We start from the raw sequence: 55723 nt of genomic DNA on the forward strand, positions 1-55723 counted from the left end.
CGTGATCGCGGCGCAGCACCAGGCCGACCTGGAGCGCGTGCGTGCAGAGGATGCTGTCGCCCTGTGGGAGGCGCAGGCCGAGTTGGCCGCCGCCCGAGCCACCATTCAGAACCTGCACGATCAGGCCGTGAAATCCGAGACGCAGTTCAGGGAGCAGATCCAGAGCCTGCACGAGCAGCAGCGCTCGGCGCTGGAGCAGCAGCGAGTGGATCAGGCGGAACGACTCGAGCGCGAGAGGCGCGAGCAGCAGGTGCTGCAGGCCCTTGCTCCCGTGAAGCAGACCCTCGATTCCATGCAGCGCAAGGTGGCCGAGCTGGAGCAGCAGCGCAGCCAGCAGTACGGGTCGCTGTCCGAACAGCTCAAGCAGGCGCAGCTCTCCGACGAGGCCCTGAGGGCGACGACCGAGTCACTGGCGAGCGCACTGCGCTCCAACAACGTGCGCGGCGTGTGGGGCGAGACGCAGCTTCGACGCGTCGTCGAGGCCGCGGGCCTCACGCAGCATGTCGACTTCGAGACGCAGAAGAGCATCACCTCCGACGCCGGTGCAGGCCGTCCCGACATGGTCATCCAGCTGCCTGGCGGCAAGTCGATCGCCGTCGATGCGAAGGTGCCCTTCGACGCGTATCTGGAGGCGAGCCAGATCCCAGTCACGGCTGTAGGCGAGGAGGGCAACCGTCGCAAGATCCTGCTCGACAAGCACGTGAAGGCCATGCGCGGGCACATCGACGCACTCGCCAAGAAGACGTACTGGGAAGGTCTCGACGCGAGCCCGGAGTTCGTCGTCGCCTTCGTTCCCAGCGAGTCGCTGCTCTCGGCAGCGCTCGAGGCGGACCCGACGATCCTCGACTATTCGTTCGGCAAGCGCGTGGCTCTGGCCTCGCCAGTGAATCTGTGGGCGGTGCTCAAGACCGTCGCATACACCTGGCAGCAGCAGGCGGTGAGCGATGAGGCCAAGCACCTCTTCGACCTGGGCAACACCCTCTACCAGCGGCTGAGCGCGCTGGCCGGTCACGCTGAGAGCCTCCGAAGGGCGATCGAGCGCACGGTCGACAGCTACAACAAGTTCGCCGCGTCCCTCGAGTCGCGGGTGCTCGTGACCGCGCGCCAGTTCCCCGGCATCGACGAGACGAAGATCATCGATGAGGCGCAACCGATCCACACGAGCCCGCGCAAACTGACCGCGCTCGAACTCGAGCCGACGCTCATCGACGCGAGGCAAGAACTGAGCGCCTGACCCGGCTGACCCTCGGGCGCACGGCTCGCCCGCGGTACACCGCTCGCCGGCGCTTCTCGAGGGTCGGGCCGATTCAAAGGCCGGGCCGATTCAATGGTCGGGCCTGTGCCGGTTCACAACCGGCTTTAGCGACTCACCACCACTTCGAGACGAGGTGCTCGGCCGTGATGCGGCGTACCGTGCCCGACCTTGACCGCAGCACGATGCTGCTGGTGTGGATGATGGGCCCGTCGCGGCGCACGCCGTCGACCAGGCTGCCGTCCGTGACGCCGGTTGCCACGAAAATCGTGTTGTCGCCGCGAACGAGATCGTCAAGTTCGTAGACCCGCTCCGGGTCAAGTCCGGATGCCACAGCGCGGTCGCGTTCGGCTTCGTCCCGCGGCGCCGGCTTCGCCTGCATGAATCCGCCGAGCGCCTTCACCGCGCACGCCGTCGTGATGCCTTCGGGACTGCCGCCGATCCCGACGCACGCGTCGATTCGGGAGTCGTGGCGCACTGCGTTGATACCCCCGGCGACATCGCCGTCCAGCATGAGGCGCGTGCCGGCGCCGGCATCCCTGATCTCCTCGATCAGCCGACTGTGGCGCGGGCGGTCGAGCACGGCCACGCGCAGTTCCCCGACGTCCTTGCCCATCGCCTTGGCGAGCGCGCGTAGGTTCTCGCCGATGGGACGACGGATGTCCACCACCCCGGCTCCCTCCGGACCCGTGACGATCTTGTCCATGTAGAAGAGGCTGGATGCGTCGAGCATGGTCCCGCGATCGCTTACGGCGATCACGGAGAGGGCGTTCTGACGTCCCGCGGCTGTGAGGGACGTGCCGTCGATCGGGTCGACGGCGATGTCGCATGCCGGGCCTCGACCGGTGCCGACGTGCTCTCCGTTGAAGAGCATCGGCGCGCGATCCTTCTCCCCTTCGCCGATCACCACGACGCCGTCGAAGTCGACCGTCGACAGGAACGCCCGCATAGCGTCGACCGCCGCGCCGTCTGCGTCGTTCTTACGACCCTTGCCGATCCATGGTGTGGCCCGGATGGCAGCGGCCTCTGTGGCGCGCACCAGTTCGAGCGCCAGGTTGCGGTCGGGGTGGAGCGCTCCGTCGTCCTGGGCGCCTGCCGAATGCGGCACCCTCTGTGTTATCGGTGCCTGGGCATCCTCGCGCGAATGCCCTGGCTCAGCGGATCGTTCCATCAGGTCGTCGGTCACAGGGCGCCCCTCGCTCTCCTCTTCACCGCGGTCCGCGGTGAATTCCTCGTCGGACTCGACGTTACGAGCAGATCGACGAAGACATCGGACTCCGGGGTGCGAATGAATCGCTGTTCTTCACCCCGCGTGAAGCAATGTCCACAGCAGGGATGGCCGGGGCGTCGCACCTCGCACTGACTAGACTCGTCACTGAATCCCGCCCCCGCTTCATTTCAGGAGACGTCATGCCCATCGCGACCCCGGATCAGTACGCCGAGATGCTCGACCGTGCGAAGAAGGGCGGCTTCGCCTACCCAGCGATCAACGCGGCGTCGTCTCAGTCGATCAACGCCATTCTGCAGGGCCTCGCAGAGGCCGGATCCGACGGCATCATCCAGGTGACGACCGGAGGGGCTGACTACTTTGCCGGGCAGACCGTGAAGGCCAGGGCAACGGGCGCCCTGGCGTTCGCCAGGTTCGCAACCGAGGTCGCCAAGAGCTACCCCATCACCGTGGCGCTGCACACCGACCACTGCCCGAAGCCAGCGCTCGAGGACTTCCTGCTTCCGCTCATCTCGGCCTCCGAGGAGGAGGTCAAGGCGGGTCGGAATCCGATCTTCCAGTCGCACATGTGGGACGGCTCCGCCGTGCCGCTCGACGAGAATCTCGAGATCGCCCAGGACATGCTGCGCCGCACGAAGGCGATCAACGCCATCCTCGAGGTGGAGATCGGCGTCGTCGGCGGCGAGGAAGACGGCGTGAAGCACGAGGGGACCAACGAAGCGCTCTACACGACCGTCGGCGACGTGACAAAGGCTGTCGAGGCGCTGGGGCTTGGCGAGAACGGCCGCTATATCGCGGCGCTCACCTTCGGCAACGTGCACGGCGTCTACAAGCCGGGCAACGTGAAGCTGCGTCCCGAGCTGCTCGGCCAAATCCAGGAGGGCATCGCCGAGCACTTCGGCACGGGCCCCAAGCCGCTCGACCTCGTCTTCCACGGCGGCTCCGGTTCCACGGATGACGAGATCAAGCAGGCGGTCGCGAACGGCGTCGTGAAGATGAACATCGACACGGACACGCAGTACGCGTTCACTCGCGCAGTCGCCGGCTACATGTTCGAGAACTACTCGGGTGTGCTCAAGATCGACGGTGAGGTCGGCAACAAGAAGCAGTACGACCCGCGGTCGTGGGGCAAGGTGGCGGAGTCGGCGATGGCGCAGCGCGTCATCGAGGCGACGCAGCAGCTCGGCTCCGCCGGTCAGTCGCTCTCCCGCTAGCAGTACCAGCGGAGTGCCCCGACCCGAGACGACGTCTTCCGGCCGGGGTTCGCCGACGGGCGCTGTACTACACGCGCTGCATGTATGCGATGAACGTCGGATCGTGCAGGAAGAGGATGAGGTAGCCGACCCCGCTGGCCAGGCTCGCGACCACGCCTGCCACGAGCGGGATCCAGAACGCGATCCTGCCGCGGAGAATGGCCCAACTCGAGAGCCCGGCGGCCACCACCCAGATGGCCAGGAACACGATAGCGATGACGTCGGCGATGGTCCCCGTGAGCGGCGTCACGGCGTAATCACCGCTCAAGCCCATGCTGTGGTAGGTGCTGTCGATCTGGTTCGCGATGCCGTCGCGCGTCGTGATCGTGGCGATCACGTTGTAGAGGCCGAGCACGAGCAGCGCGATGGTGATCACACGGTCGGCCGGATGCCTCAGGAACGTCGACGGTTGGGAGGCATTGCCTGCGCCGGTCCCGTTGGGCGGCGGGAGGTGCCCGATGGCATCCGTAGGGACCGGCGGCGGCGCGCTCTCGTAGCTCGGCTGAGCGGGCGGCGGCGCGTAGTGCGGGTTCGCCTCCGGCGCCTTGATGGCGGCGCGCTGCTCCTCGGGCGTTGCGTACTCGCCGTAGCGGGGTTGAGGGCGCGATCCGCTGTCGCTCATCGGGACCGTCCACCCAGCGCGCGGGCATCCTGACCGCCGGTCTCATCGCGGCGCAGCTCCTTGGGCAGCGAGAACATCAGGTCCTCCTCCGCGGTCTTGACGATCTCCACGTCGCCGTAACCGGCGTCCGCCAGATCGTCGAGCAGCTCCTGCACGAGCACCTCGGGAACGGATGCGCCGCTCGTCACTCCGACGGTCGCCACGCCCTCGAGCCACTCTTGACGCACCTCGCTCGCGTAGTCGACGCGGTATGCGGCCTTTGCGCCGTGCTCCAACGCGACCTCCACCAGGCGGACCGAGTTCGACGAGTTGGGCGACCCGACCACGATCACCAGGTCTGCGTCCTGAGCGACCTTCTTGATCGCGACCTGCCGATTCTGCGTCGCGTAGCAGATGTCGTCGCTCGGCGGGTCGGCGAGCGTGGGGAACCGCTCGCGCAGCCTGCGCACCGTCTCCATCGTCTCGTCCACCGAGAGCGTGGTCTGCGAGAGCCATACGACGCGCTCGGGGTCGCGCACCTGGATGGAGTCGACGTCGTCCGGGCCGTTCACCAGGGTGACGTGGTCGGGCGCCTCGCCGGCCGTTCCCTCGACCTCTTCGTGACCGGCGTGGCCGATGAGCAGGATCTCGTAGTCGTCCCTCGCGAACCTGACGGCCTCGCGGTGCACCTTGGTCACGAGCGGGCAGGTCGCGTCGATGGCGCGCAGCCCGCGGTCGGCCGCCGCCTGCACCACCGACGGCGCCACGCCATGCGCGCTGAAGACGACGTGAGCGCCCTCCGGCACCTGATCGACGTCGTCGACGAAGACCGCGCCGCGCTTCTCGAGGGTGGAGACGACGTGGATGTTGTGCACGATCTGCTTGCGCACGTACACCGGCGCGCCGTATCGCTCCAAGGCCTTCTCGACGGCCACGACTGCTCTATCCACACCCGCGCAGTATCCACGGGGTGAGGCCAGCAGCACCCGTTTGCGTCCGACCACCGGGGTATCCTTGAGCCTGCCCCGGACGCCGGGAACACGCGGCATCGCCAGGTCGATCGTGTCGGTCACGGGCTGATTCTAGTTTGGCCACACTGGAGGGAACTGAGCGTGACGGATGCCCGCCCCACGGTCGAGACCCCGTGGCCGGTCGCCGTCCTGGCCGGAAAGATCCGCGACTACATCGACCGCCTCGGCAGCGTGTGGGTCGAGGGCGAGATCACCCAGTGGGGCGTCTCCGGCGGGAACGTCTATGGCAAGCTCAAGGACTGCGAGGCAGACGCGACCGTCTCGTTCACCATCTGGTCGTCCACACGCTCCAAGATCCCTTCCGACCTGAAGCAGGGCGACCGGGTAGTCGCCCTGATCAAGCCGAACTACTGGTTCAAGGGCGGCACGCTGTCGATGCAGGTCTACGACATGCGTCACGTGGGTCTGGGCGACCTGCTCGAACGCCTCGAGCGGCTGCGGGCGCAGCTGCGTGAAGAGGGGCTCTTCGAGCAGGACCGCAAGCGAGAGCTCCCCTTCTTGCCGCACTGCATCGGGCTCGTGACGGGCAAGGACTCCGACGCCGAGAAAGACGTGCTGCGCAACGCGCAACTGCGCTGGCCGGCCGTGCGGTTCCGCGTGCGTCACGCCGCGGTCCAGGGCGACAGGTCCGCGGCCGATGTCGCAGCAGGGATCCGTGAGCTCGACGCCGACCCGGAGGTCGACGTGATCATCGTGGCGCGCGGCGGCGGAGACTTCCAGAACCTGCTGCCGTTCAGCGATGAGACGCTCGTGCGAACCGCGGCCTCCTGCACGACTCCACTCGTGAGCGCCATCGGCCACGAGAACGACCGTCCGATCCTCGACGATGTCGCCGACCTGCGCGCTTCCACCCCGACGGATGCCGCAAAGCGCGTCGTGCCGGACGTCGCCGAAGAGTTGCTGCGCGTGCAGCAGGCCTCCACACGCATGAGCACCAGGATGACGGCCCTGCTCGCCCACGAGGTTGACCGCATCGCGCAGCTGCGTTCCCGTCCGGCGCTGGCGTCGCACGACTGGATCGTCACCACCCGGGCGGACGATCTCACGAGGTACGTCGCACGCGGAGCTGAGTTGGTCGAGCGCTGCGTCGAACGCGCCGACAACTCAACGCGTGAACTCGCGGCGCGACTGCGCGCCCTTTCGCCCAAGAGCACGCTCGAACGCGGCTACTCGATAGTGCAGGGACCTGTAGGCATCGTGCGGAGTCCCGCGGATGCCCCGAGCGGCTCTCCCTTGCTGGTGGCGCTCGCCGACGGTGCGCTCGACGCGACCTCGCTCGGAGAGCACGCGTCCACAGACGAGTCCGACGCCCGCCTCTCCCCCGCGACCCTGGTACCGGCCGAGCACGCCGGGCGCCGCTCATAGTATGGATGTCATGCCCCCCGAGCCCCTCCGTCACGCCGACGACGCGCCACTCGCGGCCCTCAGCTACGAGCAGGCGCGCGACGAGCTGATCACCGTCGTGTCCCGTCTAGAGCAGGGAACCTCCACGCTGGAGGAATCGCTGGCGCTCTGGGAACGCGGCGAGGCGCTTGCACGGCGCTGCGAGGAGTGGTTGATCGGCGCGAAGGCCAGGTTGGACGCGGCGCGCGCCGGCGTGGATCGCGCGGCAGGGGCAGACGGCCCGCGAGGGGACGCTGCCTGAGGTCATGGCCAAGAACGAGCATCCGGTCGTTGCAGAGCTCGGCAGGCCCGAGACTGCCGAAGAGACGGCACGACGCAAGGCGCAGACGTCGACGGACCACCGTCGGCGCCAGACCGTCAACAATCTCGTGTACTCGCTGCTGGCCACCCTCGCGCTCGTCGTCGTGATCGTTCTGATGGTGCCCCGACCCACGCCCGACGCGATCAAGAGCGTGGACTACATCAAGATCGCGCAGCAGGGCGAGGGAACCGAGCCCGATGCGCTGCTCACCCCGAAGCTGTCGAAGGATTGGACCTCGAATTCCGCGCAGCTGCGACAGCAGACCGGCGACGGCGTCGACGAGTGGTACATCGGCCTGATCACGCCCTCTCAGCAGTACATCGGGCTCGTCCAGGGCTTCAAAGCGAACGGCACGTGGCTCTCCGACCAGGTTTCGCACTCCGAGGCCGTCGGCTCCACGAGCGTCGACGGCGTCAAGTGGAGCATCTACGACAATCGAGACACGAGCCGTGACGTCGGCGACGTCAAGTACGCGCTCTCGGCGTCCGAGGGCGACAGCACCGTCGTGCTGTACGGCACGGCCGACACGGCAGAGTTCACTCAACTGGCAGACGCAGTGAGCCGGCAGCTCGCCTCCGACACGAAGGATCATGGATGACCGACAGCAGACCCGCAGACGCCTGGGCCCAGTTGATGGCCGGCAACCAGCGCTTCATAGCGGGTACGCCGGAGCATCCGCGGCAGGACGCCGAACGGCGCGCGCAGACCGAGGGGTCCCAGTCGCCGGTCGCGACCATCTTCGGGTGCAGCGACTCGCGTCTGGCCGCCGAGATCATCTTCGACCTGGGGCTCGGTGACGCGTTCGTCATCCGCAATGCCGGCCAAGTCATCTCCGAGTCGGTCCTGGGGTCCATCGAGTACGCGGTCGCCGTGCTCCATGTTCCCCTCCTGCTCGTTCTGAGCCACGACAGCTGCGGCGCGGTACGCGCCGCCATCGACTCCGCCGCTCCTGACGCCGAGCGGCTTCCGCCGCACATCGCCGACCTGATCGCTCCGATTCTTCCCGCGGTTCGCCGGGTCGCCGGCGAGGTCATCGATCCCGGCGCCGTGGACGCGTCGGTGGTCGGCCGCGAGCACGTGCAAGACACCGTCAGCGAGCTGCTGCGCCGCAGCGAGCTCGTCGCGCAGGCCGTGGCCGACGGCGAGCTCGCGATCGTGGGCGCCAACTACCGCCTGAGCGACGGAACCGTGACCTCACACCTCGTCATCGGCGAGGTCTGACCCTGAAACAACACAACGACGAGGGATCCCCGAATGGACAGCCATAATCCCGGCGACGACGCCGACTTCCGCATCGAGCACGACACCATGGGCGAGGTACGCGTTCCTCGGAATGCCCTGTACGGTGCACAGACTCAACGGGCCGTGGAGAACTTCCCCATTTCCGGTTCCACCCTGGAATCCGCCCAGATCGCGGCACTCGCGCGCATCAAGAAGTCGGCCGCCCTGGCCAACGCCGAGCTCGGCGTGCTCGAGCCCGACATCGCCGAGGCCATCGCGTCTGCCGCAGACGAGGTGATCACCGGGGTGCACGACGACGAGTTCCCGATCGATGTGTACCAGACCGGCAGCGGCACGTCGTCGAACATGAACATGAACGAGGTGCTGGCAACGCTGGCGTCGCGCCGGTTGGGCCGCAAGGTGCATCCGAACGACCACGTCAATGCGTCGCAATCCTCCAACGACGTGTTCCCGACCTCGGTGCACATCGCTGTCACGGGCGCCTTGATCGACGACCTCATCCCGGCGCTCGACCACCTCGCCGTCGCGCTCGAGGAGAAGGCGGAGCTCTGGAAGGATGCCGTCAAGGCCGGCCGCACGCACCTCATGGACGCCACTCCGGTCACGCTCGGTCAGGAATTCGGCGGCTATGCGGCACAGATGCGGCTCGGCATCGAGCGCGTACAGTCCGCTCTCGCCCGCGTCGCTGAGGTCCCGCTCGGCGGCACCGCGGTCGGCACAGGCATCAACACGCCTGCCGGGTTTCCGCAACTGGTGATCCGTCTGCTGACGCAGGAGACCGAGCTTCCCATCACGGAGGCCCGCAACCATTTCGAGGCGCAGGCCAACAGGGACGCGCTCGTCGAGGCATCCGGCGCCCTGCGCACGATCGCCATCAGCCTCACCAAGATCTGCAACGACCTGCGCTGGATGGGCTCGGGGCCGAACACCGGCCTCGGCGAGCTGCACATCCCCGACCTGCAGCCGGGCTCGTCGATCATGCCGGGCAAGGTCAACCCGGTCATCCCGGAGGCCACACTCATGGTCGCCGCCCGGGTCATCGGGAACGACGCCACCATCGCATGGAGCGGGGCATCCGGCACATTCGAGCTCAACGTGGCCATCCCGGTGATGGGGACTGCGCTGCTCGAGTCGATCCGCCTGCTCTCCGGCGCCACGCGCGTGCTCGCGGACAAGACGGTGCGCGGGCTGGAGGCCGACCTCGAGCGCGCGCGGGCGCTGGCCGAATCGTCTCCGTCGATCGTGACTCCCCTGAACAAGATCATCGGCTACGAGGCGGCGGCCAAAATCGCCAAGCACGCCGTGGCAAAGGGCATCACCGTGCGCGATGCCGTCATCGACCTGGGCTTCGTGGAACGCGGTGAGGTCACGCTCGAGCAGCTCGACTCGGCGCTCGACGTGCTCAGCATGACCAGGCCCCCGACGGTCTAGCAAGCACACCCTCGGCCGGGCTGCCGCTCAGACGAACAGGGGCAGCCCGGCGACCGACGCCCAGAACCCGCCGAGCAGGTACGGCCCGAACGCGATGTTCCCGGCGCCGCCACGCGCGGCGAGCACAGCCAGGGCCGAGACGCCCGCACCGACGAAACCCAGCACAACCGCGCCGATGACCACGACGACAGAGGCCGCCCCGCCGGCCAATGCAAGCACGGCGCCGAGTTTCACGTCGCCCATCCCCAACCCGCCCGTCGCGGCAAGCAGGGCGAAAAAGCCTCCGACCACCACGACCGCGAGCACCGCACCCGTGGGCGCCCGGCCGCTCGCAAGCCAGCCGAAGACGGCCCCAACCGACGCGAACGCGAAGCCGGGAAGCACGAGCGCGTTCGGCAGCCGGTGCTCGGCGAGATCCACCCGGCACAGCTCCGGTGTGACAAGCGCGAGGTACAGGCATCCGACCGCTTCGAAGCGGGGTCCCATGCCGTAGAGGCAGAGCACCAGCAACGCGCCGGCGAGCGGAACCTGCCACGCACAGCGCCAGAGAGGCATGCCTGAAGGCTTCGACGAGAGCTGCGTTGACGAAGACACGGCACGAAGGTACCCGGCGTCACGGCAGCCGCGCTCTCGTTATGCACAGGGTTCGGCGCATCCCTTGAACAGACCGAACCGCACGCCGGCCCCTCTCCGGCGTGCGGTTCAGCTGTTGTAGCGGAGCCCGGTCAGGCGATCTCGCCGAACTCCAGCATCTGCGTGACGAGCGCGGCGATGGCAGAGCGCTCAGAGCGTGTCAGGGTGACGTGCCCGAACAGCGGGTGCCCCTTCAGCGTCTCGATGACCGAGGCGACTCCGTCGTGACGTCCGACGCGCAGGTTGTCGCGCTGAGCCACGTCGTGCGTGAGAACCACCTTGGAGTTCTGCCCGATGCGACTGAGCACCGTGAGCAACACGTTCCGCTCGAGCGACTGTGCTTCGTCGACGATCACGAACGCATCATGCAGCGAGCGGCCTCGGATATGCGTGAGCGGCAGCACCTCGAGGATGCCCCGATCCACCACCTCATCGATGACGTTCTGCGAGACGACCGCGCCCAGTGTGTCGTAGACGGCCTCGCCCCACGGCGTCATCTTCTCGCCCTGGTCGCCCGGCAGGTACCCGAGCTCCTGGCCGCCGACCGCGTAGAGCGGGCGGAACACCATGATCTTCTTGTGCTGCTGTCGCTCCAGCACCGACTCGAGACCGGCGCAGAGAGCCAGGGCCGACTTGCCCGTGCCTGCGCGGCCGCCGAGGGAGAGGATCCCGATCTCGGGGTCGAGCAGCATGTCGATCGCCAGCCGTTGCTCGGCAGACCTGCCGTGCAGTCCGAACACGTCGCGGTCGCCACGCACGAGCTTCATGACTCCGTTTTCGGTCACTCGGCCGAGTGCGGAGCCGCGATCGGAGTGCACGATGAGGCCGGTGTTGATGGGCACGCCGGTGAGAGCATCCGACTGCAGCTGTTCGTGCTCGTAGAGCTTGGCCATGTCGTCGGAGCCGAGGTTCAACTCCGCGACGCCCGTCCATCCGGACTCCGGCGCCAGCTCCGCGCGATACTCCTCGGCCGTCAGGCCGATGGATGCCGCCTTCACCCGCAGTGGCATGTCCTTCGACACGACGGTGACGGCCAGCCCATCGTTGGCAAGGTTCTGCGCGACGGCCAGGATGCGGGAGTCGTTGTCGCCTAGCTGCAGCCCGCTGGGCAGCACCGACATGTTCGAGTGGTTGAGCTCCACGCGCAGCGATCCGCCTTCGCCGACGGGCACCGGGAAGTCCAGGCGGCCGTGTTGTACGCGCATCTCGTCGAGAAGCCGGAGCGCCTGCCTGGCGAAGTATCCGATCTCAGGATCGTTGCGCTTGCCTTCCAGCTCACTGATGACCACGACGGGGATGACCACCGCGTGCTCGGCGAATCGGAACAGCGCCCTGGGATCCGATAGCAGCACCGACGTATCGAGCACGTACGTGCGCTCGGTCTGGCGCAGCTGCTCCGACCGACCGGACTGGCTCGACTGTGCCGGGCCGGTCTGGCCGTCGGCCACACCGTCCGTCAGCAACTCGGCAGCCGGCACCTGGGTTCGCATAGCGGTCACAACCACTCCCACCCCGCGCGCCCAGCGATCTGGGGCTGCGCGGATCCTGTCGACGAAGCGGCCGCACCTTTCAAGACGACTCCGTAACGGACGCCTCGGCCGGGCTGGATGCCCGACAACACCGACGCTAGGCCCGGGGACCGACATCCGCTCGCAGGACACGCGAGGGTTGACTATGCGGTGGCGTAGGAGGTGAACGCCGCGCGCACCATCTCGAGCGTCTCGTCGCCCAGGGAGACGTGCGCGCTCAACCTCACGGTGCCTCCCCTGGTCGTGGCGGTGACGCCGTGGTTGAAGAGCGATGCCGTGAGGGCTGTGAGCCGGTGGTGCGGCGGCTGGAGCACGACGATGCCGGCACGCTCCGTCGTCTCACGGGCCGAGACCACCGGGATGGCATACTCGTCGGCCAGGTCGATCAGGCGGTCGACCCGGTCGGAGACTGCCGCCTCGATCACGTCGACGCCGACGGATGCCACGTCTTCCAGAGCCGCGGACATCCTCGCCTGCGCGACGCTGTCCGGCCTGGCGACCGAGAATGCCGTCGCGCCGCGCTCAGGCGGCAAGACCTCGTCGAATGGGTCGAGAACTCCGGCTCCCGTGTGGCCGCTCCAGACCGGCGTCAGACCGTCGATCGCGCGGTCCGACAGCGCCATGAAAGCGGCACCCCAGCCGGCTCGCAACCACTTCTCCGCGCCGGCCACCACCACATCGGCCACCTCGTACGGCGCATCGACCACACCGAAACCCTGCACGGCGTCGACGATGAGCAACCGATCCCCGATCACCTGCCTGATGCCGTCGATATCGGCCACGTACCCGGTGCGTGAGTCGACCAGGCTCACCGCGACCGCCGTCACCGAGGCCGACAACTGCTCGCGCAGGGTGCCGGGGGTGACCCGGCCGTGGTCGGTCTCCAGCCAGAGCGGCTGCACGGCGTGCAGCGCCTCGGATGCCCGGGCAGCGGCGAACGTGACGGACGGGAACTCGGCTCTGGAGAGCAACACCCTCCCGGTCAGCCCGAACATGGCGTGCATGAGCCCTGTTCCCACGTTGGGCTGGAACACGATCTGTTCGGCGGGGAAGCCGGTGAGGGCGGACGCGGCGACACGCATCCGTTCGTCTTCGGTGCGCAGCGGCTCGAGGGCGCCGAACCTGGCGCGCGAGAACAGCTCGTTGATGCCGTGCACCTCGGCGATCACGGATGCCGACAGCGGCCCGACACGCGCGAAGTCCAGGTATCCCGGCTCCTCGAGAAAGCCGCCCGCGAACTCATCGATGGTTGTCATGCAGGACCCTCAACTCCCGTACCGCCGCTGCCTGCGCGTGTAGTCGCGCACGGCACGCAGAAAATCGACCTCGCGAAGGTCGGGGCCCAGGGCCTCCACGAAGTAGAACTCGCTGTGAGCACTCTGCCACAGCATGAAATCGCTCAGCCGCTGCTCGCCCGAAGTGCGGATGACGAGATCCGGGTCGGGCTGCCCACCGGTGTACAGGTGGGCGCCGATCAGGTCTGGCGTGAGGCGCTCAGCCAGATCCTCGAGGCTGCGGCCCTCGGCGTGATGCTCTGCGACGATGCTGCGCATCGCGTCCACGATCTCCTTGCGTCCGCCGTAACCGACGGCAAGGTTCACGTGCAGTCCGGTGTGGCCGCTCGTGCTCTGCTCCGCATCGGCCAGCGCCTTCACGAGCCGACCAGGGAGCCCGCTCGTCGTGCCCACGTGTTGCACGCGCCAGTCCCCCGCCGCGGACACCTCCTTGGCGAGGTCGGCGATGATCTCGATCAGGTCGGACAGCTCTGTGCGGTCACGGTTGGAGAGGTTGTCGGCCGACAGGAGGTAGAGGGTCACGACCTTGACTCCGAGCTCGTCGCACCAGGTCAGGAACTCGAGCATCTTCGCGGCACCGGCCCGATGTCCATGTGCGACGGTTTCGAGCCCCAGCTGGCGTGCCCAGCGGCGGTTGCCGTCGATGATCATGGCCACGTGCCGTGGGACCGTCGCCGGATCGAGGCTGCGCCGCAGGCGGTTCTGGTACAGCCCGTAGAGAAAGCCAGGGCCTGGCTTGGGGATCCGGCGCGAGGTCACCCGAATACGGTAGCGCCTGACATCGTCGCGGGCCCTGCCGCAGCCATCTCGTGGCCGGTCCAGGGTCGCAGCACGGCCCCTCCGCACGGCCGGTATTCCCAGGCGACGACCGACGTCGCAACCTAGGCTTGCGCCATGCCACGCCCCTTGCGAGACAACGACGACGTCGCGGACGAGCTCGCCCAGCCCGCCGCCTCGCTCTCGCCCGCGGATGCCGCCGCGAAGGCCGACGATGAACGTCGAGCCGGCGATCCCGGGCTGCCACTCGTGGACGGCGCGCCGGCGCATCCGGAAGACCTCAAACCCACCTGGCGCGGCTGGATCCACGCCGGGACGTTCCCCGTGACGATCGCTGCCGGAATCGTGCTCATCTGCGTCGCGCAGGGGGCGCCGGCGAAGTGGGCGTCAGCCGTGTTCATGCTCACGTCGATGCTGCTGTTCGGCAACTCGGCGCTCTACCACCGCTTCAACTGGCGGCCGCGCACGAAGGTCGTGCTCAAGCGCATCGACCACGCCAACATCTTCCTGCTCATCGCTGGTACGTACACCCCGCTCGGAGTTCTGGCTCTGCCTCCGCAGAAGGGCCTCATCCTGCTGTCCATAGTGTGGGGCGGCGCTCTCGCCGGCATCGCCTTCCACGTGTTCTGGATCACGGCCCCGCGCTGGCTGTACGTCCCGCTGTACGTGCTGCTGGGCTGGGCCGCGATGATGTACGTCGTTGACCTCGTCAACGCCAACGCGGCAATGATGGTGCTCGTCTTCGTCGGCGGCGCGCTGTACACAGTCGGCGCCCTGGTCTACGGGCTGAAGCGACCAAACCCGTTCCCCGGCCGGTTCGGCTTCCACGAGATCTTCCACACGCTGACCGTGCTCGCGTTCCTCTGCCACTGGGCATCGTCGCTCCTCATCGCCGTGCACCCGGCATTCAACGCCGGCTGACGGCGCCGCACCCGGATGCCCCAAGCTTCGCCAGCGCCTCTCACTACACCAAGGCGAGCGCGAGTGTGGCGGCCACAACGGTGACCGGCGCCACCACAAGCCCGATGAGCATGTAGCGACCCCATGGCACCTCGACCCCCAGCCGCCGCAGTCGCGAGTGCCAGAGAAGCGTCGCCAGCGAAGCCCACGGCGTGATCAGCGGGCCAACATTCACGCCGATGAGCAGGGCCATCAGCTGCAACGGATGCCCGGCAAGCGGCTCGAGCGCAAGGTACGCGGGCAGGTTGTTGACCACGTTCGCTCCCACGAGGCCCACACCCGCAACCTGCAACAGCTCGGCAGGGGATGCGCCAGGGACGGCGATCACGGACAGGACCGCGCGCGATCCGATCGCCTCGAGGGCGCCCATGGCGAGGAACAGCCCGCCTGCGAACACGACGGTGGACCACGGAACCAGCCCCGGAGTCAGTGCTGCGCGGCGCAACACCACGAACACGACGACGAGCACCAAGGCGGCCAGGCATGCCGGGATCCACACCGGAATCCCTGAGACCAGCGACGGCAGGAGTGCGAGCACCACGACAGCCGCCCAGGCCGTGAGCTTCCTGTCCTGCACGGGTTCGATCCTCGGGATGCTGTAATGCGCGACGAGCGTGCGCCGTCCGATCACGGCGATCGCGGCGACGGGCAGCAGCACTGCGACGATCGCGGGAGCCCAGCTCAGGGCGATGAAGCCGGCGGGACCGACTCCCCCGAGCTTCTGCTCGGCCAGCAGGTTCGTGAGGTTGGAGACCGGCAGCAGCATCGATGCGCAGTTGGCCAGCATGACGGTAGTGAGGGCGAACGGCAGCGGGTTCAATCGCACGTGCCGCGCCATCGTGACGACGATGGGTGTGAGAAGCACAGCAGTGGTGTCGAGCGACAGGAAGACGGTGCTGACGGTGGCGACCGCGACGGTCAGGAGCCAGAGCATCCATGCGCTTCCCCGCGCTGCCCGTGTGCTCCATGCCGCGACGAGGTCGAACAGGCCGGCTGCGGCGGCGAGCTCGGCGACCACGGTGATAGCCACCACGAACAGCAGAACCGGCCAGACGCGGTCGGCCAGGGTGAGGGCATCGCCTGCCGGGTAGACGCCGACGAGAACCGCAACGGCGCCGGCGACCAGCAGCGCAGCGCCGATGATCAGGCTGCGCACGTGCCGATTCCGGCTGGGCCGCCGATCAACCGTCGCCGTCAGGCCGCCTGGGCCCGACGTCTTTACGCCCTGTCGGCTCGTCGGCCCTGACGATCCCCGTCGACCGCTGCGCCTCTTCCGCGTCAAGTCTGGCGTTGACCTCCGCGCGGTACCTGGTTCGCCGCACCCGCCGCATCATGTCCCAGATGAGCACGATGGTCGCCACGCCGATGCAGAACGTGATGATGAAGCCCCACACACCAGGCGTGACCAGGTCGGCATTCGGCGTCTTGGGCGTCGGCGACGGCGTGGCCGCGAGCAACAGCGTGACGAACACTCAGTCGTCCTCGATCCCGGCGAAGAGGTCGTTCTCGGGCACTGTAGTCTCCACCTTCGAGTCGATGAGCTGATAGTCCTCGTACGGCCACGCAGCTCGCTGGATGTCGTTGGGCCAGAAGAAGAAAGAGCTGTCGGGTGACACCTGACTGGCGTGCGCCCGCAGCGCGGCATCCCTGGTCTCGAAGAAGTCGCCGACCGGAACCCTGGTGGTCGCCAGGTCGGGCTGTTCGCCGAAGCGTTCGAGCATTCCCTCGAAATGCTCAATGAGCGGCGACTGCGGGTCGCCCGCGCGCACGTGCTCGAACACGGCGGCCATGCGCTTGGCGTTGAAGATGCGGTCGTAGTACAGCTTGCCGACCTGCCAGGGCGCTCCGGCTTGCGGGTACCGTTCCGGGTCGGCTGCCCAGTCGTAGGCGGCGACGGAGACGTCGTGAGACCGGATGTGGTCGGGGTGCGGGTAGCCGCCGTTCTCGTCGTACGTGACGAGAACGTGCGGACGGAACTCCCGGATCAGCGTCACGAGCGGCTCCGCCGAGATCTCGAGCGGGATCGCGGCGAACGAATTCGGAGGCACGGTTCCGTCCTCGCTCGGCATGCCGGAATCGACGTAGCCCAGCCAGCGATGCTGCACGCCCAGGATGCGTGCGGCGGCATCCATCTCGACGCGGCGGAGGCCCGGCATGTCGCGCTCGGCCAGGGCTCGCGCCTCGAGACCATCGTTGAGGATGTCGCCGCGTTCGCCGCCCGTGCAGCTCACGATCATGACCTCGGCGCCCTGGTGTGCGTAGTAGGCGTACGTCGCCGCGCCCTTACTGGACTCGTCGTCCGGGTGGGCGTGTACGGCGAGAAGACGGAGGGTCACTGTGGGCATCCGGCAATCTGTGTCAACGGAAATCGTGCGGAAGCGGGTTGCCAGGCAAAGCACCTAGGCTTGATGCCAGCCTAATCGCTCGAAACCGGAGGTCGCCTCGTGCCCGAACCCACGGCATCCGGGGCACGAATCGAGCCCTCGCTCGCCGGTTCGCGTTACGGTCGCACGGCTCGCACCAGGCGGAGGGACCGCTGGCTCCTGGTGGCTCTCGGCGCATTCATCGCGCTCGCGATGGTGTGCTGGACGCTCTGGGCCGGACTCGACCAGGTGCAGGGCTCCGGCATCGACGTGGAGACGGGCGCGAACCAGGTGCTGGACGATCAGCATGTGCGGGTCTCATTCACGGTTTCGGCCGATGCAGGTGTCTCTGTCGCGTGCGCCGTGGAGGCTCAGGACGTGGAATTCACCGTCACTGGATGGAAGGTCGTGCAGTTGCCGCCCTCCCCGAAGACGACCAGATCCTTCACCACGACGGTGCGCACGATGCAGCCGAGCGTGAGCGGGTCGGTCGACTCGTGCTGGTCTTCGGCCCGCCGCTGACGTAGAATCTTCTGATACGCCCTGACGGACACGTCGGGGCGTCTATGTTGATACGCCCGTTTCTCTCCCCATTCGTAGGAGTTCACATGTCCCAGGACACGCAGGTCACCTTCCTGACGCAGGAGGCTTACGACCGCCTCGCCGCTGAACTCGAGCACCTCAGCACCGTCGGCCGCAGCGAGATCGCCAAGCGCATCGAGGCCGCGCGCGAGGAGGGCGACCTCAAGGAGAACGGCGGGTACCACGCTGCCAAGGACGCCCAGGGTGTTCAGGAGGCGCGGATCGCCCAGCTGACCGAGCTGTTGAGGCACGCCAAGGTCGGCGAGGCGCCGCAGAGCCGCGGCGTCGTCGAGCCCGGCACCATCGTCACGGCGGTCATCGCGGGCGACGAAGACACCTTCATCATCGGCAACCGCGAGATCGGCGACGGCAGCGAGCTGTCCGTCTACAGCGAGGCGAGCCCGCTCGGCTCGGCCATTCTCGGACTCAAGGTCGGCGACTCGACGACGTACACCACTCCGAACGGGCGCCAGATCCAGGTGCAGGTCAAGAACGTGGAGACCTGGACGGGCCAGTAAAGGCCCGCGCGTAGGCCGGTGGCCGACCGCGTCAGTCGACGATCGGGTCGTAACCCGCTTCGCGGAGAATGCGAACCACCTCCGCCTTGTGGTCCGGTCCACGCGTCTCGACGCTGACCTCCAGCTCCACCTGGCTGATCTGCAGTCCGTTGCCGTGCCGCGTGTGCAGCACCTCGACGACGTTCGCGTTCGCTGCGGCGATGAGCTCCGACGTGCGTGCCAGCTGGCCCGGCCGGTCGGGAAGCATGAGCCGCAGCTTGAGGTAACGGTCTGAGACCGCAAGGCCGGCGTCGACCACGCGCTGCATGAGCAGCGGATCGATGTTTCCTCCGGAGAGAATGACCACCGTGCGGCCGAGATCCGCGCCGAGTCGGGCAGCGGATGCCTGCAGCGCGCCGGAAAGGAGTGCGGCCACGCCAACGGCGCCAGCGGGCTCGACCACGAGCTTGGACCGCTCGAGGAGCACGAGCAGAGCGCGCGCCGTGTCATCGTCGCTGACCGTGACGACGTCGTCGACGAGTTCCTTGACGATCTCGAAATTAAGCGCACCCGGCCGCCCTACCGCGATGCCATCGGAGATCGTGGGTCCGACCGCGACGTCGGTGGGCAGGCCCGCAGCCAGCGAGACCGGGAAGGCCGCCGCATTCTCCGCCTGCACGCCGATGACGCGGATGTCACGCCCCTCTGCATGTGCCCGCTGCTTGACAGCTGATGCGACGCCCGCGATGAGCCCGCCCCCGCCGATCGGCACGATGATCGTGTCGACGTCGGGCACGTCATCGAGGATGTCGAGCCCCAGTGCGGCTTGCCCGGCGATGACGTCGGGGTGGTCGAACGGCGGCACGAAGATGGCGCCCGTGTCTCTGGCGAATTCGGCTGCGGCCCTCAGCGGCTCCTCGACCGTTGCCCCGCCGAGAACGACATGGGCCCCGTAGTCCCTCGTCGCCTGCAGCTTGGGCAGGGCGACGCCCAACGGCATGAAGATGGTCGACTTCACGCCGAGCTCACGCGCACCGAACGCGACGCCCTGCGCATGGTTGCCGGCCGAAGCGGCGACGACGCCTTGGGCCCGCTCCTGCTCGCTGAGCTTCGACATCATGTAATACGCGCCGCGGATCTTGTACGACCCCGTGCGCTGCAGGTTCTCGCACTTCAGCAGCACGGGCGACCCGAGAAGCTCGGTGAGGTAGTTGGACGTCTCGATCGGGGTCTTCTTCGCCACGCGGGCCACGATCTCATGTGCGTGCTCGATCTCGTCCAGGCCGGGGCCGACGGTGAAGGGACGAGGAGTTTCGCTCACGGACGTCATTCGCACAGTTTAGGGTTTCACCCATGCGGCACCCGGCATGGGGACCGCCTCCCGCGACGCAGGCATCCGCGCCCCGTCACGAGGAGACGGCGTCGCCGCCGTCGCGCACACCGGCATCGCGACGCAGCTGCCTGCGGTCCTGCCAGCGCCGAGGGCGCGGAACCGTCTGCCAGAGCGCGTCGGGAGGACCGGACACCGGTGGCTCGGCGCCCCCGCGCCAGCTCCCCGACGACACGTACTTGACCATCACGTTGAGCACCGCGGCGAACGGTACCGCGAAGAGCGCGCCGGGGATGCCTGCCAGCAGAGATCCCGCCGCGACCACAAGCACGACGGCGAGCGGATGCACTTTCACGGCCGATCCCATGATCAGCGGCTGCAGCACGTGACCCTCGATCTGCTGCACCGCAAGAACGCCGGCCAGCATGACGATGGCGGCCACCCACCCGTTGTAGACAAGTGCGACGACGACGGCGAGCGCGCCGGTGATCACGGCACCCACGATCGGGATGAACGATCCGAGGAACACGAGAACCGCGATGGGGATGACGAGCGGGAGCCCGAGGAAGAACGCGACGAGACCGATGCCGAGCGCGTCGATCGACGCAACGAGCACCTGCACGCGGGCAAAGCTCGTCAGGGTGACCCAACCGGCCCTGCCCGCGCCATCGGCGGCTGCCCGTGCGCGCCGCGGGAACATGCGCACGATCCACGACCAGATGCCCTTGCCGTCGATCAGGATGAACAGGGTGCTAAACGCGGTCAGGAGGGCGCCGGTGAGCACGTGGCCCAGCGTCGAGCCGATCGACAAGGCCCCGGAGATGAGCACCTTGCTGTCCTGCTGCAGCGCCTTGACCGCCTGGGCGAGGTAGTCGTCGATCTGCCTGTCGCTGAGTTCGAGCGGCGGCGCGTGCAGCCACGCCCTGAAGCCGTCGAACGCCTGCATGCTGCGCAGCTGCAGGCCGTGCGCCTCGGCGCGGATCTGCAGCACGACGAGCACGACGAGACCGCCCACCACGACCAGCACGGCGACCAACGCCACCACGATGCCGATCCACCGCTGCCAGCCGCGGCGCACGAGGAAATCGACGAAGGGCACGAGCAGCGCCGCAAGCAGCACGGCGACGAGCACCGGAATCACGATCAGGCGCAACTGCACGATGAGAAAGACGACGACGGCGATGACCGCCCCGATCAGCAGCAGCCGCCACGACCAGGCGGCGGCAACGCGTACTCCTCGTGGAATGGACTCTTCGACGCTCACGTCGGTGGGATGGTTCGGCTCAGTCGGTCGGGCCATCGGGTCAGTCTATTTGCCCTTGCTGACCGTTCGTCCCGGTCTGGCGGCACGGTGAGTACAGGCACATCCGAGGTGTCGGCGAATGCCGGAAAGCGGCGGTGTCGGCGGATGCCGGTAGCCTCGCCGGGTGGCATCCTCGGCTCGTCTTCCAACGCTCTCCCCTGCGCTCGCGCGGCGCATCGCCTTGGCCGCACAGGGCTTTGGGAGGCCGCGCCCCGCCGTGGCGGGAACGCGTCAGTTGAACGGCCTCATCGACCGGCTCGGGCTGCTGCAGATCGATTCGGTGAACGTGTTCGAGCGCAGCCATTACCTGCCGGTCTTCGCGAGGCTCGGCTCGTACGACAAGAGCCTTCTCGACGCCCTCACGATGGCGCCGAGGGCCAGCCATACGGAATACGTGGCGCACGAGGCGGCCTTCGTGCGCCGCGAGGACAGGCCCCTATTTCGCTGGCGTATGGACGCTATGCGAGCCCGCTACGGGCCGGGAACGGATGACTGGACCCATGATCGCGATCGCACGGCACGTTGGCTGCTTGCCGAACTCGCGGCCAATGGTCCGATGGCCGCGAGCGAGATCGAGCACGAAGAGAACGTGCGCCGAGGGCCGTGGTGGGGCTGGTCCGAGGTGAAGCGAACCCTCGAAATGCTCTTCAGATTCGGCGATGTCGCCATCGCGGGTCGGAACAGATTCGAGCGCAGGTATGCGCTGCCTGAGCAGATGTTCCCGTCCGCGGTCCTGGAGTCGAGGCTCGATGAGGCCGACGCCGTGCTCGAGCTCGTGCGCCGGTCGGTGCGGGCCCTCGGCATCGGCACTGTCGGCGACATCGCCGACTACTACCGGCTGAAGTCGGTGCCGACCAAGGCAGCGCTTCGCGACCTCGAAGACGCCGGCGAGGTGAGCCGGGTGGCGGTGGCCGGGTGGGAGAGCGCGGGGAGACCGGCAGAGGCGTGGCTGGCCACCGATGCCAGGAAGCCGCGTGAGATGCAGGCATCCGCTCTGCTCTCGCCGTTCGACCCCATCGTCTGGGAACGCTCCCGCGCTCTCAGGATGTTCGGGCTCGACTACCGCATCGAGATCTACACGCCGGCACCCAAGCGTGTGTACGGCTACTACGTGCTCCCCGTGCTGCAAGACGACAAGATCGTCGCCAGGGTCGACCTCAAGAGCGACCGCAAGAACGGTGTGCTCTTCGTGCAATCCGCGTGGGCGGAGGCAGATGCGGATGCCGACACGCCGCTTCGCCTTGCCGCGCTGCTCCGAGAGGCCGCCGAGTGGCAGGGCCTGTCGGCGGTCGATGTGAAAGAGCACGGCACGTTGGCGGGTCCACTAGCCTCAGCGGTGGCAGCGCTGTAGCCGGGGCGCGCACGCCTGGCAACTCCACCCGAGCGAGACCCCCCGGGCGAGCTCTCCGGGGCGAACCGCCCAGCCCGAACCGCCCGGCCTGCAGCTCTGTCTAGCCGCGACCGTCGTAGTCGGGCTCGAGCGGCGGTTGGGTCCGCTCGATGGCCACGACCGTCGGGTCGTTCTCGTCGGCGCCGTAGTCCGAGGGCCGTGTGGTGTCGCTCGTATCCCTCACCTTGAAGAGGCGTAGCACCAGCGTGACCACGGTGGCGACGACCGCGTTCAGCACGAATGCCGAGATGCCGATGTACACGGGCGTCGCGGTGAACGGGAACGGGGCGATGGAGCCGCCGAAGTGCGCATGCGTCGCGGGGTTGATCACGTTGTATGCCGCGATCGTGCCGTAAAGGATGCCGACAGCCCATCCCGCGAACAGCGCCCACTTGTTGAACCATCGCGTGTAGAGCCCAGCCACGATCGCTGGGAACGTCTGCAGAATCCAGATTCCGCCGAGGAGCTGAAGGTTGATGGCCGAGGACTGATCCATGCCGAGCACGAAGACGAGTGCACCGACCTTGACGATCAGGGAGACCAGCTTCGACACGTTCGCCTCGTGCTTGGGCGTCGCGTTCTTCTTGAACAGGTCGCGATAGATGTTGCGGGTGAACAGGTTGGACGCCGCGATCGACATGATCGCAGCGGGCACCAGCGCGCCGATCGCGATGGCCGCCAGCGCGATGCCGCTGAACCACGACGGGAAGGAGTCGAGGAACAGCTGAGGCACCACCAGTTGCGCGTTGATCGCTCCGTTGGTGTCGATGGGCTGCGTGCCCGCCTTGATGGCCACGAACCCGAGCAGTGCCAGGAATCCGAGCAGCAGGGAGTAGAGCGGCAGCACCATGGCATTGCGCCTGATGGTGTTACGGCTCTTGGTGGAGAGCACACCGGTGATCGAGTGCGGGTACATGAAGAGGGCCATGGCGCTGCCGAGCGCCAGCGTCCAGTACGCGTTGAAGCTCGCGGCGCCGGGGATCACGGCGCCGAACGGGGAACCGGTCGCCGGGTTGGTGGCCGTGAGCTTCTTCTCCGCCGCACCGAAGATGCCCTCCCACCCGCCGAAGTGGGCGGGCAGATAGGCGATCGCGACGATGATCGCGATGTAGATGAGGACATCCTTGACGATCGCGATGAGCGCCGGCGCCCGGAGGCCGCCCGTGTACGTGTAGGCCGCGAGCACGACGAACGCGATGATCAGAGGCAGATCGGCCATGAACGGGTTGGTGTTCGAGCCGAGCCCGAGCACCGTCAGCACGGCTTTGATCCCGACCAGCTGCAGGGCGATGTACGGCATGGTCGCGATGATGCCCGTGAGGGCGACGGCCACCGAGAGCCACCGGCTGCCGTAGCGTCCGCCCACGAAGTCGGCCGGGGTGACGTAACCGTGCCTGTGCGAGACGGACCAGAGCCTCGACATCAGCAGGAACACGATCGGGTACAGCACGATGGTGTACGGCACGGCGAAGAATCCGCTGACGGCGCCGGATGCCCACATCGCGGCAGGCACCGCAACGAACGTGTACGCGGTGTAGAGGTCGCCGCCGAGCAGGAACCAGGTGACCCAGGTTCCGAAGCCGCGTCCGCCGAGGCCCCATTCGTCGAGGGTGTTGAGTCCACGAGCGCTCGGGTCGGTGCGCCAGCGGGACGCCAGGAAGCCGATCACCGCGACGACCACGAAGAGCACGATCACGACGATGAGCGCGATCCAGTTGACGGGCCGGTTGCCGTGGGCATCGGGTGCGGCGGCGATGACGTGGCCGGCGAGCCCGTTGCCGGCGAGCGAGAGGAGATTCGTGGTCATCGGTCCGCCCTCCTCGAGTCAGGGCCGTGGCCGGTGTTCGCGGCTCCCCCGTTCTCACCGCGCACCTCTGCGCGCCGACGGCGGTCCTCCTTGCGGATGACGAGGTAGGCGATGCCGAGCAGGCCGGCGGCGATGAACACCCACAGCAGCTGGTACCAGTAGAAGAACGGGATGCCCCACAGCGCCGGCTCGGCGAATGCGTACAGGGGCACAAGCAACGGCATGATGATCGCCAGAGCGATCAGGATGCCTGCGATCACGTACGGACCGGGCCTTGCCGGTCCTCGCGTCGGCACATCGGGATCAGACACCTTCGTCTCCTCGGCACTCCCCCACCCCCCGTTTCGGGGGCGGCGCAGAGACCACCTTTCACCCGACGGTCAGTTCACGTCAAGGGGGTTTCCAGCAACGTCGGTTGTGGCAGCAGTGCTGCAGACACCGGCCGGAGACCAGCACGCGTCAGAACTGGCTGCCCATCTTCTGCAGCCTGGCGATGCGATCCGCGATCGGAGGATGCGTCGAGAAGAGCCGGCCCATCAGGCTCGGCTTGAGCGGATTCGAGATCCAGAGATGCGCCATGGCTGAGTTCTGCCTGCGCATAGGTCGCCCGTACTCCTCGAGCTTGGCCAGCGCGCTCGCGAGCTCGTCGGGGTTGCGCGTGGTCATGGCGCTCGTGGCGTCTGCGAGGTACTCGCGCTGCCGCGAGATGGCCAGCTGCACCAGCGATGCCACGAGCGGCGCGACGATGAGGGCGATGAGCCCGAAGACCAGCAACACGGGGTTACCGCCCCCGCCGCCGTTGTTGTTGCGGTTGTTGCCGCCGAATCCGCCGAACAGCGTCATGCGCAAGAGGATGTCGGCCACGAATCCGATCGCGACGGTCAGACCGAACACGATCATCGACACCCGGATGTCGTAGTTGCGCACGTGGCCCAGCTCGTGAGCGATGACGCCCTCCAGTTCGGCGTCATCCATGATGTCGAGCAGTCCGGTCGTTGCGGCGACGACGGCATGCTGCGGGTCTCGGCCCGTGGCGAAGGCGTTCGGCGCCGGATCGCCCACGATGTACACCTTCGGCATGGGCATGCCGGTGGCTATGGACAGGTTCTCGACCGTGTTCCAGAGCCTCGGGTTGTCTGACTTCTGAATCTCGATCGCCCCGGACGCCGCGACCGCTTGGCCGGATGCCGCGTAGTACTGGAACAGGGCGTACAGCGACGCGATCACGAGCGTCACGATCACGATCGCGACGTTGTGGTAGATCGCAGCAGCCAGCCAGCCCAGCAGGCCGATGATGACGATGAAGAACAGGAAGATGAAGACGGTGTTCCGCTTGTTCGCGGCGATCGCCCTGTACATAGACGGGTGCCCTGCGTTCTGCCTGAAGCTCGGGTTCGGGTGGTGGGGCTAGAACTGCACGCGCGGCGGCTCGGCGATCGCGTTCGCGTCGGCGACCTCGAAGAAGTCGCGTGAGTTGAAGCCGAGACGCTTGGCGAAGATGTTGTTCGGGAACACCTTTATCTTGGTGTTGAACTCCCGGACTCCTCCGTTGTAGAAGCGCCTCGCCGCCTGGATCTTGTCTTCGGTGTCGACCAGATCGGACTGCAGGCGCAGGAAGTTCTGGCTCGCCTGCAGCTGCGGGTATGCCTCGGCGACCGCGAAGATGCTGCGCAACGCCTGCTGAATGTGGTTCTCGGCAGCGGATGCCTCGGCCGGCCCGCTCGCGGACAGCGTCTCGGCGCGCGCCTTCGTCACGTCTTCGAAGACGGTCTTCTCGTGCGACGCGTAGCCCTTCACCGTTTCGATGAGGTTCGGGATGAGGTCGGCACGACGCTTCAGCTGCACCGTGATGTCGCTCCACGCCTCGTCCACTCGCACGTTGAGCGTCACAAGCGAGTTGTAGGTCGCCCAGAAGTAGATGCCGATGATCACCAGAATCACGACGATGATGATGACGGGGATCAGCCATTCCATGGCGGGCTACTCCTTGCGAGCGAGTGTGGGCGCGTGTCGTGAGGACACCCGGTCATCCTACCCGGCAGCGAACAACGCCCTGCTTCTTCCCAAGACACTCGAAGCTAGACCGTGGGAGGCGCACAGCGACCGGAAGGGACCGCCCCGAGAACCGACCTGAGATACCTGTTCTCGAAGACACCGGTCGGATCGAACCGGTCTCGCGCTGCGACGAAGTCATCGAAGCGCGGGTAGGCCGGGCGCAGGTCTTCCGCGGTACGCGTGTGCATCTTGCCCCAGTGCGGGCGTCCATCGTACGAACGCATGATCGCCTCGACGGCCGCGAAGTACTCGGCAGGGTCTTCCCTGAAGTAGCGGTGCACGGCGACGTAGCCGGTGTCGCGGCCGTACGCCGTCGACATCCAGTTCTCGTCAGCGGCGGCCGAGCGCACTTCGACGGGGAACGAGATGCGCCACCCTCGCTCACGGATGAGCTCGTCGACCTCACGCACCGCGTCAGGCACCGCGGCGCGCGGCACCGCATACTCCATCTCCCGGAACCGCACCGACCTGTCGCTGACGAAGACGCGGTGGGACATGTCGCTGTACTCGCCGTTGCCCATGAGCCTGCCGGCGAGACGATTCACCGGAGGCACAAGGGGCGGCACCATCGTGCCGAGCGCGCAGATGGCGCGGTAGGCGCCGTTCGCCACGAGCTCGTCGCCGACCCATGCGCCGAAGCGAGATCTCGGATGCCGTTCCACGTCGATCGGCAGTCTCGTGTTGGTCTTCGTGACGGCCGTGTCGGTGTGCGGGAACCAGTAGAACTCGAAGTGGTCGTCGCGTTCCGAGCGGTCCAGGTAGGCATCCAGCACGTCGCCGAGCCGCTCAGAGCGCTCCACCGCGTGCAGCAGGAATGCGGGCACGCACTGGATGGTGACGTCGACGAGCACGCCCAGCGCGCCGAGGCCGAGGCGAACTGCGGGCAGCAGATCGGAGTTCTCGGTCTCGTTCACCGCGAGCAGAGACCCGTCGCCCGTCACGAGAGTCACGCCGACGATCTGCGTGGCCAGGCCGCCGAAGCGCCCGCCCGTGCCGTGCGTACCCGTCGAGGTCGCTCCCGCGATGGTCTGCCTGTCGATATCGCCCATGTTCTCCAGCGCGAGGCCGTACGGCTCGAGCAGCGCGGGCAGGCGGTACAGGTTCGTGCCGGCGCCCAGCGTCACCCGACCGGATGCCTCGTCCACGCGGATCACGCCGCTCAGCTCATGCAGGTCCAGCTGCACGCCTGGCGACACGGCGATGCCGGAGAAGCTGTGTCCGGCACCCACGGGCTTGACGTGCAAGCCGCGTTCGGCAGCCGCGACGACAGAGCGCTGGACGGCCGCGGCATCCTTCGGCCGCTCCACCCGGGCGGGCCGGATCTTCTCGCTGCGGCCCCAGTTGCGCCACACCGCTCCGGTGGCCGTCACAGGAACGCCTTTCCGTCACCCCGGTAGGTGGGCACAGCTCCGACCACTTCACCGCCCTCGACGAGCACGAACTCGTTGACGTGCTCGCTCAGTTCGCCCGATTTCGTGTGCCGGAACCACACGCGATCGCCGACTCGGAGACCCGCGGCGTTCGGTCCGCTCACCGGGGTCTGCACCTCTCCCGCCATCTCGCGTGGCACCATCCGCAGGCCCGTCGGCCACGCGATCGCGGGAAGACGGTCGACGCCGGGCGGCCCGGATGCCACCCATCCGCCGCCGAGAATGGTCGCGCTTCCGGGCTCCGCTTTGCGCACCACGTCGAGCGCGAAAGCGGCCGCTGGCGCCGGTGCGAAGGAGCGGTAGTTGTCGAACAGGTGGCCGCCGAGCAGCCCGCTTCCGGCACCGATCTCGGTGACAGAGGGATCGGCCGAGGTGAATTCGAGCGATCCGGTCCCGCCGCCGTTGACGAACTCGAGGTCGGCGATGCGTCGGACGGCCGCGACCGCTGCTGCCCGACGGTCGAGCAGCTCCGCCTTCGAGTTGCGCTGCATCCAGCGCACGGTCGCTCCGTAGGCGGGGCGGCCGATCGGGGCATCCCCCTGGCCCGCGATCTGGGCCTCGTAGGCCATCATGCCCACGAGAGTGAAGCCGTGCCTGCCGACGATCTCGCCCGCCAGGTCCGTTGCGGCGTCCGGTGTGTGCACCGGCGAGCGGAAGACCCCGATGCGTCCGGCCGGTCCGTACCAGGAGGCATCCAACTCGATGGCGACCCGGATGCTCTCCCTCTCCCCCGGCGCAACGACGTCGTCGACGAGGTCGAGGTGGGCGACGGAGTCGACCATGAGGGTCACGCGCGCTGCGAGTTCGGGCGTTGTCGCCAGGCGGCGGATCGCGGTTCGGTTCGCGGTCGGATAGCCGACGACGACGTCTTCGACCGGGGCGTGCTGAGCGTCTCCCTCCGCCAGCCACAGCGCCTCGGGCAGTGAGTAGGCGAGCACTCCGCGGAAGCCCGGGATGGCGAGCGCCGCCTCCACGACCGAACGCACGCGTACGGACTTCGACGCGATGCGGATAGGTGTGCCTGCCGCGCGCCGCACCATGTCGTGCGCGTTAGCCCTCAGCGCGTCGAGTTCGATGACCGCGAGGGGCGCGTCGAGGTGGCGGGTGCTGGCCGTCAGCGAGGGCCAGTAGAGGGCGGCATTGCCCCACCGCCGCATTGATGCGGCGGGAGGAAGGGTCAGATCCATTGTGGCCGTCATCACCGCACCGACTTCACTCTGGCGACGGCGAGAGCACCCGCGAACGCGAACACGGCACCCATGATGAAGAGCCCGGTGAAACCCGCGACGAATACGAGGAGCGCTCCGAGCAGCGGGGCGGCGGCCTGCGGCACAGCGGTTGCGATGTTCATGATGCCGAGGTCTTTGCCGCGCGTCTCGGGGTCGGGAAGCACCTGCGTCGCGAGTGCCTGGTCGACGGCGAGGAAGCATCCGTATCCGAGACCCAGGAGGCCCGCGGCCACCATGGCCACGCTGAACATGGGCACGAAGGCGAGCATGAGTGCGGCCAGAGCCTGCAGCGTCGACGACAGGAACACGAACGCCTTGCGCCTGCCCAGCACGTCGGACAGCTTTCCCAGCACGAGTGCGGCGACGATGACGAACACCATGTAGATGAGCACGAGCAGGATGAGGTCATCTTGCGCGTGCTTGTCACCCAGTCCGAATTCGAGGAAGTAGAGCAACAGGCTCGTGCCGAACGCGTTGCCGAAGTTGACGAGGATGCGGCTGAGCAGCGTCCATCCGAAGTCCGGGTAGCGCTTGGGGCTGATCCAGAGCGAGTCGATCATGCCGCGCATCGACCAGGGCTGGCGCTGCTCGGGTGAGAGCACGGCATCCGGAATGAAGAGGAACGGGATCACGAGCACCAGTAGCAGCACCGCCATCGCGGCGTAGCCGAGAAAGGTGCCGAGCGAGAGCATCGTGACGAGAAGGATGCCTGCGATGATGCCGACCGCCTGTGGGGCCGAAAGCCAGCCGGAGACGTAACCGCGCTGATCGACCGGAACCTGGTCGCTGATCGTGGCCGTCAGAGCAGCGGTGAGCACGCAGAATCCGGTGAGGGCGAGACACCAGAACACGCCGATGCCGACCATGGTCGTCTGCACGCCGAGCACCAGCAGCGATAGTGCGAAGATCAGCGCTCCGGCGGCGATCCACGGCCTGCGTCTGCCGAACCGGCTCGTCGTGCGGTCCGAGAGTGCACCCGTGACCGGGAACGCGACGATGGCGCACAGCGCCGAGATCCCCGAGATGATGCCGAACGCCATCACGTTCTGCACCCAGTCGTCCGTCTTGAGCTGGTCCTGGATCTGTGCGGGCAACAGCAGTTGCACAGGGGTGAGTTGCGCCATCCACACGCCGAACCAGGCGAGCGCGAAGGCGGCGATCCATCGCCCGCCCACCCGGCGCACCGGCTCGGCGAAGACAGCGACGGTGATCGGGGCCCCGTCGGCCGTTGCGTTGTCCGCAGTCATGTGCGGTCTCCCGTCTCGGGCATTGCTGATGTCTGCGACTCTGCGGCCGCGTGCTCGCCGAGCAGCTCGTCTGCCGCCAGCGGCTCGCTCAGGCCCGCGAGGGCATCCGCCGCGAAGTCGATCAAACGGTGGGCTGCGGCGTCGTCTCGGGTGGCGAGCCAGGTGAACGTGAGGCCGTCGGTGATTCCGACGAGCGTGCGAGCGATCTCCTCGACGGGACGGGTCCACCGTGCGTGCACGAGGTCGGCCGCTGCATCGAGCGACGCGACGGCGAGGGCGAAGTAGCTTTCGTACTGCAGGCGGGCGAGCTGCTGCGCTCCCGGCGTGCGCTGCGCGTACTGGGCGAGCTCGAACATGGCGCGCTCGTGATCCGGATCGGCGACGACTCCCGAGAAGTAGTGCTCCAGGCCGCCTCTGAGCGCTTCACGCATGTCGCCGGGAACGGATGCCGGTGCCATCGCGGGCAGGATCGAGCGCTCCTCCTGCTCCACGACGTGCTTCACCACCTCGCGCATGAGCTCGTCCCGAGACTCGAAGGCGTAGTGGAAGGATGCCTGCGGCATCCCAGCCTCGGCCGAGATGGCCCTGGTGGTGGCCGCCGCCATGCCCTCACGCGCGATGACGCGCAGCGCGGCCAGAACGAGCGCCGCTCGCCGCTCGGACACGGACATGCGCGCCATGCGTCCCTCCATCGGGCCGAAGTGGGTCAGTTGACCAAGTATGCACGATGGGCGGCGCGATGCACTAGAGCGAGTGCCCCCACATACAGTGCCCCCGCTGGGACTCGAACCGCCCCACCGCCCCTCCACCCGCCGCGCGAAGCCCAGGAAGCGCATTCATGCAGCAGCGCGGCGCGCGGAGCCTCCAGCGGCGGGGACCCCCTAAGCCTGCGTCTCGCCCAGACCACGGCACTGTGTGGCGGCGTGGACACGCCCCCACACAGTGCCCCCGCTGGGACTCGAACCCAGACTGAAGCGATTTTAAGTCGCCTGCCTCTGCCGATTGGGCTACGGGGGCGCGCTGGAGCTAAGAGAAAAGGGCCGGTGGGCCTGTTCCGCGACGCCAGCGCCACGGGAGCTACGCTCACGCGGTCACACGACATTACCCGGGCTTTCTGTGCCCTGTCAGCCTGAGCGAGCCACGCTCGCGAAGCTACACGATCCCGGCGCACGACATCGGAACCATCGCCCAGCTGTTGGCTCGGGTCTGAGCCAGGACGCACGCCCACAGCGCAGACCCGTGACATGCAGAACGGCCGCACGGGAGCATCCCACGCGGCCGTTCTGCTACGTCGTTCAGCTTCCGACGGATGCCTTCGCCGGCTTCTTGTCGTCCCCCGCCTTGACTGCGGGCGCTGCATCCGCCTTGGGTGCGGATGCCTCGACCTGCGGCTTCGGACGGGCCGCGAACTCCTCGAAGGCGGCTCGCGGCTGCTGAACCTTGGACAGCGACACGTTGTCGCGCCCCAGCCAGAAGTCGAGCCACCAGTCGCCGAGCACGCGCCACTTGCGCTCCCAGCTCGGCATGGCCAGCCCGTGGTAGCCGCGGTGCATGAACCAGGCGATCAGACCCTTGATGGCGATCTTGCGCCACTGGTACACACCGATGCCCAGGCCGAGACCCGCAACCGCACCGAGCGGCTTGTGGAAGTAGTCCCTGACGCCCTCGCCGCGAAGCGTCGCGACGATGTTCTTGGCCAGGAGCTTCGCCTGGCGCACGGCGTGCTGAGCGTTCGGCACGCAGAAGCCGCCGACACCGAACCCGGAGAGGTCGGGCACGGCGGCGACGTCGCCGCATGCCCACGCGTCCGCCACGACGTCTTCGCCGTCTGTGGTGATGCGGAGGTCGGCGCGCGTCTTCACCCGGCCGCGCTCCTCGATCGGAAGATCGGTGTGACGCACGATCTGCGGCGTGGCCATGACGCCTGCGGTCCAGACGATGAGGTCGGACTCGAAGCTCTCACCGGTGCTCAGCTGCACCACGCCGTCGACCGCGCTCTGCAGCTGGGTCTCGAGGTGAATCTGGGCGCCACGCTCTGCCAGGTTCTTGATCACCCAGTGGCTGGTCTCCAGCGAAACCTCGGGCATGATGCGGCCCATCGCCTCGATGAGGTGGAAGTGGGTCTCATCGAACGTGATCTCGGGGTACTGCTTCAGAAGGGCACTTGCGAAGGCTCGCAGTTCGGCGAAGACCTCGATGCCCGCGAAGCCGCCGCCGACGACGACGAACGTCAGGAGACGCTCACGCTCGGGGCCGGCCGGCAGCGTCGCGGCCTTGGCGAAGTTGTCGAGCACGCGGTCGCGGATGGCGATCGCCTCTTCGATGTTCTTGAGGCCGATGGCCTGGTCTGCGACGCCCGGAATGGGGAACGTACGGCTGACGGCACCGGCCGTGACGATCACCTGGTCGTACTCGAACTCCCAGGGTTCACCGATGGCCGGCGTGATGGTCGCCTTCTTCTCGGCGTGGTTCACGTACGTCACCTTGGCTGTGATCACCTTGGTGTGCTTGAGGTGGCGACGGTGCGAGACGACGGCATGCCTCGGCTCGATCTCACCGGCGGCGACCTCGGGAAGGAACGGCTGGTACGTCATGTAGGGCAGCGGGTCGACGAGGGTGACCTCTGCCTCGCCCTTGCGCAGCCACTTCTCGAGTTTCCAAGCCGTGTAGAAACCGGCGTAACCGCCGCCGACGATCAGGATTTTGGGCACAGTGCAGCGTCTCCTTGAAACGAAAAGTATGCGTCCAATCTACCGCACGGGGTAGTCAGCACATTCACAGCGGTCCGGCGACCAGTCACCACGCTCCAGCGCGAGATCGCCGATCGGATTCACGCCCGGCCCGGCCGCGAGCGCGTGCGCGGCGAGCGCGTGCAGGCATTTGACGCGTGTCGGCATGCCGCCTGCGGAGAATCCGGCGATCTCCTCGACGTGGTCGATGCGGTCACGGTCGGCGAGGTACGCGACGTGGGCCCGCTGGTAGGTCGCGCGCAATTCTTCGTCATCTTCGAGCATCCCGCTCAGCTCGGCCATGACGCCGGATGCCTCCAGCCTCGACATGGCAGCGGTGGCAGCAGGATGGCTGAGGTAGTAGAGCGTGGGGAAGGGCGTGCCGTCAGGCAGGCGTGGCGCCGTGGCAACGACCGTGGGAGCACCGCACACGCAGCGCGCCGCTATGCCGATGACGCCGCGCGCAGGCCGGCCGAGCTGGGCCGACACGATGTCGATGTCGCGCTGCGACACCGGATCGAACGGTGGTGTGGTCATGTGGTCACTTCGAGAGCTGGTCAGCGGTCCGGTCTGTCAGACCCGCCGTGAGGAACGATCCAGCGATCGAGGTGAGCCAGTTGGACTTCGTGGCCTGGATGCTCGAACTCACCGGTCCGTCATCCTTCTTGGGTGCCGGCGGGCGATCGTCGATCACAAGATAGCTGGTCTCCCCCGGCATCACGAACAGCAGGCGCTGCCTGGCCTGCGCCTTGATGTAATCAGGGTCGCTCCAGTTCGCGACCTGCTTGTTCAGGTCGGTCACCTGCTTGGCGGTGTCTGCGTTGCTCTGTTCGAGCCGGGCGATCTCGTGCTGCTGATCGACGTAGAGATGCAGAGTCGGCGCGATGACGAGAACACCCATCACGACGAGGCCGAGCATGACCAGGCTGAACCAGGAGAAGCGGATGCCACGCAGCCACTTCGCGGTGGCGCGACGGTTCGAGGCGGGCATGCTTCCAGACTGCCGCATGCCCGCCGCGAACCCGGTGAGCTACGCCGTGAAGCGCGGGAAGGCGCCTCGTCCCGCGTAGACGGCCGCGCTGTCGAGCTCCTCTTCGATGCGCAGAAGCTGGTTGTACTTGGCCACGCGCTCGCTGCGAGCGGGGGCGCCGCTCTTGATCTGGCCGGAGTTCACGGCGACGACGAGATCGGCGATGGTGGTGTCCTCGGTTTCGCCCGAGCGGTGCGAGAACATCGTGGTGTACCCGGAACGGTGGGCAAGCGCGACCGCGTCGAGCGTCTCGGTCAGCGTGCCGATCTGGTTGACCTTGACGAGCAGCGAGTTCGCGACGCCGAGCTCGATGCCCCGTGCCAGGCGCTCGGGGTTGGTGACGAACAGGTCGTCGCCCACGAGCTGGATCTTGGAGCCGAGCTTCTCGGTGAGCAGGGCCCAGTTCTCCCAGTCGTCCTCAGCAAGCCCGTCCTCGATCGTCAGGATCGGGTAAGAGTCGACGAGGTCGGCGTAGTAGTCGATGAGCTCGGGAGCCGACCACTGCTTCTTGTCGAGCGTGTAGACGCCGTCCTCGAAGAATTCGGTCGCCGCGGCATCCAGCCCGAGAGCGATGTCGCTGCCCGGCGTGAAGCCGGCCTTCTCGATGGCCTTGACGAGGAAGTCGAGGCCTTCGCGGTTGCTGGGCAGGTCTGGGGCGAAGCCGCCCTCGTCACCGAGGCCGGTGCTGAAGCCTGCCGCCTTGAGCTCGGACTTGAGCACGTGGTAGGTCTCTGCACCCCATCGCAGCGCCTCGCGGAAGTCGGATGCTCCGATGGGCGCGAGGAAGAACTCCTGCATGTCGATGCCGTTGTCGGCGTGTTCGCCGCCGTTGATCACGTTGAACAGCGGAACGGGAAGCACGTGGGCGTTCGGCCCGCCGATGTAGCGGAAGAGCGGAAGGTCGGCTGCATCGGCCGCAGCACGGGCGACGGCGAGGCTCACGCCGAGGATGGCGTTGGCGCCCACCCGGCTCTTGTTCTCGGTGCCGTCCACCTCGATGAGTGCGGCATCGACCGCGCGCTGCTCCGAGGCCTCGAAACCCTCGATCGCCGGGCCTAGCTCATCGAGCACGGCGTCGACTGCCTTCTCGACGCCCTTGCCGCCGTAGCGGGACTTGTCGCCGTCGCGAAGTTCGTAGGCCTCGAAGGCGCCGGTGGATGCTCCGGACGGTACGGCGGCGCGAGCAACGGTGCCGTCTTCGAGCAGCACCTCGACCTCGACGGTCGGGTTACCGCGGGAATCCAGAATCTCGCGAGCGCCTACAGCCTCGATCAAAGCCACAACGATCTCCTTGTTCCAGTCAGAAAGGGGGGGTCGGGGCTGCACCGCCCCGGGAGTCGGACGAGCGTCCGCGCGCTCAGTCTAGACAGAGATCGGCCTTGCCCCCTCATTCCGGAACACGGCTGAGGCGCCTCGGCGGGTGTCGCCGGGGCGCCTCAGCCGCAGTCAGGTCTGTCAGACGCGCACTCCTCGACGCAGGGAGGGAATGAGGTAGACGCCCACGCAGATGGCGAGGAACGCGGCGTAGGCCGCGACGAACCACCAGAGTCCGTGCGTGTAGTCGCCGAACGTGGTCTTGGACGCACCGAGGATCTGCGGCACGATGAAGCCGCCGTATGCGCCGACGGCCGAGATGAGGCCGAGTGCGGCCGCCGCTGTGCGCTGCGCTCCGATCGTGCTGGCGCTGCCGGGCTGCGCACCCGACCGCGTCGCGAACACGCTGGGGATCATGCGATAGACCGCTCCGTTGCCGACGCCGCTGGCGAGGAACAACACGATGAAGAACACGAAGAACAGCACGAAGCTCTTGCTCGGGAGCGTCACGATGACGGCGACCGTCACGAGTCCCATCACCAGGAACGAGGCGCAGGCGACCACGGTGCCGCCCATTCGGTCGGCCAGGCGGCCGCCCAACGGACGTGAGAGGGAGCCGACGAGTGCGCCCATGAATGCGAGCGACACGACCGCCGTGCCCACGTGCAACGCGGAGAACTGCGGGAACTGGTCGGCGATGAGCTTGGGGAAGACACCGGAGAAGCCGATGAACGACCCGAAGGTGCCGATGTAGAGCACGGCGAGAACCCACATGTGCGGCTCCTTCAGTGCCGCCAAGGATGCCGCGACGTCGCTCTTGGCCCCAGACAGGTTGTTCATGCGCCAGGCGGCGCCGACCATCGCGATGACGATGAGCGGAATCCAGAACCAACCCGCGATCGGCAGGTTGACCGCTGTCGCGGCGGTCACGGTGATGAGGATGGGGACCAGGAACTGCGCCACGGATGCCCCGAGGTTGCCGCCCGCAGCGTTCAGGCCGAGCGCCCATCCCTTCTTACTGTGCGGATAGAAGAACGAGATGTTGGCCATGGAACTGGCGAAGTTGCCACCGCCGAAGCCGGCGAGGGCTGCAATCAACAGCATGACCGGGAATGGAGTGGCCGGATTCGACACAGCGATCGCCAGCGCCGTCGTGGGGATGAGCAGAAGCCCTGCGGACACGATGGTCCAGTTGCGTCCGCCGAACCTCGGCACCATGAACGTGTACGGAATGCGGAGCGTCGCCCCGACCAAGCTGGGTATGGAGATGAGCCAGAACACCTGACCATCGGTGAAATGGAACCCGGCGGCCGGCAGCGCGACGACCACGACGCTCCACAGCTGCCAGACGACGAAGCCGAGGAATTCGGCGAAGATCGACCATCTCAGGTTGCGGGCCGCTATTGCTTTGCCCTCAGCAGCCCATTGCGCCTGGTCTTCTGGGTTCCAGCCATCGATCCATCTGCCCGGACCGTACGTGAGGGCGCTGGTGGTCTCCGTGGCTGACGGCGGCGCCGACGCTACTGACGTGCTCAGGTCGTGATCGGCTTCTATGGGGGTGCCGGTCTGGGTGGAAGTCATGAAAGGTCCTCCTGCACTGACGATGCGGTCGACGGTAGGGCGTGCGCGTTTCCGCGATCGTCGCCCGCGGTATCTGCGTCGTAACGAAGGGCTCACGTGACTGAGGCGTGACCGTGAGGAGCGTGCAGCCAATGCACCGGCACGCTCGGCGAGGAGTGAAGGCCGTTAGCCTGACGACGTGGAAATGGAACGCATGGCGGCAGCGGCGGCAGCTCCGAGCATCGTGGCCAGAGTCATCACCGTGAGCGATCGCGCCGCCGCCGGCGCGCGCGAAGACCTGTCAGGGCCACTCGCTGTCAGCGCGCTACTGTCGGCCGGCTGCCACGTGGACTCCACCGTCATTCCCGACGGAGCGGACGAGGTCACGGAGGCCATTGCCGCGGCCGTCGCCTCGGGCGCCCGCCTCGTCGTGACCAGCGGCGGTACCGGTATCGGGCCGCGCGATCGCACTCCGGAAGGCACCAGGCCGCTGCTGGAACGCGAGCTGCCCGGCATCGCCGAGGCGCTGCGCAGGAACCCGTCGCCAGGCGCGCTGCTCTCCAGGGGCACCGCGGGCGTGGCGAGAGGTCCGCACGGCGGCGTGCTCGTGGTGAACCTGCCCGGTTCCACCGGCGGCGTCAGAGACGGGATGGCCCTGCTCGTTCCGCTGCTCTCGCACGCCATGGCACAGCTCGACGGCGGAGATCACCCGACGCGGGAGGCACCATGATCGTCGCCGCCAACATCACCCGGGAGAACATCGACCTCGGCAAGCACATCACGGCCGTGCGCAGCAGTCGCTGCGGTGCACTGGCGATTTTCGTCGGACAGGTGCGCGACCACGATCCGGATGCCGAGAGCGAGGTGGTCGCCCTCGAGTACTCGGCGCACCCGGACGCCGAAACGGTCCTTGCCGCCCTGCTCGACCGGGTCGTCGAGTCGGTCGCCGATCAGTCGGATCGCACGGGCGGAACGGACGAGATCCGGGTCGCCGCCACCCACCGCATCGGCAATCTGGAGGTCGGCGACGACGCCCTCGTCGTGACGGTTGCCGCTGCACATCGAGCGGAGGCGTTCGCCGTCTGCCGAGAGGTGGTCGAGGCGATCAAGGCGGAACTGCCGATCTGGAAGCGGCAGTGGGAACACGACGGCGGCTCGAGCTGGGTCGGGCTCTGAGCTCGACGGCAACGCGCCGGCGCTCGACGGCGCCACTTCGGTTCTAGCCGACGGAGCTCCGACCTCGAGGAGCGATCACCCGCCGGCGAAGGGCGGCAGTACGTCGACCAGGGCGTCGGGGGCCAGCCCGTGCGAGGCATCCGTCGTGCGTTCCCCGTCGATGAGGTAGCTCGACTTCGCAAGTACGCGTTGCAACTCTGGGCCGAAACGCTCTACCAACGCCGAGGTGAGGTCGCCGAGCCGTACCGCGTCGACCGTGGTCTCGTCGATTCCCGCCGCATCGGCGGCCGCCGCGAAGAATCGCACGGTCGCCATCACGAAGACCTCTGAGCGAGCAGTCGTGCCACGCGGCGCCATGCCTCGTCGGGCTCCAGGCCCCGCCCCACGGCGAGGCCGACGACGAACGCGCTGACCGGTGCGGCCGCCCGCGCGGTCGCATGGGCGACGTCGCGGGCGAGATCGAGCACGTCTGCGACGGGAACGTCCGAGGCGGGCACGCCGACCGCGTCCGCCAGCTCTGCGACCCAGCTCTCGAGGTCGGCCGGGGTGGTGTCGCTCATGGTCGCTCCTGTTCGTCGCGCTCGGTTCGGCGGCCGGTTGTGGCCGCTCCGTCAACTGTGGCACGCACGAGCTCGGCGTCAGCCCAGGTGTCGATGTCGAAGACCGCATCGGAGCCGTCGATTCGGATCAGGCGCAGGGTGCCGAGCGGCACACGGAGCGGCGCTGCCTCCACGGGTCTGCCCATGCTCTGGATGGCTGCGCGCAAAGCGCTGGTCCGGTAGACGCCCGCAAGCCACTGATCTCGCCCATCTCCGTCGACGAGCACGACTCCGTCGACGGGCTCGTCACGTGCGTCCGCAAGCATTCCGACCCGGGCATGCAACAGTTCACCGACTCTCTCGGCGAACGGCAGGTCTGCGGCAAGAACGAGCACGAGGGCCGCATCGACGAGTTCGAGGCCCGCGGCGAGCGCGGCGAGGGGACCGCCGAACGGGGGTTTCTCACGCGTGAAGCGCACGTCGGGCGTTAGGGCATCCGTCCCAGCTGCACGGTGCGCCGTCTCGTGAGGCCCCACGACGACGACCGCGCGAGCGCCCGCTCGATGACTGGCCGCGATGGCGTGGTCCAGAAGGCTCGTGCCGTCGACGACGAGCGCCGGCTTGTCGATTCCGCCGAGTCGGGATGCCCGCCCGCCAGCGAGCACGACTGCCGCCAGTTCGTCGATGGGCCGGCCGGTCCTGAGCGCCTGAGTACTCATCGCTGCTCGTCGCGCTGCCAGCTTCCTGACCTGCCGCCCGACTTCGCGACCAGCATGACCCGCTCGATGGTCACCGACCGATCGGTGCCCTTGACCATGTCGATGACGGCCAGTGCCGCGACCGAGACGGCGGTCAGCGCCTCCATCTCGACGCCCGTTCGGTCCGCCGTTCGCACGGTTGCCTCGAGCTCGACCCCGTCGTCCACGATGAGCACGTCGACGGATGCCCCGTGCACGCCGATCACGTGCGCCAGCGGGAGCAGCGCGGGCGTGCGCTTGGCCGCGGCGATGCCGGCGATCCTCGCCATCGCGAGAACGTCGCCCTTGGGCACGGTCCCGTCTCGCAAGGCGGCCACCACGTGCGCGGCGCAGCGCACGAAGCCGCGTGCCGTTGCGCTTCGCACGGTGGGGACCTTCTCGGTGACGTCGACCATGTGCACGTGGCCGCTTGCGTCGAGGTGGCTGAATTCGTTCATTCGAACAGCATGACGGCGATCCGGTCGCCTGCGCGAACCTCGGCCACTTCTGCCGGCACGATCCCGAAACCGTCGGCAGCCCCGAGGCGCCCGATGAGGTGGGACGCGCTGCCGCGGTCGTTGGCGGGCCGCACCAGCAACGCACCGCCGGAGCGCTGCGTCGCGACAGGAAGGTACTGCCGCCTCGCCGGCGGCGTTCGCCACCCCACCTCGGCTACGGCCTGCTCGACGGCGGCTTCCGGTCGCAACCCCTGGAGGGCACGCAGCAGAGGCAGCACGAAGACGTGGAACGACACGGCCACGCTGACCGGGTTGCCGGGCAGTCCGAACACCGGCACACCATCGAGGCGCCCGAAGGCCTGTGGCTTGCCCGGCTGCATGGCCACGTTCACCCGTCGAAGGTCGAGGCGTCCCACCGGGTCGTGAGCGCCCGGTCCCACTCCACCGGTCAGCAGCACGACATCGACGGGAGATCGCAGCACGTCGTGAAGAACCGATTCGAGTTCGCCTGATGCGTCGCCTACCCGCGAGCGATGCACGACGGTGCATCCCGCCTCGGTCAGGAGCCCAACGACAAGCGGCCCGTTCGAGTCGTACACGGCGCCGCGCCTCAGTTCTCCGCCCGCCTCCACGAGCTCGTCCCCCGTTGTGACGACGGCAACCAGGGGACGTCGTGTCACCCTGACGTCAGCCGCACCGGATGCCGCGATGCCGGCGATATCGAAGGCGGTAAGGCGCCTTCCCGCGGTCGCCACGACGCCGCTGACCTCGAGATCCTCTCCGGCACGACGGATGTTCGCGCCCACTGCGGCCTGCTCGTCGAGCCGAACCGGATCGGCTCCCCAGTCGTGTTCCACGGTGCGTTCGATCGGCACGACCGTGTCGGCGTCGGTGGGGAGCGCCGCGCCCGTCATGATGCGCACAGCCGCGCCGACCGGTATCCGCGGATCGACACTGCTGCCCGCCGAGACCTCGCCGACAACCCGCAGTGCGACGGGTGCTGTCGCCGTGGCATTCGCGGCGTCGGCGCTGCGCAGCGCGTACCCGTCCATGGCCGAGTTGTCGAAAGGCGGCGACGGTGCCGTCGCGACCACGTCGGCCGCAAGCACCCGGCCGAGCGCCTGCCCGACCGGCACGCGCTCATGGGTCAGCGGGCGGGCATCCTTAAGCACGTGCGCGAGGTGCTGCTCGACCGTGATCATGCGGTCGCCCAGGCGTGCATGCCGCCATCCAGAACGCTCACCGGATAGCCGTCTGCGACAAGCGCCTGTGCGGCGGCCTCGGCTCGCGCGTGCCGCAGGCAGTACACGACGATCGGGCGGCCGTCGGGGATGCCGCGGCGCTCCCCGCTCAGCACATCGGCGAGGGGCACGCGAAGTGCGCCGGGAATGGTGCCTGAGGCGTGCTCGTACGGCTCGCGCACATCCAGGACCACTGGCGGTGCAGGCTCGGAGAGCATGGCGCGCAGAACATCGGCCGTCACCCGCGGAACGCGCGCCCGACCCGCCGCCGTCTCCGTTGCCGGCCCGACGGGAGCACTCTGCGCGGGCACAGGTCTGAGTCGCACCTCGCGCTGCCGCCAGGTGCGGGCGTCGATGTCGAGCAGGCGACCGAGCAGCGGTTCGCCTATGCCCGTGATGAGCTTGACCGCCTCACCCGCCATGATCGAGCCGACCTGCCCGCACAATGGCCCGAAGACGCCGGCCGTCTCGCAACTCGCGCCGTCGTCGCCCGGGCTCCCGAAGACATCCGATTGGCGTACGCCTGCGCCCAGGGGCGGGTCTGCCCAGAACACGGTCACCTGAGCATGGAAACCGAGCACTGCTGCCCAGACCACGGGGATGCCAAGGCTCGCGCAGGCACCGTCGATGACCGCGCGCGTGTCGAACGTGTCGGAGCCGTCGAGCACGAGGTCGTAACCGGAGAGCACGTCGCGGGCATTGCCAGCGTCCAGACGCAGCTCGTGACTGCGCACGTCCACGGCCGGATTCAGTTCTCGTGCCCGTTCCGCGGCGCTCCAGGCCTTCGAGCGCCCCAGCGCCGCCGTGCCATGCGCCACCTGACGCTGCAGGTTCGTCGGTTCGACGACATCGTCGTCGACGATGCCGATGGTTCCCACGCCGGCGGCCGCGAGGTACAGGATGGCCGGCGAGCCGAGGCCACCCGCCCCGACCACGCACACCTTTGCGTTGGCGAGCCGTCGCTGGCCAAGGCCGCCGACCTCGGGCAGACGGCTCTGACGCGAGACGCGCAGAGCCTCGGCGGGCGATAGTTCGGGCCCAGGCGGAACGAGGGGCGGCAACGGCATGCGACCACGGTAATCGACGTCGCCGTCGCGTGCTCCAGCCGCGGTGGCGCCGGGCGCACCCCTACTTCATGGTGCCCTGCGCCACCGACCCCTGCAGCTGCCGCTGGAAGAAGACATAGATGACCAGGACGGGGATGACCGTGATCACGACCGCGGCGTACAGTGCGCCGAAGTCCACGGAGTAGCCGGCCTGCGACGCGAACTGCGCCATGCCCTGCGTCAGCACGTAGTTGCTCTGGTCGGAGTTCAGTGCCACGGGCAGCAGGAACTGGTTCCACAGCCCGAGGAAGTTGAAGATCGCGACGGCCGCCATGCCAGGCGTGGCCATGGGCAGCATGACCTGGAAGAACGTGCGCCATTCGCTCGCGCCGTCCACCTGCGCCGCCTCGTAGATCTCGTCGGGCAGCCCCTGGAAGAACGAGTACAGGAAGAACACGGTGAACGGCAGCGCGAACGCCACGTAGGTCAGGATCAAGCCCGGCAGCGTGTTGAGCAGCCCGATCCCCTGCAGGATCTTGAACAACGGCACGATCGCGAGGAACGGCGGGAACGTGAGGCCGGCCAGCATCAGGTAGTAGATGGCGCGCGCTCCGAAGAACTTGAACCGTGCAAGCACGTAGGCGCACATGGCTCCGAGGATCATCACGATGACCAGCGCGCACCCCACGACGATGAGCGTGTTCACGAAGTAGTTGCCGATGCCCGATCCGTTCCAGGCGTTCACGTAGTTCGTGAAATCGAGCTTCGCCGGAAGACTGAACGGACTCTGCAGGATCTGCTTCGTCGTCTTGAACGACGACATGAAGACCCAGAGCAGCGGAATGCCGACGATCAGCGACCACGCGACCAGCAGAACGTGCGACGCGGCCCCGACGGCGATGTCGCCTCCGCCCAGCTTCTGCTTGTTCCGCGCGGGCCTCAACCCGGCCGTGCCGCTCGTGACGGTCGGCGCCGTGGTCGTCATGATCTTCCCTTCTCTTGCCGGCCCTTGCTGAGCCGGTTCACGGCGAAGACGATCGCCGCGAACAGCAACGTGATCGCCGCCAGAACGACGCCCATGGCGGTCGCGTAGCCGAACTGTCCCTTGCGGAACGCCGTGTTGAACAGGTCCTGGCTGATCACCAGAGTGCTGTTGGCAGGTCCGCCGGCGTTCGGGAACAGTGCCGACATGTAGACGAACGAGTCGAGAGCCGCGATGCCCAGATAGATGTAGGCGGTCTGGATGTTGTCGCGGATGGACGGGATCGTGATCGAGATCGCCGTGCGGAACCGTCCGGCGCCGTCGAGGCGGACCGCCTCGTAGATCTCGGCAGGGATGCTCTTGATCGACGCGACGAACAGCACCGTGTAGAACCCGATGAAGCCCCAGATGATGACGAACATCGACGCCGGCATGGCGGTGGCCACCTGGCCCAGCCACGCGAAGTTCGTGAACTGCTGCAGTCCGATCGCGGTGAGGAATCCGTTCAGCAGGCCCGAGCTCGGGTCGTAGACCTCGGCCCAGATGAGACCGATCACGATGGCCGGGATGCAGTACGGGAAGAACGACACCGTGCGGTAGAAGCCCGAGCCCTTGACACCGCGGATCTGGCCCTTGCTCGGACCCGCGACCGTGACGACGCTCGCGAGGATGAGGGCCACGACGATCGTCACCAGCGGAACGATCACACCGAGCAGGATGCAGTTCAGAACCGCGTGCACGAACGTGTCGTCTTGCGCCAGGTTCACGAAGTTCTTGAACCCGATGAAGTTCATCGTCGGCGAGAAGCCGCCCCAGTCGGTGAGCGAGTAGTAGAGCGCCTGGACGAACGGGAAGATGACGAAGATCAGGAAGATCGCGAGCGGCAGGATCAGGAACACCGCCATGAAGCTGATCCGGTCGAACGTCCACCTGCCCGTGCGGCGACGCCCGGGGGGCGGCGGTGCGAGCCGCCCCCTGGTCGTCGTAGTGCTGTTTGGAACGGTCACTTGGATGCCGCGGCCTTGTCCGAGATCGCCTGCATCTGCTGCGTCAGCTGTGCGGCCGTGGCCTGCCCGGACAGGAACGAGTTCCAGATCACGAGCTGGTCGGTGTTGAGGCCGTAGAGGCTGGCGAACTCCCAGTCGAAGATGTTCGTGCCTGCGGCGTCGAGCATCTTCGTCTGCGACACGAGAGCCGTCGACCCGAACCCGTCGGAGGGCACGAGGCCCTTGACGATCGTCGGAGCCAGGCGGGTCTTCGAGAAGTTCGTCGCAGCATCCTTGGAGAGCATGGCGCGCAGGATCTCCTTGCCGCCCGCCACGTTCTTGCCCTGAGAGGGCACGATGTACGGCTCACCCGCAGCAGCCCGCAGAGCTGCGTATGGCAGCTTCGGGCTGTTGGTGACGGTGGGCTCGGGAGCCCCGGTCATCTTGAAGTTGGTCGCTGTGGCCTTCTTCATCTCGTTCTCGATCCAGCCGCCGGACGGGTAGAGAATGGCCTGCTGGTCATTGCTCCACTTCGCCTGTGCCGCCGTGAACTGGGTTCCGGCGCCACCAGGCACGAAGTATCCGGCCGCAACGATCTTCTCAAGCGCGGAGAAGACATCCTGGATCGGCTTCTGCGACCAGGCGTTCTTCTCCAGGTTGTTGACCGCTTTCATGACATCGAGGCCGCCCTCCTTGATGGCGGAGTCGAGTGCCATCGTGAGGTAGTAGGTCGCAGCCTCCTTGCCCCACACGAACAGGTACTTGCCCTTGGCCTTGGCCTTGGCGCCTAGGTCGAGCGCCTCGTCCCAGGTCTTCGGCGGGGTCCAGCCGTTCTCTTCGAACAGCGAGGCCGAGTACCAGATCGCGTACACCGTCATCACGTAGTTCATCGCGACGAACTTGTTGCTGAAGGTGCCAGGGGTCTTCACACCCGGGTAGAGCGTGTCGGTGATCTTCTTGCCCTCGTAGTTGTTCGCCTCGAACACGTCGTCGAGGGTCTCGAGGCTCTTCAGAATGGTGTTGAAGCCGATCTGGTTCGCACCCGAGTTGTCGATGAGGTCGGGCGGGTTGCCGCCGACGAAGCGCGGCTGCAGCGACTGCGCGATGTTCGTCTGCGGCGTGACCTTCGACTTGGTCTTCCACTTCTTGTCGACGAGGTTCGCCGCGAAGGTGACGTAGTCGTAGCCGTAGCCGCCGTTGAAGATCACGGCCTCGATGTTCGAGCTGTCCTTGATACCGAACGGGTTCGAGGCCGACTTCGTGCCGCCTCCACCTGTGCCGCCGCCGCTCGAACAAGACGCGAGCGAGACAGTGATCGGCACGGCGACGGCGGCGGCGAAAGCGCCGCGCAGGAACGTGCGCCGGTCCAGTCCTCTGTGTTCTGTGGTCATGGTAAGAGTCTTGCCTTTCCGTGTTTCTCGAATGTGTAGGTGGTGCGTCAGGTTCGACCGCCGCCGGCCGTCACGCGGTGCGGCTTATGCGGTCTCGATAGAGGTCCTCCAATGCCCGGTTGTGCTCGTCTCCGCCCGGGATGTTGGCCGAGATGTAGATGGGCGGGGTCGTGCCGGACTGTGCGATGCGTTCGGCAACGGCGATGGTCAGCAACTGGGCGATGAACGCGGCGGTGATCGACGAGATCGCGCCAACGCCAACGCCGTCACCGAGCTGGAGCGTGGCATCCCCGTACGGCGCCTTGTTGTCGATCACGACGTCGGCGATGTCGCGCAGCTTCAGCCCGCTCGGATGCTTCGGCTCGACCGCGTCGGTGTGCTGCAGGCTCGTGACCGCGATCACCTTGTGCCCCGTCTCCTTCGCCTTCAGCGCCATGCCGACGATGGAGCCGTTCACTCCCGAGTTCGACGCGATGAGGAAGACGTCGTGCTCCCCCACCGGCGACAGCTCGAAGAGTTCGTCGACCACCGAAGGGTCGCGCTCGAGGCTGCTGCCGGTGAGGATGTCCACGCCGCGTGATCCGTGCAGCACGACGTTGCGCAGCGCGATGCGGTTGGTCGGGATGAGCCCTCCTGCCCTGCCCGCGATCTCCATGGCGAACGCCTCCGAGTGACCGGTCCCGAACGCCTGGAGCACGCCGCCTGCGGCGACCGACTCGACCAGGAGGTCGATGGCGGCGTCGAGGGTGCCGGCGTCCGCCTCGGCCGTCAACGCGTCGATGCGCGTTTCGGCTTCGCGGCGGAAGTCGTCGAAGAGGCGGGTCATGCGTGCTCCTTGTCGTTTTCGTTCGTGTCGTGTTGCTTGGCGTCGGCTTGCCCATCGGAGGGTCCGGATGCCCGCGCCGGCGACTTCTCGACGTCGCGCACGACGCGGCGCGTTCGCACCGAACGGCGGTGCGGCGAGACAGCCAGCGCCGACGCGGCGAGCGTCGTCGTCGTGCGGCCGAAGTTGCGCTGAGCGACGAGCAGGTACAGCAGATCGAGTACGAAGAGCTGCGAGTGCTTGGCCGACAGGTCGTCTGGCTGCAGGAACTGCTCGTGCGCAAGCGTGACGATGTGCTCGTGCGCCACCTGAGCCAACGGGGAGTCCGGCGAGTTGGTCACCGCGATGGTGAGTGCGCCAGTGGACTTCGCGCACTCGAGCATCTGGATGGTCTCTTCGGTGAGGCCGGTGTTCGAGATGCCGATCGCCACCGAATGCTCGTCCTGCAGGGCCGCGCTCGTGAGGCCGGAATGCACCTCCGGCCAACAGTGGGCGTTGATGCCGATGCGGTAGAGCCTCGACTGCATCTCCTCGGCCATGATGGCGCTGCCGCCGATGCCGTACAGGTCGACGTGGCGACTGGTGGCGATACGCGAGGCGATGCGCTCGAGCCGGCCGAGGTCGATCAGCTCGGCCGTCTCGTGCAACGACCGGGTGTGGGCGGTGAGCAGCGTGCTCATGACCTGCGTCGGTGAGTCGTCGGGCTCGAACGCGCGGCCGATGTCTTCGCTCCAGGTCTCACGCGCACGCTCACGGCCGACATCCGAAGCAACCGCGACCCGCAGCGGCACGTAACCCGAGAAGCCGATGGTGCGGCAGAAGCGCGTCACCGTCGCGGGCGAGGTACCCGCGGATTCGGCGAGCTCGGTGATCGAAAGACGCAGCGGGGCATCCGGCGACTCCAGCAGCAGCGAAGCGATCTTCGCCATTGCCTGCGACATCTGGGGGAGGCGAGACTGGATCCGCATGCTGACGCCCGGACCGCCGGCGGCCGGAACAGCGCTCTTGGCGCTGGTTGTTTCGGGTGCAGCAGTCACGTGAAAATCCATCTCACTTCGTCGGGGCTGGCTGAAAAGTATTATCAAGACATCCGCTCCGCTTATCAAGATGTGAAATCGAAACGCAACCAATGGGAAATCTGCTCGCCGTTGACGCAGGCGGCACCTCGACGCGCGCCGTGGTGCTCACCAGCAGGGGCGAATGCCTCGGATACGCCACCGCCGGATCCGGCAATCCGATCTCGTCGGGAACCGAACACGCCGCGCGCGAGGTGGTCGCCGCGGTCCGCGCCGCGCTCGATCACGCGGGTGTCGACGGCATCGCGGACCTGAGCGTGCTCGCCATGGCGGGTTCGCGCACCTACACCTCCACCGACTGGATCACCAGGGCGCTCGCGGGCATCGGCGTGATCGGACGCGTGGTGCTCGAATCGGATCTGCACGCCACGTTCTGCTCGGGAGCCTGGGAGACCGACGGCTACGCCATCGTCGCGGGTACGGGTGCCGCGGCCATCCGGGTGCGGAACGGACGCCAGGAGCTCTCGGCCGACGGGCTCGGCTGGTTGCTCGGCGACGACGGCTCGGGATTCTGGATCGGCCGCAGCATCACGCGTGCGGTCGCCGCCCACTTGGACAGGAGGGGCCCCGCAACGGCGCTGACGCCGCTGCTCCTGAGCGAGCTGAACATTCGGGAGAAAGCCTCGACCGAGCCGGGTTACGACGGCCGGCCTGAGGCGCTGCGACTCCTGCTCGATGCCGTGTACGGCATGCGCCCCATCGATCTCGCCCGGTTCGCGCCGCTCGTGTTCGCCGCAGGGGGCGACGAGGTGGCAACGGGGATCATCGCGGATGCCCGCGCAGCGCTGCACACGACGCTCGCCGCGATCGACACGTCAGCCGTTCGCGGACCGGTGGTGTGCGGCGGGGGCGTGCTCGGCGCGCTCGGCCTGCCCGTCGAAGGGCTCGCAGGGGTCACCGAGGTGCGCTCCGTTGCGGACGGAGCAGTCGGTGCTGCCGTTCTCGCCCTCCGCGACAACGGTGTGGGCGTCGACAGAACCAAGTTCGAACGCGTGAGGGATACGCTCGGCCGCCTGCGCGGTTGAGCGCTCAGGCGAGGTCGCGGAACTGCAGCGACGAGACCTCGGACGTGTCGGACATGACCGATGCGAACCGGCCGTAGCCGGCATCCGCCAGGCGCTCGAGCAGCGGCTTGAGGTTCTTCACCCGACGTTCCACGCGCACGCGTGCGCCCGAGGCGATCAGTTCAGACTTCAGGCGGAACAGCGTGGCCGGTTCGACGTCGCGGTCGTAGACGAGCACTATCCCTTCCTCGACGCGCTCGTCTGGCACCTCGACCAGGTCGACGATGCGCTCGAAGCCGAGTGAGAAGCCGACGGCCGGCACGTCGGTGCCCAGAAAGCGCCCGATCATGCCGTCGTAGCGTCCCCCGCCGCCCAGGGAGTAGCCGAACTCGGGGTGCTGGATCTCGAAGATCGCGCCCGTGTAATAGCCCATGCCGCGCACGAGGTTGTGCGAGAACACGAGCGGGGTACCCGGCGCGACCACGGCCACGGCGTCGCGGATCTCGTGCAGGCGCGCGTAGGCATCCGTGTCGAGCCAGGCGGGCGGCGGCACCACTCCCCTGTCGAGGTTCCAGCCGTCGTCGGGGAACCCGGAGAGACTCTCGGAGACCGCATCGGATGCCGACTGCTCGACGAGGCCGAGATCGACGAGTTCGGCGACCACGCCCTCGACGCCGATCTTGTCCTCCTTGTCGATGGTGATCATGGCGCGCTCGTAGTCGGGCTCTGCGACACCCCAGGATGCGATGAGGCCGCGCAGGATGGCGCGGTGGTTGATGCGGATGGCGCATCCGGCGAGTCCCAGAGCGTCGAGTGTGGCGATGGTCGCCGTGATCAGCTCGATCTCTGCCATCACCCCCTGCTCGCCGATGATGTCGATGTCGCACTGCACGAACTGCCGGTATCGGCCCTTCTGCGGCCGCTCCGCACGCCAGACGGGTGCGATCTGGATGGACTTGAACACGCTCGGCAGCGCGGCGCGGTGGCTTGCGTAGAACCGCGCGAGCGGCACGGTGAGGTCGAATCGCAAACCCAGGTCGGTGAGGGCCTCGAGGTCGCCCTTCGCGGCCAGTTCTGCCACGGCTTCCGCCGTCATTCCGCGACGGAGGATGCCGAACGCGAGCTTCTCGTTGTCGCCGCCGAGCCCGGAGTGCAGGCGCGAGGCGCCCTCCATGACCGGCGTCTCGATCTCGTCGAAGCCCTGCGCCGTGTAGCTGGAACGGATGACGCCGAGCGCGTGCTCCCGTCGTGCCTTGTCGGCCGGGAGGAAGTCGCGCATGCCACGGGGCGGGTTCACGGGTTGGGCCATGGCATCCATTGTTCCAGGGCCGCAAGGACCGAGGGTTCCGAGGCGACGGGTGCGGTCCCCAGTCGACACTGTGGGGGGCGGTGCGCTTGCGCGTTCGTGACTGAACGAAACCGGCAGGAATCGCCGTCTCCCGGGAATAACGGAGACGGCATCCGGATTGCACGTGAACGATGTCAGAGAACACGAATCTCCGCGACGGTGTCGGCCTTCGTTCCGAGCGCGGTCCCATCCTGTTGTCGCTCATGCTCGCCACGTCGCTCGTTGCGCTGGACTCCACGATCATCGCAACCGCGTCCACGTCGATCGCGAAAGACCTCGGCCACTTCGAGCAACTGCCGTGGTTGTTCTCGATCTACGTTCTCGCGCAGGCGGTCTCCGTGCCCATCTACGGTCGTCTCGCCGACTTCTTCGGGCGCAAGCAGCTCATGATGATCGGTATCGCGCTGTTCCTCGTCGGATCGATCCTCTGCGGCGCCGCCTGGTCCATGCCTGTGCTGATCGCCTCACGCGTCGTGCAGGGTCTGGGCGCCGGCGCTGTGCTCCCCATGAGCATGACGATCGCGAGCGACATCTACACCCTTCAGGAGCGCGCCAAGACGCAGGGGTACCTCGCCAGCGTGTGGGGGATCTCCTCGGTCGTCGGCCCGACGCTCGGAGGCGTGTTCAGCGACTACGTGAGCTGGCGGTGGATCTTCTTCATCAACATCCCGTTGTCGCTGATCGCCGCCGGGATGCTCTGGCGCAAGTTCACCGAGAAGCGCCGCGGCGAGCGCACCCGCCCTCGTATCGACTACGCGGGTGCCGCGCTGCTGACGGCAGGCACCGCACTCGTCATCCTCGGACTGCTCGAGGGCGGCACCGCATGGCCGTGGAACTCGGCGACCTCGATCACCATCTTCGCGGTCGGAGCCGCTGCGCTCGTCGCGTTCGTGTTCGTGGAGCTCAAGGCGAAGCATCCGATTCTGCCGCTTGGTGTGCTCGGCAGGCGGGTGATCTGGACCTCGACCGTTGCGGGTCTGCTGATCGGCGCCATCGTGCTCGGGCTGTCGACATACGTTCCCATCTATGCGCAGAACGTGCTTGGGGTGAGCGCACTCATCGCGGGCTTCGCCCTTGCCGCCCTCACGCTCGGCTGGCCGTTGACCGCGTCGATCGCCGGCCGGTTCTACCTGCGCATCGGATTCAGGTGGACCGCGGTCATCGGCTCGAGCGTGGTCGTCGTGGGAACCCTGCTGCTGCTCACGCTCGGCACCGGTAGCAACATCTGGCTCGTCGGCGTGTTCTGCTTCGTCGTGGGGGCGGGCATGGGCCTGACGGCCGTGCCGACGCTCATCGCCGCGCAGACCTCGGTGCAGTGGCAGGAACGCGGGGTCGTGACGGGCACGAACATGTTCGCGAGGTCGATCGGCTCGGCGGTCGGCGTCGCCGTCTTCGGCGCGGTCGTCAATGCGAACACGGTCGTCGGCGCAGACGGCACTCCTCATGGGCCTCAGCTCTCCGGAGCCGTGCACCTCGTGTTCCTCGCGATCGCCGTCGTCGCCGCGGTTCTGTTCGTCGCCGTGCTGCTCATGCCCGCCAGGCGCACGGAGGAGCAGGCCGTCGAGATCGAGCCGACGACGGGCGCCACCGCGCTGTCCTGACTCGAGACGGAGCCGCACTCCCGCTCAGCGGGCCGACACTTGTTGCTCAGCGGCTCTGGCGTCGTCTTGCAGCCCTCTGATGGCGCTGCGCAGCGCCCGCTCGGCATCCAGGCCAGATGTGCGGGCGGCCGAGACGACGCCGAGCAAGAGCTCGCCGAGTTCTGCCTCATCGTCGAAGGAGGGCAGGCCTTCTGGCTCGCTCGGTGACACACCGAGTCGCTGGGCACGCCCGATGACCTTGTCGGCAAGGGCGAGCGCAGGCATCCCCTGCGGTATGCCCTCGAGCACGCTGCGCCGCGTAGACTTCTCCGCGGCCTTCGCGGCGTTCCACAGCCGCAGCACCTCTTCGGGCGTCTCCGCCACCTCGTCGCCGAACACGTGAGGATGCCTGCGCACCATCTTCTGCGTCACGCGATCAGCGACATCCTGGATGTCGAAGGGCCCCTGGTCGCCCGAACCCTCCGCGGTACGCGATGCGATCTCGGAGTGGAACGCCACCTGCCACAGCACGTCGCCGAGTTCCTCGATGATCTCGTCGGTCGTTCCCGTCTCGATCGCGTCGACCAGCTCGTACGTCTCCTCGATGAGGTAGGGCACCAGCGTCTCGTGCGTCATGGTCTGCGACCACACGCACTTGTCGAGCACGGATGCCATGGCATCCGCGAACTCATCGAGTCGCGAGCGCGTGTACTCGCCCCGCACCTGGGCCGATGCAATGGCGGCCACCGAGCGCCGCACGGCCTCACGACGCTGCCCGACCCGCTCCTCACTGATCTCGTCGGTGTGCGTGACGAGCCGCTCGATGTTTCCGAGCACCACCCACGAATCCACGATCGTGACGATGCTGACGAACAGGTCCCTTGTGTCGTCCGAGCTGAGGTCGGGAAGCGCCTCGGACAGCGCCGCCAGCTTGGTGTCGTATCTGGCGCCGCGTTCCTGGCCTGCCGCTGGAGCTTTCAACTCGAGACCCTCCCAGAAGAGGAGCCTTGCCAGGTGCGGGCGGCCGCACTGGTAGTCGAAGAGGCGTGCGGCGTACGAGCTCACGGCCTCGACCCCCCGCCCCTCCATCACGACCGCGTCCATCGCCGTCAGGAGCTCGGTCTCCAGCACGGCGCCGAACAGCTTCTGCTTGGAGCCGAAGTACTGATAGATGCGCTCCTTGTTGACACCCGCCCGCGTGGCGATCGTGTCGACGCGAGCGCCGGCGAGACCGTGCTCGCTGAACTCCACGGCCGCGGCCTCGATGAGCAGTCGTCTCGTGCGCTCGGTGTCCCATGCCATGGGCAGAGCCTACCAACCGAACGGTTGCAACCGATTGGTTGGCAGCGGGTTATCGGCATAGCCGGTCTCGCCTGACGGGCCTGAGATTCCCGGCCGCACCCGACCCGGCTGCCGCTCTCCCGTAGGCTGGGCTGGTGACCAGCGTGCGACGGATCATCGTGTCGGTGTCGGATCTGGATCGGTCGCTGGGGGTGTATCGCGACGCGCTCGGGCTGGAACCGCTCTGGTCGAACGACGAGATCGCCCGCCTGAAGGCGGGTGACGTCGAGGTGATGCTGCACAAGCGCACACCGACGCCGTCGGAGTTCGGTGTGGCCGCGACGTTCGCCGTCGACGATGTCGACTCCTCCACCGAGGCGGTCGCGGCGGCGGGCGCGCAGATCGTACGCGGCCCCGGCGACGAGCCGTGGGGCGAGCGGCAGTCCGTGCTTCGCGACCCGGACGGGCACGTGTTCTGCCTGATCACACCGACGGCGCAGCAGTAGGCGCGGACGTCGCATGAGTCTCATCCGATCCGAGCGGGCCTCGGCAGCCATCCTGCTCGGGGCGGCCGTGCTGGGGCTGGTGCTCGCCAACACGGCTTTCGGCCCCGTGCTTCAGGACGTGAAGGCCGCCCGGTTCGGTGCGGCCTCTCTCCACCTCGACCTGAGCACGGGAGCCTGGATCAGTGACGGCCTGCTCGCAGTCTTCTTCTTCATCGTGGCCATCGAGCTGCGCCACGAGCTCACCGTCGGCGAGCTGAGCTCGTGGCAGAAGGCGCTGCATCCTGCGGTCGCCGCGATCTTCGGCGTCATCGTGCCCGCGGTCGTCTACCTGGCCTTCACGTTGGGCAGGGGGCTCGAGTCCGGCTGGCCCGTGCCGACGGCGACCGACATCGCCTTCGCCTTGGGCGTTCTCGCGGTCTTCGGCAGGGGACTCCCCCGCCGGCTCCGTGTCTTCCTGCTCGCGCTCGCCGTGCTCGACGACCTGATTGCAATCCTGATCATCGCCGTGTTCTTCACGTCGGATCCGAACCTCGTCGACCTCGCACTTGCCGTACTCTGCGTCGCGGCCTTCGGACTGCTGAGCAGGATGCTTCGCGGCCGCCTGCGGGCTCCCATCGGCGTGCTCATGGCGCTTGTGGGCATCCTCACCTGGATGCTCGTGCACGCGTCTGGCGTTCACGCCACGATCGCCGGGGTGGCGCTCGGGCTCGTGATGTCGAGGGATCCTGCCAGGAGAACCGCCCACGCGCTCGAGCCGTGGTCGAACGGGCTCGTGCTGCCCGTGTTCGCCTTCTCGGCGGCCCTCGTGGCGATCCCGGCCGTGCCCATCTCCGAGCTGTCGCCGGCGTTCTGGGGAATCGTCGTGGCCCTTCCGGTCGGCAAGTTCATCGGGATCACATTCGGTGGCTGGCTGGGCGGGAAGGTCGGGCAGCGCTCGAAACGCCAATCCACCGGGTTCGTCGACTCCCTCGTCGTCGCCGCGCTCGGCGGCATCGGCTTCACGGTCTCGCTGCTGATGAACGAGCTCGCCTTCGCGGGGTCGCATGAGGTGCGCGATGAGGGCGTGCTCGCCGTGCTGCTCGGGTCATCGGTCTCGATCGTCGCCGGCGGAATAGCTGTCGCACTGCTGGCGAAGCGATACCGGCGGCTCCACCCGCATCCGGGCCGCCCAGCAGCATAACCGCGCCCCGCGTTCGCGGAAGCTTGCGGGCGGCGGCTACTCCCCGGGTGCTGCCACGGGCGGAGCCCACGCAGGGTCGACCTTCCGCCGCGCAAGGCGGGGTTGCCTGCGGAACTGGCCGGTGAGCGCTAGCACGACGGCGACCGCCGCAATGACGGCCCACGGAACGACACCGAGGGGGCCGACGAGCACTGGATCGGGCTTGCTGCCTGCCGAGGCGAGCAGCACGAGGAACCCGGATGCCGCGTTGAAGGCGCCGTGTGCGAAGACCGCGGGCCAGACTGAGCCGCTGCGCAGCCGCAGCCAGCCGATGAGGATGCCGAGGAACAGGCATCCGCCCACCATTGCCAGCAGGCCGAACACGTTCGGCTGATCGAAGTCGTACCCGAGAAGGATGATCGGCGCGTGCCAGAGCCCCCACACGACGCCCGTGATGATGAGCGCCGGCCAGGTGCCGAGCGGGCGCAGGCTCGGCAGCAGCCAGCCGCGCCAGCCGAGCTCTTCGCCGATCGTGGCGAACGCGTTGACGATCGCGCCGAACGGAACGACCACGATCTCGATCAGCACGAGCAGGCCGATCGGAATGGGGATCGGTCGCCCGTTGGCTGCGGCCTCGAGCGTGTGCTGGAAGCCGGAGAAGTGCACGAGGTCGAGGTGTACGAGACCGAGCGCGGCGGAGACGAACACGCCGATCATGACGATGAGGATGCTGCCGAACAGCCCGATCAAGGTCATGCCGATCACACGCCTGACCGGCCGTAGCGGCCACAGACCAAGGTATTCGGCGAGCGGGCGGGGTCGTGGTCGCTGCACGAAGAACGACACGACAAGCGCTGCCGCCGCAGGGGTGTACATCATGCCGACGATGAGCAGGATCGCGCCGGGCGTCGCGAGACCCGACCCGCTGACCCAGAGCGGCAGCGTGATCAGCCAGGCGAGACCGAACGCGATCACGACGAACGTTCCGACGGCGAGCCACGGCACCCGCACGGGGAACGGTGTGCCGGATGCCTGCACGCGCTCGGTCACCGGCTCGCTCCCCCGATGACGGCGGCGACGATCGATCCGGCCACCACGAGCACTGTGATTACAGCGAATGCGATGCCTCCCGCGCTCCCGAGGTTGACCGTCCAGCCCACTCCGAAGCGCTTGGGCACGAACGTCGCCGGATCGTCGCTGTTCACGTAGATCGCTCCGAGCTTCCAGTAGCGGTCGTCGTCGGGCGCCTCGACCCCGGCAGGCGAGCCGACCCTCGCCGACCCGGAGGGCTGCTTCCGCCCGTTCGCCCGCCCGATGTTCCTGACGTAAGCGACGACGATCGCAAGAACGGCGACGATGGTGAGCAGCAGCGTCACTCCGAGCGCAGCGAGCATGACGGGCGGCGTCGAGGGCGCCAGCCACGATGCAGCGGAGGTGACCCCGAAGCCCAGCGCGAGCGCCAAGGACAGGATGCCGAGACCGGTCGTCGCGAGGTGGCGCTGAGCGTTCGCGCGGGCGGCGGCCTGCTCAGGGGTGTCCGAGGCGGCGGTGCGCGCCGGGCTGAACCGCGTCGCCCATGAGATCGCG

General features: G+C 67.6%; 57 protein-coding genes and 1 tRNA gene (2 of these 58 cut by a window edge). 17 read left to right on the top strand and 41 right to left on the bottom strand.

From position 1 onward, the window contains the following. A protein-coding gene (locus ACO2Q7_RS04540) for a DNA recombination protein RmuC (RefSeq protein ID WP_423354433.1) crosses the window boundary here: on the top strand, positions 1 to 1234 show its 3' portion. 122 nt of this gene lie to the left of the window's left edge; only the last 1234 of its 1356 coding nucleotides appear in the window; its start codon lies off the left edge, out of view; it ends in the stop codon at positions 1232 to 1234. 133 nt (positions 1235 to 1367) lie between these two features. On the opposite strand, the gene glpX is transcribed toward ACO2Q7_RS04540, so the two are convergent. Further along, the gene (glpX, locus tag ACO2Q7_RS04545; RefSeq protein ID WP_423354434.1) at positions 1368 to 2438 is read right to left on the bottom strand and encodes a class II fructose-bisphosphatase; all 1071 of its coding nucleotides are present in this window, start codon (positions 2436 to 2438) and stop codon (positions 1368 to 1370) included. 224 nt (positions 2439 to 2662) lie between these two features. Here glpX and fbaA point away from each other — a divergent pair, with 224 nt between their 5' ends. Further along, the gene (fbaA, locus tag ACO2Q7_RS04550) at positions 2663 to 3694 is read left to right on the top strand and encodes a class II fructose-bisphosphate aldolase (protein WP_423354435.1); all 1032 of its coding nucleotides are present in this window, start codon (positions 2663 to 2665) and stop codon (positions 3692 to 3694) included. Between the two features lie 67 nt (positions 3695 to 3761). On the opposite strand, the gene ACO2Q7_RS04555 is transcribed toward fbaA, so the two are convergent. Then, positions 3762 to 4355 (bottom strand): DUF6264 family protein, encoded by a 594-nt coding sequence (locus ACO2Q7_RS04555; protein WP_423354436.1) that lies wholly within the window; start codon positions 4353 to 4355, stop codon positions 3762 to 3764. Next, on the bottom strand, positions 4352 to 5383 hold the full coding sequence (locus ACO2Q7_RS04560; RefSeq protein WP_423355961.1) for a 4-hydroxy-3-methylbut-2-enyl diphosphate reductase: 1032 nt from the start codon (positions 5381 to 5383) through the stop codon (positions 4352 to 4354). Before ACO2Q7_RS04560 ends, ACO2Q7_RS04555 begins: the two co-directional genes overlap by 4 nt. A 57-nt stretch (positions 5384 to 5440) precedes the next feature. Between ACO2Q7_RS04560 and xseA the strand changes: the two genes are divergently transcribed. From xseA to ACO2Q7_RS04585, 5 genes are read left to right on the top strand one after another with little or no spacing between them, the layout of a single operon-like run. Continuing rightward, complete coding sequence (xseA, locus tag ACO2Q7_RS04565; RefSeq protein ID WP_423355962.1) at positions 5441 to 6730, top strand: exodeoxyribonuclease VII large subunit; 1290 nt, start codon at positions 5441 to 5443, stop codon at positions 6728 to 6730. A gap of 1 nt (position 6731) precedes the next feature. Beyond that, positions 6732 to 7010 carry an exodeoxyribonuclease VII small subunit gene (locus ACO2Q7_RS04570; RefSeq protein WP_423354437.1) on the top strand — a complete coding sequence of 93 codons (279 nt, stop codon included), beginning with the start codon at positions 6732 to 6734 and terminating at the stop codon, positions 7008 to 7010. Between the two features lie 4 nt (positions 7011 to 7014). Next, complete coding sequence (locus tag ACO2Q7_RS04575; RefSeq protein WP_423354438.1) at positions 7015 to 7668, top strand: DUF4245 domain-containing protein; 654 nt, start codon at positions 7015 to 7017, stop codon at positions 7666 to 7668. Beyond that, on the top strand, positions 7665 to 8291 hold the full coding sequence (locus tag ACO2Q7_RS04580; RefSeq protein ID WP_423354439.1) for a carbonic anhydrase: 627 nt from the start codon (positions 7665 to 7667) through the stop codon (positions 8289 to 8291). The genes ACO2Q7_RS04575 and ACO2Q7_RS04580 overlap by 4 nt, the downstream gene beginning before the upstream one ends. A gap of 33 nt (positions 8292 to 8324) precedes the next feature. Beyond that, positions 8325 to 9743 (top strand): class II fumarate hydratase, encoded by a 1419-nt coding sequence (locus tag ACO2Q7_RS04585; protein WP_423354440.1) that lies wholly within the window; start codon positions 8325 to 8327, stop codon positions 9741 to 9743. Positions 9744 to 9770: 27 nt separating this feature from the next. On the opposite strand, the gene ACO2Q7_RS04590 is transcribed toward ACO2Q7_RS04585, so the two are convergent. The 4 genes from ACO2Q7_RS04590 to ACO2Q7_RS04605 form a co-directional block, all read right to left on the bottom strand. Continuing rightward, on the bottom strand, positions 9771 to 10298 hold the full coding sequence (locus tag ACO2Q7_RS04590) for a prepilin peptidase (protein WP_423354441.1): 528 nt from the start codon (positions 10296 to 10298) through the stop codon (positions 9771 to 9773). 170 nt (positions 10299 to 10468) lie between these two features. Then, complete coding sequence (locus ACO2Q7_RS04595; RefSeq protein WP_423354442.1) at positions 10469 to 12022, bottom strand: PhoH family protein; 1554 nt, start codon at positions 12020 to 12022, stop codon at positions 10469 to 10471. 26 nt (positions 12023 to 12048) lie between these two features. Then, on the bottom strand, positions 12049 to 13161 hold the full coding sequence (locus ACO2Q7_RS04600; protein ID WP_423354443.1) for an aminotransferase class V-fold PLP-dependent enzyme: 1113 nt from the start codon (positions 13159 to 13161) through the stop codon (positions 12049 to 12051). Positions 13162 to 13170: 9 nt separating this feature from the next. Beyond that, the gene (locus ACO2Q7_RS04605) at positions 13171 to 13959 is read right to left on the bottom strand and encodes an isoprenyl transferase (RefSeq protein ID WP_423354444.1); all 789 of its coding nucleotides are present in this window, start codon (positions 13957 to 13959) and stop codon (positions 13171 to 13173) included. 135 nt (positions 13960 to 14094) lie between these two features. Between ACO2Q7_RS04605 and trhA the strand changes: the two genes are divergently transcribed. Beyond that, a complete protein-coding gene (gene trhA / locus ACO2Q7_RS04610) occupies positions 14095 to 14898 on the top strand; it encodes a PAQR family membrane homeostasis protein TrhA (RefSeq protein WP_423354445.1) in 804 nt (267 codons plus the stop codon). A gap of 43 nt (positions 14899 to 14941) precedes the next feature. Here the strand turns inward: trhA and ACO2Q7_RS04615 are convergent, their stop codons facing one another. Genes ACO2Q7_RS04615 through mca form a run of 3 tightly spaced genes read right to left on the bottom strand, consistent with a single transcriptional unit; the run spans position 14942 to position 17282 of the window. After that, the gene (locus ACO2Q7_RS04615; protein ID WP_423354446.1) at positions 14942 to 16093 is read right to left on the bottom strand and encodes an SLC13 family permease; all 1152 of its coding nucleotides are present in this window, start codon (positions 16091 to 16093) and stop codon (positions 14942 to 14944) included. 25 nt (positions 16094 to 16118) lie between these two features. Beyond that, entirely contained in the window at positions 16119 to 16409 is a 291-nt protein-coding gene (locus ACO2Q7_RS04620) for a hypothetical protein (protein ID WP_423354447.1), read from the bottom strand. Next, positions 16410 to 17282 (bottom strand): mycothiol conjugate amidase Mca, encoded by an 873-nt coding sequence (gene mca / locus ACO2Q7_RS04625; RefSeq protein WP_423354448.1) that lies wholly within the window; start codon positions 17280 to 17282, stop codon positions 16410 to 16412. A gap of 99 nt (positions 17283 to 17381) precedes the next feature. Here mca and ACO2Q7_RS04630 point away from each other — a divergent pair, with 99 nt between their 5' ends. After that, positions 17382 to 17822, top strand: a complete 441-nt coding sequence (locus tag ACO2Q7_RS04630) for a DUF4307 domain-containing protein (protein ID WP_423354449.1) — start codon at positions 17382 to 17384, stop codon at positions 17820 to 17822. A gap of 86 nt (positions 17823 to 17908) precedes the next feature. Next, positions 17909 to 18400 (top strand): transcription elongation factor GreA, encoded by a 492-nt coding sequence (gene greA / locus ACO2Q7_RS04635; RefSeq protein WP_423354450.1) that lies wholly within the window; start codon positions 17909 to 17911, stop codon positions 18398 to 18400. A gap of 31 nt (positions 18401 to 18431) precedes the next feature. Here the strand turns inward: greA and ilvA are convergent, their stop codons facing one another. Then, entirely contained in the window at positions 18432 to 19709 is a 1278-nt protein-coding gene (gene ilvA, locus ACO2Q7_RS04640; RefSeq protein WP_423354451.1) for a threonine ammonia-lyase, read from the bottom strand. A gap of 76 nt (positions 19710 to 19785) precedes the next feature. After that, positions 19786 to 21009, bottom strand: coding sequence for an AI-2E family transporter (locus tag ACO2Q7_RS04645; RefSeq protein WP_423354452.1), 1224 nt, complete (start codon positions 21007 to 21009; stop codon positions 19786 to 19788). Positions 21010 to 21136: 127 nt separating this feature from the next. On the opposite strand from ACO2Q7_RS04645, the gene ACO2Q7_RS04650 reads away from it, so the two are divergent. Then, on the top strand, positions 21137 to 22363 hold the full coding sequence (locus tag ACO2Q7_RS04650) for a winged helix-turn-helix domain-containing protein (RefSeq protein ID WP_423354453.1): 1227 nt from the start codon (positions 21137 to 21139) through the stop codon (positions 22361 to 22363). 100 nt (positions 22364 to 22463) lie between these two features. Here ACO2Q7_RS04650 and mctP read toward each other — a convergent pair whose 3' ends face one another. The 14 genes from mctP to ACO2Q7_RS04720 all read right to left on the bottom strand — a co-directional run bounded on the left by mctP (position 22464) and on the right by ACO2Q7_RS04720 (position 36824). After that, a complete protein-coding gene (gene mctP / locus ACO2Q7_RS04655; protein WP_423354454.1) occupies positions 22464 to 24209 on the bottom strand; it encodes a monocarboxylate uptake permease MctP in 1746 nt (581 codons plus the stop codon). After that, complete coding sequence (locus ACO2Q7_RS04660; protein WP_423354455.1) at positions 24206 to 24520, bottom strand: DUF3311 domain-containing protein; 315 nt, start codon at positions 24518 to 24520, stop codon at positions 24206 to 24208. Before ACO2Q7_RS04660 ends, mctP begins: the two co-directional genes overlap by 4 nt. A 148-nt stretch (positions 24521 to 24668) precedes the next feature. Then, on the bottom strand, positions 24669 to 25568 hold the full coding sequence (locus ACO2Q7_RS04665) for a M48 family metalloprotease (RefSeq protein WP_423354456.1): 900 nt from the start codon (positions 25566 to 25568) through the stop codon (positions 24669 to 24671). A gap of 48 nt (positions 25569 to 25616) precedes the next feature. Then, a complete protein-coding gene (locus ACO2Q7_RS04670; protein ID WP_423354457.1) occupies positions 25617 to 26183 on the bottom strand; it encodes a LemA family protein in 567 nt (188 codons plus the stop codon). 104 nt (positions 26184 to 26287) lie between these two features. After that, on the bottom strand, positions 26288 to 27634 hold the full coding sequence (locus ACO2Q7_RS04675; RefSeq protein WP_423354458.1) for a D-arabinono-1,4-lactone oxidase: 1347 nt from the start codon (positions 27632 to 27634) through the stop codon (positions 26288 to 26290). Then, on the bottom strand, positions 27631 to 28893 hold the full coding sequence (locus ACO2Q7_RS04680; protein WP_423354459.1) for an alanine racemase: 1263 nt from the start codon (positions 28891 to 28893) through the stop codon (positions 27631 to 27633). The genes ACO2Q7_RS04675 and ACO2Q7_RS04680 overlap by 4 nt, the downstream gene beginning before the upstream one ends. Further along, the gene (locus ACO2Q7_RS04685; RefSeq protein ID WP_423354460.1) at positions 28893 to 30170 is read right to left on the bottom strand and encodes an MFS transporter; all 1278 of its coding nucleotides are present in this window, start codon (positions 30168 to 30170) and stop codon (positions 28893 to 28895) included. The genes ACO2Q7_RS04680 and ACO2Q7_RS04685 overlap by 1 nt, the downstream gene beginning before the upstream one ends. Then, on the bottom strand, positions 30167 to 30850 hold the full coding sequence (locus tag ACO2Q7_RS04690; protein WP_423354461.1) for a TetR/AcrR family transcriptional regulator: 684 nt from the start codon (positions 30848 to 30850) through the stop codon (positions 30167 to 30169). Before ACO2Q7_RS04690 ends, ACO2Q7_RS04685 begins: the two co-directional genes overlap by 4 nt. A gap of 263 nt (positions 30851 to 31113) precedes the next feature. Next, positions 31114 to 31187: transfer RNA gene (locus ACO2Q7_RS04695), tRNA-Leu, on the bottom strand. Between the two features lie 278 nt (positions 31188 to 31465). Beyond that, positions 31466 to 32881 carry an NAD(P)/FAD-dependent oxidoreductase gene (locus tag ACO2Q7_RS04700; protein WP_423354462.1) on the bottom strand — a complete coding sequence of 472 codons (1416 nt, stop codon included), beginning with the start codon at positions 32879 to 32881 and terminating at the stop codon, positions 31466 to 31468. A gap of 39 nt (positions 32882 to 32920) precedes the next feature. Further along, positions 32921 to 33436 (bottom strand): DUF501 domain-containing protein, encoded by a 516-nt coding sequence (locus ACO2Q7_RS04705; RefSeq protein ID WP_423354463.1) that lies wholly within the window; start codon positions 33434 to 33436, stop codon positions 32921 to 32923. A 4-nt stretch (positions 33437 to 33440) separates the two neighbouring features. After that, positions 33441 to 33890, bottom strand: a complete 450-nt coding sequence (locus ACO2Q7_RS04710; RefSeq protein WP_423354464.1) for an FtsB family cell division protein — start codon at positions 33888 to 33890, stop codon at positions 33441 to 33443. 39 nt (positions 33891 to 33929) lie between these two features. Then, positions 33930 to 35210, bottom strand: coding sequence for a phosphopyruvate hydratase (gene eno, locus ACO2Q7_RS04715; protein WP_423354465.1), 1281 nt, complete (start codon positions 35208 to 35210; stop codon positions 33930 to 33932). 174 nt (positions 35211 to 35384) lie between these two features. After that, on the bottom strand, positions 35385 to 36824 hold the full coding sequence (locus ACO2Q7_RS04720; protein WP_423354466.1) for an MFS transporter: 1440 nt from the start codon (positions 36822 to 36824) through the stop codon (positions 35385 to 35387). A 184-nt stretch (positions 36825 to 37008) separates the two neighbouring features. Here ACO2Q7_RS04720 and ACO2Q7_RS04725 point away from each other — a divergent pair, with 184 nt between their 5' ends. Both ACO2Q7_RS04725 and ACO2Q7_RS04730 read left to right on the top strand, forming a co-directional pair. Next, positions 37009 to 37533 (top strand): MogA/MoaB family molybdenum cofactor biosynthesis protein, encoded by a 525-nt coding sequence (locus ACO2Q7_RS04725; protein WP_423355963.1) that lies wholly within the window; start codon positions 37009 to 37011, stop codon positions 37531 to 37533. Next, positions 37530 to 37979: a molybdenum cofactor biosynthesis protein MoaE gene (locus tag ACO2Q7_RS04730; RefSeq protein ID WP_423354467.1), complete on the top strand. Its 450-nt coding sequence runs from the start codon at positions 37530 to 37532 to the stop codon at positions 37977 to 37979. Before ACO2Q7_RS04725 ends, ACO2Q7_RS04730 begins: the two co-directional genes overlap by 4 nt. A 75-nt stretch (positions 37980 to 38054) precedes the next feature. On the opposite strand, the gene ACO2Q7_RS04735 is transcribed toward ACO2Q7_RS04730, so the two are convergent. The 11 genes from ACO2Q7_RS04735 to ACO2Q7_RS04785 all read right to left on the bottom strand — a co-directional run bounded on the left by ACO2Q7_RS04735 (position 38055) and on the right by ACO2Q7_RS04785 (position 47231). Next, positions 38055 to 38294: a MoaD/ThiS family protein gene (locus ACO2Q7_RS04735; protein WP_423354468.1), complete on the bottom strand. Its 240-nt coding sequence runs from the start codon at positions 38292 to 38294 to the stop codon at positions 38055 to 38057. Further along, positions 38294 to 38539 (bottom strand): DUF6457 domain-containing protein, encoded by a 246-nt coding sequence (locus tag ACO2Q7_RS04740; protein WP_423354469.1) that lies wholly within the window; start codon positions 38537 to 38539, stop codon positions 38294 to 38296. The genes ACO2Q7_RS04735 and ACO2Q7_RS04740 overlap by 1 nt, the downstream gene beginning before the upstream one ends. Then, positions 38536 to 39237 carry a molybdenum cofactor guanylyltransferase gene (gene mobA, locus ACO2Q7_RS04745; RefSeq protein WP_423354470.1) on the bottom strand — a complete coding sequence of 234 codons (702 nt, stop codon included), beginning with the start codon at positions 39235 to 39237 and terminating at the stop codon, positions 38536 to 38538. The genes ACO2Q7_RS04740 and mobA overlap by 4 nt, the downstream gene beginning before the upstream one ends. After that, positions 39234 to 39713 carry a cyclic pyranopterin monophosphate synthase MoaC gene (moaC, locus tag ACO2Q7_RS04750; RefSeq protein ID WP_423354471.1) on the bottom strand — a complete coding sequence of 160 codons (480 nt, stop codon included), beginning with the start codon at positions 39711 to 39713 and terminating at the stop codon, positions 39234 to 39236. The genes mobA and moaC overlap by 4 nt, the downstream gene beginning before the upstream one ends. After that, entirely contained in the window at positions 39710 to 40915 is a 1206-nt protein-coding gene (glp, locus tag ACO2Q7_RS04755) for a gephyrin-like molybdotransferase Glp (protein WP_423354472.1), read from the bottom strand. The genes moaC and glp overlap by 4 nt, the downstream gene beginning before the upstream one ends. Next, positions 40912 to 42021, bottom strand: a complete 1110-nt coding sequence (locus ACO2Q7_RS04760) for a ThiF family adenylyltransferase (protein WP_423354473.1) — start codon at positions 42019 to 42021, stop codon at positions 40912 to 40914. Before ACO2Q7_RS04760 ends, glp begins: the two co-directional genes overlap by 4 nt. Before the next feature lie 61 nt (positions 42022 to 42082). Further along, a complete protein-coding gene (locus tag ACO2Q7_RS04765; RefSeq protein ID WP_423354474.1) occupies positions 42083 to 42985 on the bottom strand; it encodes a carbohydrate ABC transporter permease in 903 nt (300 codons plus the stop codon). Beyond that, positions 42982 to 43887, bottom strand: a complete 906-nt coding sequence (locus ACO2Q7_RS04770) for a carbohydrate ABC transporter permease (protein ID WP_423354475.1) — start codon at positions 43885 to 43887, stop codon at positions 42982 to 42984. Before ACO2Q7_RS04770 ends, ACO2Q7_RS04765 begins: the two co-directional genes overlap by 4 nt. 98 nt (positions 43888 to 43985) lie before the next feature. After that, positions 43986 to 45359 carry an N-acetylglucosamine/diacetylchitobiose ABC transporter substrate-binding protein gene (ngcE, locus tag ACO2Q7_RS04775; protein ID WP_423354476.1) on the bottom strand — a complete coding sequence of 458 codons (1374 nt, stop codon included), beginning with the start codon at positions 45357 to 45359 and terminating at the stop codon, positions 43986 to 43988. A gap of 70 nt (positions 45360 to 45429) precedes the next feature. Then, positions 45430 to 46185 carry a sugar isomerase domain-containing protein gene (locus ACO2Q7_RS04780; RefSeq protein ID WP_423354477.1) on the bottom strand — a complete coding sequence of 252 codons (756 nt, stop codon included), beginning with the start codon at positions 46183 to 46185 and terminating at the stop codon, positions 45430 to 45432. Beyond that, a complete protein-coding gene (locus ACO2Q7_RS04785; protein ID WP_423354478.1) occupies positions 46182 to 47231 on the bottom strand; it encodes a MurR/RpiR family transcriptional regulator in 1050 nt (349 codons plus the stop codon). The genes ACO2Q7_RS04780 and ACO2Q7_RS04785 overlap by 4 nt, the downstream gene beginning before the upstream one ends. 80 nt (positions 47232 to 47311) lie before the next feature. Here ACO2Q7_RS04785 and ACO2Q7_RS04790 point away from each other — a divergent pair, with 80 nt between their 5' ends. Beyond that, positions 47312 to 48283 (top strand): N-acetylglucosamine kinase, encoded by a 972-nt coding sequence (locus ACO2Q7_RS04790; RefSeq protein ID WP_423354479.1) that lies wholly within the window; start codon positions 47312 to 47314, stop codon positions 48281 to 48283. A 4-nt stretch (positions 48284 to 48287) separates the two neighbouring features. Here the strand turns inward: ACO2Q7_RS04790 and ACO2Q7_RS04795 are convergent, their stop codons facing one another. Further along, the gene (locus tag ACO2Q7_RS04795; RefSeq protein ID WP_423354480.1) at positions 48288 to 49571 is read right to left on the bottom strand and encodes a histidine--tRNA ligase; all 1284 of its coding nucleotides are present in this window, start codon (positions 49569 to 49571) and stop codon (positions 48288 to 48290) included. A 170-nt stretch (positions 49572 to 49741) separates the two neighbouring features. On the opposite strand from ACO2Q7_RS04795, the gene ACO2Q7_RS04800 reads away from it, so the two are divergent. Then, complete coding sequence (locus ACO2Q7_RS04800; RefSeq protein WP_423354481.1) at positions 49742 to 51211, top strand: MDR family MFS transporter; 1470 nt, start codon at positions 49742 to 49744, stop codon at positions 51209 to 51211. A gap of 24 nt (positions 51212 to 51235) precedes the next feature. Here the strand turns inward: ACO2Q7_RS04800 and ACO2Q7_RS04805 are convergent, their stop codons facing one another. Further along, positions 51236 to 52492 (bottom strand): MazG nucleotide pyrophosphohydrolase domain-containing protein, encoded by a 1257-nt coding sequence (locus ACO2Q7_RS04805; protein ID WP_423354482.1) that lies wholly within the window; start codon positions 52490 to 52492, stop codon positions 51236 to 51238. A gap of 134 nt (positions 52493 to 52626) precedes the next feature. Here ACO2Q7_RS04805 and ACO2Q7_RS04810 point away from each other — a divergent pair, with 134 nt between their 5' ends. Together ACO2Q7_RS04810 and nhaA are read left to right on the top strand one after the other, a co-directional pair. After that, complete coding sequence (locus tag ACO2Q7_RS04810; protein WP_423354483.1) at positions 52627 to 52977, top strand: VOC family protein; 351 nt, start codon at positions 52627 to 52629, stop codon at positions 52975 to 52977. 13 nt (positions 52978 to 52990) lie between these two features. Then, positions 52991 to 54157 (top strand): Na+/H+ antiporter NhaA, encoded by a 1167-nt coding sequence (nhaA, locus tag ACO2Q7_RS04815; protein ID WP_423354484.1) that lies wholly within the window; start codon positions 52991 to 52993, stop codon positions 54155 to 54157. Positions 54158 to 54193: 36 nt separating this feature from the next. Here the strand turns inward: nhaA and ACO2Q7_RS04820 are convergent, their stop codons facing one another. Then, complete coding sequence (locus tag ACO2Q7_RS04820) at positions 54194 to 55186, bottom strand: lysostaphin resistance A-like protein (protein WP_423354485.1); 993 nt, start codon at positions 55184 to 55186, stop codon at positions 54194 to 54196. Continuing rightward, a protein-coding gene (locus ACO2Q7_RS04825; RefSeq protein ID WP_423354486.1) for a DUF1648 domain-containing protein crosses the window boundary here: on the bottom strand, positions 55183 to 55723 show its end. It continues 593 nt past the right edge of the window; the window shows 541 of its 1134 coding nt (coding positions 594-1134); its start codon lies beyond the right edge, outside the window; its stop codon occupies positions 55183 to 55185. Before ACO2Q7_RS04825 ends, ACO2Q7_RS04820 begins: the two co-directional genes overlap by 4 nt.

Source organism: Rathayibacter sp. KR2-224, from assembly GCF_049446075.1.
Taxonomy (GTDB): Bacteria; Actinomycetota; Actinomycetes; order Actinomycetales; family Microbacteriaceae; genus Humibacter.

Coding starts and splice junctions, on each gene's coding strand:
- ACO2Q7_RS04690 (WP_423354461.1), bottom strand. CDS start 30,850: ATGGCGCGCATGTCCGTGTCCGAGCGGCGAGCGGCGCTCGTTCTGGCC.
- ACO2Q7_RS04785 (WP_423354478.1), bottom strand. CDS start 47,231: ATGGATTTTCACGTGACTGCTGCACCCGAAACAACCAGCGCCAAGAGC.
- ACO2Q7_RS04765 (WP_423354474.1), bottom strand. CDS start 42,985: ATGACGACCACGGCGCCGACCGTCACGAGCGGCACGGCCGGGTTGAGG.
- ACO2Q7_RS04735 (WP_423354468.1), bottom strand. CDS start 38,294: ATGGCGACCGTGCGATTCTTCGCGGCGGCCGCCGATGCGGCGGGAATC.
- ACO2Q7_RS04730 (WP_423354467.1), top strand. CDS start 37,530: ATGATCGTCGCCGCCAACATCACCCGGGAGAACATCGACCTCGGCAAG.
- moaC (WP_423354471.1), bottom strand. CDS start 39,713: ATGAACGAATTCAGCCACCTCGACGCAAGCGGCCACGTGCACATGGTC.
- ACO2Q7_RS04685 (WP_423354460.1), bottom strand. CDS start 30,170: ATGACTGCGGACAACGCAACGGCCGACGGGGCCCCGATCACCGTCGCT.
- ACO2Q7_RS04795 (WP_423354480.1), bottom strand. CDS start 49,571: ATGGCCCAACCCGTGAACCCGCCCCGTGGCATGCGCGACTTCCTCCCG.
- mca (WP_423354448.1), bottom strand. CDS start 17,282: ATGCCCACAGTGACCCTCCGTCTTCTCGCCGTACACGCCCACCCGGAC.
- ACO2Q7_RS04670 (WP_423354457.1), bottom strand. CDS start 26,183: ATGGAATGGCTGATCCCCGTCATCATCATCGTCGTGATTCTGGTGATC.
- ngcE (WP_423354476.1), bottom strand. CDS start 45,359: ATGACCACAGAACACAGAGGACTGGACCGGCGCACGTTCCTGCGCGGC.
- ACO2Q7_RS04720 (WP_423354466.1), bottom strand. CDS start 36,824: ATGACTTCCACCCAGACCGGCACCCCCATAGAAGCCGATCACGACCTG.
- mobA (WP_423354470.1), bottom strand. CDS start 39,237: ATGAGTACTCAGGCGCTCAGGACCGGCCGGCCCATCGACGAACTGGCG.
- ACO2Q7_RS04575 (WP_423354438.1), top strand. CDS start 7,015: ATGGCCAAGAACGAGCATCCGGTCGTTGCAGAGCTCGGCAGGCCCGAG.
- ACO2Q7_RS04560 (WP_423355961.1), bottom strand. CDS start 5,383: ATGCCGCGTGTTCCCGGCGTCCGGGGCAGGCTCAAGGATACCCCGGTG.
- ACO2Q7_RS04805 (WP_423354482.1), bottom strand. CDS start 52,492: ATGGCATGGGACACCGAGCGCACGAGACGACTGCTCATCGAGGCCGCG.
- glp (WP_423354472.1), bottom strand. CDS start 40,915: ATGATCACGGTCGAGCAGCACCTCGCGCACGTGCTTAAGGATGCCCGC.
- ACO2Q7_RS04725 (WP_423355963.1), top strand. CDS start 37,009: ATGGAACGCATGGCGGCAGCGGCGGCAGCTCCGAGCATCGTGGCCAGA.
- ACO2Q7_RS04800 (WP_423354481.1), top strand. CDS start 49,742: ATGTCAGAGAACACGAATCTCCGCGACGGTGTCGGCCTTCGTTCCGAG.
- ACO2Q7_RS04790 (WP_423354479.1), top strand. CDS start 47,312: ATGGGAAATCTGCTCGCCGTTGACGCAGGCGGCACCTCGACGCGCGCC.
- ACO2Q7_RS04595 (WP_423354442.1), bottom strand. CDS start 12,022: ATGTCGGTCCCCGGGCCTAGCGTCGGTGTTGTCGGGCATCCAGCCCGG.
- ACO2Q7_RS04580 (WP_423354439.1), top strand. CDS start 7,665: ATGACCGACAGCAGACCCGCAGACGCCTGGGCCCAGTTGATGGCCGGC.
- nhaA (WP_423354484.1), top strand. CDS start 52,991: ATGAGTCTCATCCGATCCGAGCGGGCCTCGGCAGCCATCCTGCTCGGG.
- ACO2Q7_RS04665 (WP_423354456.1), bottom strand. CDS start 25,568: ATGTACAGGGCGATCGCCGCGAACAAGCGGAACACCGTCTTCATCTTC.
- ilvA (WP_423354451.1), bottom strand. CDS start 19,709: ATGACGTCCGTGAGCGAAACTCCTCGTCCCTTCACCGTCGGCCCCGGC.
- fbaA (WP_423354435.1), top strand. CDS start 2,663: ATGCCCATCGCGACCCCGGATCAGTACGCCGAGATGCTCGACCGTGCG.
- ACO2Q7_RS04740 (WP_423354469.1), bottom strand. CDS start 38,539: ATGAGCGACACCACCCCGGCCGACCTCGAGAGCTGGGTCGCAGAGCTG.
- ACO2Q7_RS04645 (WP_423354452.1), bottom strand. CDS start 21,009: ATGGCCCGACCGACTGAGCCGAACCATCCCACCGACGTGAGCGTCGAA.
- ACO2Q7_RS04680 (WP_423354459.1), bottom strand. CDS start 28,893: ATGACGGCCACAATGGATCTGACCCTTCCTCCCGCCGCATCAATGCGG.
- ACO2Q7_RS04770 (WP_423354475.1), bottom strand. CDS start 43,887: ATGGCGGTGTTCCTGATCCTGCCGCTCGCGATCTTCCTGATCTTCGTC.
- ACO2Q7_RS04710 (WP_423354464.1), bottom strand. CDS start 33,890: ATGCCCGCCTCGAACCGTCGCGCCACCGCGAAGTGGCTGCGTGGCATC.
- ACO2Q7_RS04600 (WP_423354443.1), bottom strand. CDS start 13,161: ATGACAACCATCGATGAGTTCGCGGGCGGCTTTCTCGAGGAGCCGGGA.
- ACO2Q7_RS04705 (WP_423354463.1), bottom strand. CDS start 33,436: ATGACCACACCACCGTTCGATCCGGTGTCGCAGCGCGACATCGACATC.
- ACO2Q7_RS04555 (WP_423354436.1), bottom strand. CDS start 4,355: ATGAGCGACAGCGGATCGCGCCCTCAACCCCGCTACGGCGAGTACGCA.
- greA (WP_423354450.1), top strand. CDS start 17,909: ATGTCCCAGGACACGCAGGTCACCTTCCTGACGCAGGAGGCTTACGAC.
- ACO2Q7_RS04780 (WP_423354477.1), bottom strand. CDS start 46,185: ATGACCCGCCTCTTCGACGACTTCCGCCGCGAAGCCGAAACGCGCATC.
- ACO2Q7_RS04570 (WP_423354437.1), top strand. CDS start 6,732: ATGGATGTCATGCCCCCCGAGCCCCTCCGTCACGCCGACGACGCGCCA.
- ACO2Q7_RS04585 (WP_423354440.1), top strand. CDS start 8,325: ATGGACAGCCATAATCCCGGCGACGACGCCGACTTCCGCATCGAGCAC.
- mctP (WP_423354454.1), bottom strand. CDS start 24,209: ATGACCACGAATCTCCTCTCGCTCGCCGGCAACGGGCTCGCCGGCCAC.
- ACO2Q7_RS04760 (WP_423354473.1), bottom strand. CDS start 42,021: ATGCCGTTGCCGCCCCTCGTTCCGCCTGGGCCCGAACTATCGCCCGCC.
- ACO2Q7_RS04590 (WP_423354441.1), bottom strand. CDS start 10,298: ATGCCTCTCTGGCGCTGTGCGTGGCAGGTTCCGCTCGCCGGCGCGTTG.
- trhA (WP_423354445.1), top strand. CDS start 14,095: ATGCCACGCCCCTTGCGAGACAACGACGACGTCGCGGACGAGCTCGCC.